Origin of the sequence: Clostridium sp. AF15-41, from assembly GCF_003604095.1 — a bacterium.
Classification (GTDB): domain Bacteria; phylum Bacillota; class Clostridia; order Lachnospirales; family Lachnospiraceae; genus Coprococcus.
This window is the reverse complement of sequence record NZ_QTMQ01000005.1, coordinates 131,401-189,071: the sequence shown is the minus strand read 5'-3', so window position 1 is coordinate 189,071 and position 57,671 is coordinate 131,401. Positions and strand designations below refer to the sequence as shown.

General features: G+C 43.0%; 44 protein-coding genes, 1 tRNA gene and 1 riboswitch (1 of these 46 running past the window's edge). Of the genes, 3 read left to right on the top strand and 42 right to left on the bottom strand.

Annotated features, from left to right (window positions below; translation table 11 throughout):
- From DWW43_RS05695 to DWW43_RS05640, 12 genes are all read right to left on the bottom strand, one after another.
- A protein-coding gene (locus tag DWW43_RS05695; RefSeq protein WP_119962978.1) for a sugar transferase crosses the window boundary here: on the bottom strand, nt 1–1,197 show its 5' portion. The gene continues 270 nt to the left of window position 1, outside the view; only the first 1,197 of its 1,467 coding nucleotides appear in the window; its start codon is at nt 1,195–1,197; its stop codon lies beyond the left edge, outside the window.
- 227 nt (nt 1,198–1,424) lie between these two features.
- Nucleotides 1,425–2,651 (bottom strand): UDPGP type 1 family protein, encoded by a 1,227-nt coding sequence (locus tag DWW43_RS05690; RefSeq protein ID WP_119962977.1) that lies wholly within the window; start codon nt 2,649–2,651, stop codon nt 1,425–1,427.
- Nucleotides 2,652–3,070: 419 nt separating this feature from the next.
- A complete protein-coding gene (locus DWW43_RS05685; RefSeq protein WP_119962976.1) occupies nt 3,071–3,820 on the bottom strand; it encodes a glycosyltransferase family 2 protein in 750 nt (249 codons plus the stop codon).
- 26 nt (nt 3,821–3,846) lie between these two features.
- A complete protein-coding gene (locus DWW43_RS05680; RefSeq protein ID WP_008401390.1) occupies nt 3,847–4,038 on the bottom strand; it encodes a ribbon-helix-helix protein, CopG family in 192 nt (63 codons plus the stop codon).
- A 23-nt stretch (nt 4,039–4,061) separates the two neighbouring features.
- Nucleotides 4,062–4,805, bottom strand: coding sequence for a glycosyltransferase family A protein (locus DWW43_RS05675; protein ID WP_119962975.1), 744 nt, complete (start codon nt 4,803–4,805; stop codon nt 4,062–4,064).
- Entirely contained in the window at nt 4,806–6,266 is a 1,461-nt protein-coding gene (locus tag DWW43_RS05670) for an exopolysaccharide biosynthesis polyprenyl glycosylphosphotransferase (RefSeq protein ID WP_207665998.1), read from the bottom strand.
- An 83-nt stretch (nt 6,267–6,349) separates the two neighbouring features.
- Nucleotides 6,350–7,783, bottom strand: a complete 1,434-nt coding sequence (gatB, locus tag DWW43_RS05665; protein ID WP_008401386.1) for an Asp-tRNA(Asn)/Glu-tRNA(Gln) amidotransferase subunit GatB — start codon at nt 7,781–7,783, stop codon at nt 6,350–6,352.
- A gap of 1 nt (nt 7,784) precedes the next feature.
- Complete coding sequence (gene gatA, locus DWW43_RS05660) at nt 7,785–9,251, bottom strand: Asp-tRNA(Asn)/Glu-tRNA(Gln) amidotransferase subunit GatA (protein WP_347475251.1); 1,467 nt, start codon at nt 9,249–9,251, stop codon at nt 7,785–7,787.
- Nucleotides 9,252–9,270: 19 nt separating this feature from the next.
- Nucleotides 9,271–9,558, bottom strand: a complete 288-nt coding sequence (gene gatC, locus DWW43_RS05655) for an Asp-tRNA(Asn)/Glu-tRNA(Gln) amidotransferase subunit GatC (RefSeq protein WP_008401384.1) — start codon at nt 9,556–9,558, stop codon at nt 9,271–9,273.
- A 544-nt stretch (nt 9,559–10,102) separates the two neighbouring features.
- Nucleotides 10,103–11,311, bottom strand: coding sequence for an NADP-dependent isocitrate dehydrogenase (locus tag DWW43_RS05650; RefSeq protein WP_119962974.1), 1,209 nt, complete (start codon nt 11,309–11,311; stop codon nt 10,103–10,105).
- A gap of 112 nt (nt 11,312–11,423) precedes the next feature.
- Nucleotides 11,424–12,404: a biotin--[acetyl-CoA-carboxylase] ligase gene (locus tag DWW43_RS05645; protein ID WP_117808465.1), complete on the bottom strand. Its 981-nt coding sequence runs from the start codon at nt 12,402–12,404 to the stop codon at nt 11,424–11,426.
- Nucleotides 12,405–12,407: 3 nt separating this feature from the next.
- Nucleotides 12,408–12,878, bottom strand: a complete 471-nt coding sequence (locus DWW43_RS05640) for a hypothetical protein (RefSeq protein WP_119962973.1) — start codon at nt 12,876–12,878, stop codon at nt 12,408–12,410.
- A 436-nt stretch (nt 12,879–13,314) separates the two neighbouring features.
- Here DWW43_RS05640 and DWW43_RS05635 point away from each other — a divergent pair, with 436 nt between their 5' ends.
- On the top strand, nt 13,315–14,661 hold the full coding sequence (locus DWW43_RS05635) for an MATE family efflux transporter (protein ID WP_044945384.1): 1,347 nt from the start codon (nt 13,315–13,317) through the stop codon (nt 14,659–14,661).
- Nucleotides 14,662–14,791: 130 nt separating this feature from the next.
- Here DWW43_RS05635 and DWW43_RS05630 read toward each other — a convergent pair whose 3' ends face one another.
- The gene (locus DWW43_RS05630; RefSeq protein WP_021944858.1) at nt 14,792–16,075 is read right to left on the bottom strand and encodes an adenylosuccinate synthase; all 1,284 of its coding nucleotides are present in this window, start codon (nt 16,073–16,075) and stop codon (nt 14,792–14,794) included.
- 317 nt (nt 16,076–16,392) lie between these two features.
- Between DWW43_RS05630 and DWW43_RS05625 the strand changes: the two genes are divergently transcribed.
- The gene (locus DWW43_RS05625; protein WP_119962972.1) at nt 16,393–17,271 is read left to right on the top strand and encodes a LysR family transcriptional regulator; all 879 of its coding nucleotides are present in this window, start codon (nt 16,393–16,395) and stop codon (nt 17,269–17,271) included.
- A 534-nt stretch (nt 17,272–17,805) separates the two neighbouring features.
- On the opposite strand, the gene purB is transcribed toward DWW43_RS05625, so the two are convergent.
- The 29 genes from purB to hprK all read right to left on the bottom strand — a co-directional run bounded on the left by purB (nt 17,806) and on the right by hprK (nt 55,498).
- The gene (purB, locus tag DWW43_RS05620) at nt 17,806–19,257 is read right to left on the bottom strand and encodes an adenylosuccinate lyase (RefSeq protein ID WP_021944856.1); all 1,452 of its coding nucleotides are present in this window, start codon (nt 19,255–19,257) and stop codon (nt 17,806–17,808) included.
- 21 nt (nt 19,258–19,278) lie between these two features.
- Nucleotides 19,279–20,754, bottom strand: coding sequence for an amidophosphoribosyltransferase (gene purF, locus DWW43_RS05615; RefSeq protein WP_008401375.1), 1,476 nt, complete (start codon nt 20,752–20,754; stop codon nt 19,279–19,281).
- 111 nt (nt 20,755–20,865) lie between these two features.
- On the bottom strand, nt 20,866–22,218 hold the full coding sequence (gene glmM, locus DWW43_RS05610) for a phosphoglucosamine mutase (protein ID WP_008401374.1): 1,353 nt from the start codon (nt 22,216–22,218) through the stop codon (nt 20,866–20,868).
- A 34-nt stretch (nt 22,219–22,252) separates the two neighbouring features.
- The gene (locus tag DWW43_RS05605) at nt 22,253–23,164 is read right to left on the bottom strand and encodes a diacylglycerol kinase family protein (RefSeq protein ID WP_119962971.1); all 912 of its coding nucleotides are present in this window, start codon (nt 23,162–23,164) and stop codon (nt 22,253–22,255) included.
- A gap of 68 nt (nt 23,165–23,232) precedes the next feature.
- On the bottom strand, nt 23,233–23,913 hold the full coding sequence (gene queC, locus DWW43_RS05600; protein WP_021944852.1) for a 7-cyano-7-deazaguanine synthase QueC: 681 nt from the start codon (nt 23,911–23,913) through the stop codon (nt 23,233–23,235).
- Between the two features lie 13 nt (nt 23,914–23,926).
- Complete coding sequence (gene folE, locus DWW43_RS05595; protein WP_008401371.1) at nt 23,927–24,508, bottom strand: GTP cyclohydrolase I FolE; 582 nt, start codon at nt 24,506–24,508, stop codon at nt 23,927–23,929.
- A 78-nt stretch (nt 24,509–24,586) separates the two neighbouring features.
- Nucleotides 24,587–25,255: a putative 7-carboxy-7-deazaguanine synthase QueE gene (queE, locus tag DWW43_RS05590; RefSeq protein ID WP_119962970.1), complete on the bottom strand. Its 669-nt coding sequence runs from the start codon at nt 25,253–25,255 to the stop codon at nt 24,587–24,589.
- 139 nt (nt 25,256–25,394) lie between these two features.
- On the bottom strand, nt 25,395–25,814 hold the full coding sequence (gene queD / locus DWW43_RS05585; RefSeq protein ID WP_008401369.1) for a 6-carboxytetrahydropterin synthase QueD: 420 nt from the start codon (nt 25,812–25,814) through the stop codon (nt 25,395–25,397).
- A 383-nt stretch (nt 25,815–26,197) separates the two neighbouring features.
- Nucleotides 26,198–27,685: a threonine synthase gene (thrC, locus tag DWW43_RS05580; protein WP_119962969.1), complete on the bottom strand. Its 1,488-nt coding sequence runs from the start codon at nt 27,683–27,685 to the stop codon at nt 26,198–26,200.
- Nucleotides 27,686–27,918: 233 nt separating this feature from the next.
- Nucleotides 27,919–33,297, bottom strand: a complete 5,379-nt coding sequence (locus DWW43_RS05575) for a glycoside hydrolase family 9 protein (protein ID WP_119962968.1) — start codon at nt 33,295–33,297, stop codon at nt 27,919–27,921.
- Nucleotides 33,298–34,045: 748 nt separating this feature from the next.
- Nucleotides 34,046–34,951 carry a 3D domain-containing protein gene (locus DWW43_RS05570; RefSeq protein WP_119962967.1) on the bottom strand — a complete coding sequence of 302 codons (906 nt, stop codon included), beginning with the start codon at nt 34,949–34,951 and terminating at the stop codon, nt 34,046–34,048.
- 645 nt (nt 34,952–35,596) lie between these two features.
- The gene (dusB, locus tag DWW43_RS05565; RefSeq protein WP_119962966.1) at nt 35,597–36,550 is read right to left on the bottom strand and encodes a tRNA dihydrouridine synthase DusB; all 954 of its coding nucleotides are present in this window, start codon (nt 36,548–36,550) and stop codon (nt 35,597–35,599) included.
- Nucleotides 36,551–36,558: 8 nt separating this feature from the next.
- Nucleotides 36,559–37,332, bottom strand: a complete 774-nt coding sequence (locus DWW43_RS05560) for a type III pantothenate kinase (protein WP_119962965.1) — start codon at nt 37,330–37,332, stop codon at nt 36,559–36,561.
- A gap of 9 nt (nt 37,333–37,341) precedes the next feature.
- Nucleotides 37,342–37,668 (bottom strand): DUF6145 family protein, encoded by a 327-nt coding sequence (locus DWW43_RS05555; RefSeq protein ID WP_008401359.1) that lies wholly within the window; start codon nt 37,666–37,668, stop codon nt 37,342–37,344.
- Nucleotides 37,669–37,676: 8 nt separating this feature from the next.
- A complete protein-coding gene (dapB, locus tag DWW43_RS05550) occupies nt 37,677–38,432 on the bottom strand; it encodes a 4-hydroxy-tetrahydrodipicolinate reductase (RefSeq protein ID WP_119962964.1) in 756 nt (251 codons plus the stop codon).
- Between the two features lie 219 nt (nt 38,433–38,651).
- Nucleotides 38,652–39,536, bottom strand: a complete 885-nt coding sequence (gene dapA, locus DWW43_RS05545) for a 4-hydroxy-tetrahydrodipicolinate synthase (protein WP_119962963.1) — start codon at nt 39,534–39,536, stop codon at nt 38,652–38,654.
- Between the two features lie 116 nt (nt 39,537–39,652).
- A riboswitch (Lysine riboswitch) is annotated at nt 39,653–39,827 on the bottom strand.
- A gap of 108 nt (nt 39,828–39,935) precedes the next feature.
- Nucleotides 39,936–40,565, bottom strand: coding sequence for a single-stranded DNA-binding protein (locus tag DWW43_RS05540; protein ID WP_165853019.1), 630 nt, complete (start codon nt 40,563–40,565; stop codon nt 39,936–39,938).
- A gap of 188 nt (nt 40,566–40,753) precedes the next feature.
- Nucleotides 40,754–41,560 carry an RNA methyltransferase gene (locus DWW43_RS05535; protein WP_119962961.1) on the bottom strand — a complete coding sequence of 269 codons (807 nt, stop codon included), beginning with the start codon at nt 41,558–41,560 and terminating at the stop codon, nt 40,754–40,756.
- Nucleotides 41,561–41,632: 72 nt separating this feature from the next.
- The gene (locus DWW43_RS05530) at nt 41,633–45,184 is read right to left on the bottom strand and encodes a DNA polymerase III subunit alpha (protein ID WP_119962960.1); all 3,552 of its coding nucleotides are present in this window, start codon (nt 45,182–45,184) and stop codon (nt 41,633–41,635) included.
- A gap of 76 nt (nt 45,185–45,260) precedes the next feature.
- Nucleotides 45,261–45,821: a DUF5662 family protein gene (locus tag DWW43_RS05525; protein ID WP_119963004.1), complete on the bottom strand. Its 561-nt coding sequence runs from the start codon at nt 45,819–45,821 to the stop codon at nt 45,261–45,263.
- Nucleotides 45,822–46,018: 197 nt separating this feature from the next.
- Nucleotides 46,019–46,091 (bottom strand) — tRNA-Thr (locus tag DWW43_RS05520).
- Between the two features lie 5 nt (nt 46,092–46,096).
- Nucleotides 46,097–47,377 carry a DUF4143 domain-containing protein gene (locus DWW43_RS05515; RefSeq protein ID WP_243104403.1) on the bottom strand — a complete coding sequence of 427 codons (1,281 nt, stop codon included), beginning with the start codon at nt 47,375–47,377 and terminating at the stop codon, nt 46,097–46,099.
- Nucleotides 47,378–47,497: 120 nt separating this feature from the next.
- Entirely contained in the window at nt 47,498–50,218 is a 2,721-nt protein-coding gene (locus tag DWW43_RS05510; RefSeq protein ID WP_119962959.1) for an SEL1-like repeat protein, read from the bottom strand.
- Between the two features lie 97 nt (nt 50,219–50,315).
- Nucleotides 50,316–50,573 carry an HPr family phosphocarrier protein gene (locus DWW43_RS05505; RefSeq protein WP_008401349.1) on the bottom strand — a complete coding sequence of 86 codons (258 nt, stop codon included), beginning with the start codon at nt 50,571–50,573 and terminating at the stop codon, nt 50,316–50,318.
- A 9-nt stretch (nt 50,574–50,582) separates the two neighbouring features.
- Nucleotides 50,583–51,554 (bottom strand): DNA-binding protein WhiA, encoded by a 972-nt coding sequence (gene whiA / locus DWW43_RS05500; RefSeq protein WP_008401348.1) that lies wholly within the window; start codon nt 51,552–51,554, stop codon nt 50,583–50,585.
- A gap of 16 nt (nt 51,555–51,570) precedes the next feature.
- Nucleotides 51,571–52,449, bottom strand: coding sequence for an RNase adapter RapZ (gene rapZ, locus DWW43_RS05495; protein WP_008401347.1), 879 nt, complete (start codon nt 52,447–52,449; stop codon nt 51,571–51,573).
- A gap of 1 nt (nt 52,450) precedes the next feature.
- Nucleotides 52,451–53,359 carry a UDP-N-acetylmuramate dehydrogenase gene (murB, locus tag DWW43_RS05490; RefSeq protein ID WP_119962958.1) on the bottom strand — a complete coding sequence of 303 codons (909 nt, stop codon included), beginning with the start codon at nt 53,357–53,359 and terminating at the stop codon, nt 52,451–52,453.
- 243 nt (nt 53,360–53,602) lie between these two features.
- On the bottom strand, nt 53,603–54,544 hold the full coding sequence (locus tag DWW43_RS05485; RefSeq protein ID WP_119962957.1) for an ROK family glucokinase: 942 nt from the start codon (nt 54,542–54,544) through the stop codon (nt 53,603–53,605).
- A gap of 3 nt (nt 54,545–54,547) precedes the next feature.
- Nucleotides 54,548–55,498: an HPr(Ser) kinase/phosphatase gene (hprK, locus tag DWW43_RS05480; RefSeq protein ID WP_008401344.1), complete on the bottom strand. Its 951-nt coding sequence runs from the start codon at nt 55,496–55,498 to the stop codon at nt 54,548–54,550.
- Nucleotides 55,499–55,686: 188 nt separating this feature from the next.
- Here hprK and uvrC point away from each other — a divergent pair, with 188 nt between their 5' ends.
- A complete protein-coding gene (gene uvrC / locus DWW43_RS05475) occupies nt 55,687–57,501 on the top strand; it encodes an excinuclease ABC subunit UvrC (protein ID WP_243104402.1) in 1,815 nt (604 codons plus the stop codon).
- Nucleotides 57,502–57,671: the final 170 nt, after the last annotated feature.

Below are 57,671 nucleotides of genomic sequence, written 5' to 3'. Positions count from 1 at the left end.
GAAGAACTGTGGAAATTCATCGAGTGACCAGTCTCGGATTCGATTTCCGATGCCCTTCTTGATCGTACCATCCGGCAGCTTCTTGCAGCCGATGATTCGCGGATCATATTCCATCTTGAACATCATGCCATCCTTGACCTGATTCTGCTCCATCAACTCTGCTTTTCGTTCTTCCGCATCCATATACATGCTTCGGAACTTATAGATCTTGAACTTCTTTCCATTCTTACCGATACGGTACTGGGAGAAGAAGATCGGTCCCGGTGATGCGATATAGATACATGGTGCAAGGATGATCGTAAGGATACCTGTAAAGATACATCCCACGATTCCACCAAGGATATCGATTGCCCTCTTTACAAATGCCTGATACATCGTTATATATGTAGTGCTGACGGTCAGTACATGATGGCCGAGCTGTTTATCGAATACATACTGATAATCGGAGAGCTCTGCCGGTACACGCACACGCACATGAACCGTGATTCCCATATCTGCGAGCTGTCCCAGAAGATTCTCCGGAATATGCTTCTCAAATGGTATATTCACATAGACCTCATCTACCCATCCATGAATTATCTTATCTAGTACTTCATCCGAATAACTATGTATATCCATTCCCATTTCGGCAAATTCTGTATTATACTGTCCTGCTTCCTCATCTGTAGCATCTAACAATACGATACCTGCAATCCGGTACAGATTATAATACTCTGTACCCATCTCTGCAAGTAACGCATTCAGGTATTCTTTGACTGTCACGATTACAATGGATTTCTTTGCCACGCGATGTCTTCGTATATATTCCTTCCAGAGAAGCGTGACCACATAACCTATGACCAGATAAATCATGCCAAATAAAGCCATAACCTTTCTGGAGTAAGTCGCACCCATTTTCATCATAAACAGAACGAATACTGCCAGAAGTACAACCAGCAAAGACTGCTTCACGGATGCGATTGCTTCACGGAAACGTCCTCGTTGCAGCACGCCTTTATATATATGACATACTATGGTAACCAATAATTGAAATAATGTCAGAAGTACGGCTATTGTCCGATATAACTTACTATGATACGGATTTTCTGTTCCCATCCGTATAAAATACGCCATACAATAAGATGCATGCAGTGCTATCAGATTCAGCACTGTAAAATCCAGATGTTTTAACCAGCCCTGCGGCTCTTTTCTATACATTCTATTCCCTCATTTCCCTCATAAATGTGTTCATCATGTATCTTTATCAAGTCGAACTATATAAATATAGTTGTTAATGTTTTAGAAATCCTTAACGCTTCTTAACCATTAACAACTATAATTCAATTCTTATTAAATGTCAATTTTCTACGTTTAAGTTGAGTGTAGAAATTTCCGGAAATAATACTGTTATTTTAGGCAATTTTTCCAAAGTATTCGACACAGTTCTACAACTTATATCCGTTCTTCTTGAGCAATTCTCTCGCTGTTTCCGGTGAATCCACGCCCTCTGCATTCTTGATCGGTGCAAATTCATAATCTCTGACAACCTCGAATGGCAGACAGTCATTCATAAACTGAAGCATATCAAGCGCAAGGGTTTCAAACTTATAACCATTTGGCTCCGTTGGTTTCACCAGTTCCCGATTCTCATTCATATAAGGAATAACCTTCTTTGCCGTATGAAGTGGCATTTTCTGTTTCAGCAGCAACTTCAACTGATTAACCGGGAAGATATAATTTAAGATCACCCCATAATTATAAGCATAATCGCCCATGACCGTTTTCTCATGCCGCATCTCATCTGACAATTCATAATATTCTACTATATAAGGCTTATTGTCTTTCTTACACAGCACGCCTACCCGTTCATATGGATCTGCTTTCTTTACAACTTTTGCCGCCGACTGGTAATCCTCCATCATCATTGAGCCAAGGAATACCGGATCTGCAATCTTCTGTAATACATTATCCACTGCAAATACATTGATATACCGGATGCCTTCTTTATCAAGCTGTTCTACCAGTCCTGCCCGTTTCATGGATGAGAACCAGCCACCGTTTCCATTTGGGGAAAGGACGATCTTAGACGGTGATTCCATCAGGATCTTTCCATCGAAGTCTACCGATGGTACAAGCTCCTGTTTAAAGAAATGAATATATTGCTCTTTATAACCGAAATACTTATGTTCTGCAAAGAAAGATGTCGTTGCATCGTAGTTCTTATCACTGGTCATGATATAGAGATGGATCCATCGTCCAAGTGTCTTCACAACAGTCAGGATCGTCTTCACCTGACATTCGAAGATATAGAGATCTCTCGTCAGTCCGATATTGTATGTGCCCTTCGGCCCATCAAATCCAAGTCTGGTTCCCTGACCTCCGGCAAGCATAACAAGAGCGAGCTGTCCTTTCTGGATCGCCGTCTCGCCAAGTACCTTATAAGCGAATTCGTATTCTTTGATCGTATCAAGCGCTAATGCCGCTGTCGGTGTGATCGAGCCGGTCTTTCCGGCTGTGCCTTTTTCTTTTAACACATCAAACATCGAGAAGTCTATCTCGTCGATCTGTAACAGCAGGCTCTGCTTTTCTTCTTCATTTAGTTCATCATAATAGGCGAGCACATGCTCCTGTCCGTACTTTTTCAAAATTTCCAAAGCGTTTTCATATGTCATATATTTTCCCTCACATTTCTATGTCGCCACTATGTATGAGGTTAACTATACTATTATTCCGCAAAACGCTTCCGCTCTATCTTCGACGTAGCGGTACATAAGGCTGCAAAGGACGCAGCCTAAGTACCGACGCTCAGATAGGTTTGCTTCATAATATATAGCAAAACCTCATACTCGTGGCATTTACGTTATCTTGTTTTACACTGTCAGTTAATAACTATAGATACATTGTATGCAACAAACCGCGCTTTGCGGAATACAATATCTGCTTTACATAGCCAGTTAATGACTGCGGATATATTGTATGTAGCAAACCTCTCTTTGCGTCGGTACTTAGGCTGCGTATTTTGCAGCCTTATGTACCGCTACGTCAAAGATAGAGCGGAAGCGTTTTGCGGAATACAATATATCCGCAGTCATTAACGTCCGTGTGTGTGCATCCTTCTTTTCACCTCTACGGTTTCGTTGAACACCTTTGCTACATCCTTTAATCCAATCCTTCTTCCGCCCCTGCTGTCATCCCGGCTGTAGTTCAGCTCGATCGGAGCTTCGCAGATCTTTCTGCCATCTTTTGCTGCCATGACAAGGATCTCAATATCAAATGCATATCCTTCTGCCTGCATCTGGCTGACGATTGGTTTGATCACTTCTTTTTTGAATAACTTGATACCGGTCTGTGTATCGTGAGTGTTCAGATGGAACATCATCTTTAACATCAGATAATATCCATAGCTCATAATCTTACGCAGCATCGGATAATGGAGCTTCGATTCCGGATGCAGCTTGGAACCGATCACGATATCGGCGTTCTGCTCCTTCATATCTTTTAAGAATCGTTTCAGCAGGATCGGTGGCAGTTCCAGATCGGAATCCAGAAATGCGATGTATCGTCCCTCTGCTGCTGCGATTCCTGTCCGGATGGCATGTCCTTTTCCACCATTCGGCTGATACGAGATCCCCCTGATATGGGTATCCTGCATTTCTGCCCGGCGGATACACTCTGCGGTATTATCTGCACTTCCGTCGTCAACTGCTATGATCTCATACCGTTTGACGAAACCGGACAACACCCTGCTGGTTTCAAGCAGATTATCTGTTATATGTGTTCCTTCATTATAGGCGGGCATGACGACAGATAGTGTCACATCCCCTTCCTTATTTGTTTCCATGGTCAACGTTCTCCTGTCTGACAGTCTTATTCTTCTATGTTCGCCTGTTTTACGATACCGTAGACTGCCTCTCTGACGATTTCCGACATGGATACACCTTTTTGCTTTGCATACTTTGAAAGCAGTTCATGTGTATCTGTGTCGATTCTTAGTCTCAGAATTGTGTCTTTCCGTTTATCGGTCGGTCTTCCCGGACCTCTCTTGATTTCCTCTGCCATCTCCCTGCTCCGTTTCTTTTTATTTAAAGAAAATACTTCTTTACTCCATGTATCGCATATCCTGCAAAATATCCAAGTGACTTCACTGTTCCAAATCCCATCTTCCGGTATACCTGATACGTCATCTTTGCAGAATGTAATTTGGAACCTGATTTACTGTTCTTCACCATCCGGTAAAGCAGTAACGGTTCATTGATGCCTGCTGCCTCCCCGTATTTCTTAAGGATCTGCAGCCAGCAGATATAATCCTCGTGAGCATCATCATCCCCCATCGGGAACTCTGCTGCCACCTCCCGCTTCATCACTACGGATGAGCAGTTGATCACATTTCCATATAACATACCTTTATAAGTGATCTTCTCCGGTACCGGCAAGATCCGCCCGGTATGGGTTCCGTCCTCTTCCATCAGTTCTCTGGCAGTTGAGGATAATACCACTCCGGTCTTCTTCATAACAGCAAGCTGTTTTGAGAGCTTTCCCGACCGCCAGATATCATCGGAATCTAAGAATGCTACATATTCGCCCTCTGCAAGCTGCACACCTTTATTTCTCGTTGCTGCTACGCCAAGATTGGTTTCATTCTTATATAGTCTAACCTGTGGATTGCTTTTATATTCTGCCAGGCACTCCGTCAGATCCTCCGGTGAACAGTCGTCGATCACTATGATCTCTGATATCACATCCTGACAAAGTGCGGAATCGATTGCCTGTTTAATTGTTCTGCTGCAATTATATGCCGGAATGATCACGGATACTTCTGGTTTCATTTATTTCTTTTCCTCTACACTATAGAAGGCATCCTCGGCTTCATCATGTGGATGCTTGATGCCTGTTTTCTTTGTCTTGTCTTCACGGATCGCTGTCGTCTGATTTGCATCGATTCCTTCCGTGTTTTCCTTCTGGAATAAGATCTTGAAGGTCAGCAGGATCAGCTTCAGATCCAGCCATAAGGAATACTGCTCATAATATGTCAGGTCAAGCTTCACCTTATCTCTCGGTGTGGTGTTATATTTACCGTAAACCTGCGCATATCCGGTAAGTCCGGCCTTCATCTTCAGACGATAGTCGAATTCCGGGAAAGTCTCCCTGTACTGTGCTGCGATCTCCGGACGTTCCGGTCTAGGGCCTACGACTGACATATCACCCTTTAAGATATTAAAGAGCTGTGGCAGCTCGTCTAAGTGTGTGGCACGGATCACACGGCCAACCGGTGTGATTCTGTCATCATGCTTTCTTGCAAGCTGTGCGCCATGTTCCTCGGAGTCCATCCGCATACTTCTGAATTTCATGATCTTGAACACCCTGCCATTTAATGTCAGACGATCCTGTTTATAGAATACAGGGCCTCTGTCATAGAGCTTGATCGCAAGTGCGATCAGGATCATAAACGGTGAAAAGATAATGATCATGATCAGAGATACGATAATATCCATCAGACGCTTGAAGATCATATCTTCTCCTGTCAGTCCCTGGTTTCTGGATAATAATAACGGTGTATCAAACAAATGGATTGGTTCTGCTCCTAAGATAATGATATCCGATAACTTCGGTACCACATACGAACGGATTGAATGCTCGAAGCAGTATTTTACCAGTTCGTTTCTGATATATGCCTTTGTCTCACAAAGGATAACGCCATCGTACTGTAAGATTTTTTCTTTTAATGCTTTCTCACCTTCACTGACATGAATACGGTCAGCAATGATGTATTTGTCTTTTCTGGCATTAATCTTATCAATGAATTCGGTCGGTGTCTTATATCCATAAACAAGCAGTAAATGTCTCGGTGGATAGAACTTGCGGTACATCATCCTGCAGACAAATACCCATATAAATATAACTATGATCTCTAAGAATGTAAGCTCGATCATGTTCAGTGCCGGCAGATAATTACGGGCAATGATACACAGCTCGATATAACCTACGATATTTGCACAGACCAATGATAATATTTGTGAAAAGAGAACATCCATCACCCGGAGGAATCCTACTTTATAACCACCATACAGCTTCGTAAACAGATAAATGATAATCGCATACATACCGATTACCGCCCAGTTACCTTTGTTCCAGAACGGAATCTGGATAGCCTGAGTATTATCTGCATATTCGGTATACCACATTCTCGCAAACAGCAGTACTTCCGCAGCTAACAGAAGCACGCCTTCCGAAAATGTGATAATACGTTTGTAAATGTCTCTCTTTCTCACATGTCTGGTTTCTTCCATATCAATCTCCATCCCACCATGAGAGGTGGTCATCAGGTGGATATGCCACCTGCTTTCTCTTCATTTTTTTCTATTGGTATCGATTATTTTAACAGCTCACGGAGCATCTGGTTTACGGATGCCGGATCTGCCTTGCCCTTCATTGCTTTCATGGTCTGTCCGACCAATGCGCCAAGTGCTTTTTCTTTTCCGCCACGGAAGTCTTCGATCGCCTTTGGATTATTGGCAATTACTTCTTCTACAACCTTACGGAGTGCACCCTCATCATTTACGGTGGCAAGTCCATGTTCTTTTACATAGCTTTCCGGTTCGATATCATCTGTAAATATCTTCTCGAATACTTCCTTTGCGACATTGCTGTTGATGGCTTTCGCATCTACCATCTGTATCAGCTTTGCAAGGTGCTCTGCGCTGAATGACAACTCATCTGCATCGATGGAATGTTCTTTCATCAGACGCATGGTCTCTCCCATCAGCCAGTTGGATACCTTCTTCGGATTTGCTCCGAGAGCGATCGTCTCCTCGAAAAGGTCTGCCATCTTCTTTGTATTTGTAATGATATCTATATCATAGTCCGGGATATCATACTCTTCTTTATACCGGATCTTCTTCTCATCCCGGAATTCCGGCTGACGGCTTCGGATCTCCTCCATCCACTCGTCACTGATCTGTACCGGTACAAGGTCAGGATCAGGGAAATAACGATAATCCTGTGCATCCTCTTTGGAACGCATAGGATATGAATATTCCTTGGTATCATCCCATCTTCTGGTCTCCTGTACAACCTTTTCGCCTGCTTCGATCAGATCGATCTGACGTTCTCTCTCATTCTCGATCGCATGGGCGATAGCCTTGAATGAGTTCAGGTTCTTTGTCTCTGTTCTTGTTCCGAATTCTTCTGCTCCGACTTCACGAACAGACAGGTTGACATCGGCACGCATCGAACCTTCATTTAACTTACAGTCTGATGCTCCGAGATACTGGATGATCAGACGTAATTTCTCAAGATAAGCAATTACTTCTTCCGCAGAACGCATATCCGGCTCAGATACAATCTCGATCAGAGGCACACCGGAACGATTGAAATCCACCAGTGAACTGTCTGTATATGGATCATGTACCAGTTTACCTGCATCCTCTTCCATGTGGATCTCATGGATCCTTACGAATTTCTTCTTGCCCTCTACTTCGATCTCTACCTTTCCGTTTCTGCAGATCGGGTAGTACAGCTGAGAGATCTGGTAATTCTGTGGATTATCCGGATAGAAATAATTCTTACGGTCAAATTTACAGTTCTGTGTGATCGTACAGTTGGTTGCAAGACCGACAGCAACTGCTTTTTCTACTACCCCTTTATTCAGTACCGGAAGGGAACCCGGCATACCGGTACATACCGGACATGTATGTGTATTCGGTGCACCACCAAATGCGGTACTGCAGCCGCAGAATATCTTCGTCTTTGTCGCAAGCTCTACATGAACCTCCAGACCGATCACGGTTTCGTATACTTTACTCATCTTACAGACCCCTTTCTGCTACAGCGGCAGGCTGCTTGTACTCTCTTGTCTGCTCAAATGCATATGCCGCCTGAATGATTGCTTTCTCGTTAAATGCATCTCCTACCATCTGGACACCGATCGGCATACCGTCTTTGTCGTATCCGCATGGAAGGGAAATACCCGGAAGTCCTGCAAGGTTGACCGGAACGGTGTATACATCGCCCAGATACATCTTGATCGGATCGGATAAGGATTCACCCATGGTCAGTGCAGTTGTAGGTGCAACCGGACCGAGGATGATATCGTATTTTGCAAATGCTTTATCATAAGCCTGTTTGATCAGGGCTTTTACCTTAAGTGCTTTTACATAGTATGCATCATAGTAACCGGATGACAGGGTAAAGGAACCTAACATGATACGTCTCTTTACTTCTGCGCCGAAGCCTTCGGAACGTGTCTTCTTATACATGTTGTGAAGGTCTGTGTACTCTGCTGTACGATAGCCGTATTTTACGCCGTCGAAACGTTCCAGATTCGAGCTTGCCTCTGCGGATGCAATGATATAATATGCAGGAATTGCATATTCTACCATACCAAGGTCAAATTCTTCCACGATCGCACCTTTTTCTTTTAATACTTCAGCTACATGGTACACAGCATCCTTGATCTCAGGATCCAGTCCTTCTGTGAAATAGTCCTTTGGAAGTCCGATGCGCATACCTTTTACATCGTCCTTTAATGCGCTTGTAAAATCATTATCCGTACGTTCTACAGATGTAGAATCTTTCTTATCATACCGGGAAATGATCTCTAATATCGTTGCACAGTCTGTTACATCCTTTGCAAGTGGTCCGATCTGGTCAAGAGATGAACCATATGCAACCAGACCGTATCTGGATACTCTGCCGTAAGTTGGCTTGATTCCTGTTACACCACAGAATGCTGCCGGCTGACGGATCGATCCACCGGTATCGGAACCGAGTGCACACGGTACTTCTTCTGCTGCAACAGCGGCTGCTGATCCGCCGGAAGAACCACCCGGAACTTTATTTGTATCCCATGGATTCTTTGTCTCGCCATAATAAGAAGTCTCGGTTGTACTTCCCATTGCGAACTCATCCATATTTGTCTTGCCTACGATCACGGCTCCTGCTTCCATTAATTTCACAACAGCATCTGATGTATAGGTCGGTACGAAGTTTGATAAGATCTTGGATGCGCAGGTGGTAAGTACACCATTCTGACACATATTATCCTTGATTGCGATCGGTACACCTGCCAACGGGCCTGTCAGCTCGCCGCTGTCGATCTTCTTCTGTATTTCTTCTGCCTGTTTGAATGCACCTTCTTCATCTACGGTGATAAAACAGTTATATTCTTTGTCGTATGTCTTTATATTCTCGATGCAGGCTTTGGTTGCTTCCATAACGGAGATCTCTCCGGCCTTGATCTTCTTTCCAAGCTCTACTGCTGTCATACTCATCATATCCAATGTCCGTTACCTCCTAATCAAATGTTCTTGGCACCTTATAGCAGCCATCTTTCTGCTCCGGTGCATTTGACAGCATATTCTCTCTGTCGTCGCCATTTGTTACTTCATCTTCACGGAATACATTATTATAAGAAAATGTATGGCTCATTGCTTCCACATTCTCAGTGTCCAGTTCGTTTAACTTACTTACATAGTCAAGCATATCTGACATATCTTTCTTTGCCTGCTCCTTCTCCTCATCGGAAAGCTCAAGCTTCGCCAGAATACCTACATAATCGATTGTTTCGTCTGTAATAACCATGGTATGTCTCCTTGTCTGGGTTTTATTAGGCAATTGCAATACTACTCTTTACTATGTTTGGATACTTTTGACCTTACCAATCAGGGGACGCTTTCGCTCGTTTCGGTCTGCAGCGGTACTAAGATGCCGCTTATGCGCCATCTAAGGACCGGCGACCTCAAATGCCCCTGTATTAGTAAGTCAAAGTATCCAAACAACATTCAGACTATTGTTTTCGCAATTGCCTACTATTATTTATAGTACCACAAAATTAGTTAGAGTGTACCACATAACTCCGTTGTTTGCAAGTCTATGTCCAAATGAAGTCGTCCTGCTGTTCAGCAACAATTGTCCATTCAAAATATTTCATTTATGACAAAAAATGGAAGAATGAATTACTATTATGAAGCAAGCCTGTCTGAATGTCGGTACTTAGTGAACTGCTGAATGCAGTGAACTTAGAACCGCTACATGAAGATAGAGCGAAAGCGTCTTGCGTAATAATATGTAATCATTCTTCCATTTTTATGTCATCATTTATTAAATGGACAATTGTTGCGTCCTTTTATAACATGCCCTCTAAGGTCTCACGAATTGCCTTGATGAAGTTCTCGCTGTTTAATACAGTTGGATTCTCAAGGGTTGTGATAAGTGCAAGATCCTTTGTCATCTTTCCGGATTCGATCGTTGCGATCGTTGCTTTCTCAAGCTTGTTTGCGAAATCAACCAGAGCGTCGATGCCATCCAGTTCACCACGTTTTCTGAGTGCGCCTGTCCATGCAAAGATTGTTGCAACAGAGTTTGTGGATGTTTCTTCACCCTTTAAGTGCTTGTAGTAGTGTCTCTGAACTGTTCCGTGTGCAGCTTCGTACTCATACTTTCCATCCGGGGAAACCAGTACAGATGTCATCATGGCCAGTGAACCAAATGCAGATGAGATCATATCACTCATTACGTCACCATCGTAGTTCTTGCATGCCCAGATGAATCCACCCTGGGATTTCATAACTCTTGCTACAGCATCGTCGATCAGTGTATAGAAATATTCAATACCTGCTGCATCGAATTTCTCTTTGTATTCTTTATCAAAGATCTCCTGGAAGATATCTTTGAATGTATGGTCGTATTTCTTTGAGATCGTATCCTTGGTTGCAAACCAGATTGTCTGCTTGATATCCAGCGCATAGTTGAAGCAGCATCTTGCAAAGCTTTCGATTGACTTGTTGATGTTGTGCTGTCCCTGGATCACACCCGGTCCGTCGAATTCATGGATCGTCTCTTTGATCACTGTACCATCTGCACCTGTGAATACCAACTCAGCCTTACCGGCACCCGGAACCTTGATCTCTACGTTCTTATATACATCACCATATGCATGTCTTGCGATTGTGATAGGAGCCTTCCAGTTCTTTACACATGGCTCAATGCCCTTTACGATGATCGGCGTACGGAATACAGTTCCGTCGAGGATCGCACGGATTGTTCCATTTGGGCTCTTCCACATTTCCTTCAGATCATACTCTGTCATACGTGCAGCATTTGGTGTGATCGTTGCACATTTAACAGCAACGCCATACTTCTGTGTTGCATATGCGGAATCAAATGTTACCTGATCATTTGTCTCATTTCTATATTCAAGTCCCAGATCGTAATACTCGGATTTCAGATCGATAAATGGATAGATCAGTTCATCCTTGATCATCTTCCAGAGAATTCTGGTCATCTCGTCTCCATCCATCTCTACTAAAGGGGTAGTCATTTGAATTTTTTCCATCTTGCTCGTTCCTCCATGTTCTTTTATTATAGTTCTAATTACTTACCTGTTTTTATACACGCCTAGAATTATACATGAAAAATGCTGCTATTTCCAGTTTTTTGAAAGTTTTTTATACATATCCGTAAATTCCGCGCACGGACACTTCCCCGGATATAATGATCGACTCCTGTCCATCTTTATCCTTCACACGAAGTCCTCCATTTGGTGCAAGTCCGAGGGCTGTGTATTCTGTCCGGTTATATCCTTCGATCACATAGACCTGTTCATCCTTGTTCACAAGGATGGAATTATATTCATCCAGCATAAACTGAAGATCCTGACATTTGACAAATGCGTCATACAGCTCTTCAAAATGATTTGCCACACTAGCGACCAGTTTGCTTCTGTCACAGCCGGTTCCGTTTTCCAGCTTGATCGACGTCGCCTTGTCTGCCAGTTCTTCCGGAAATTCCATCATGGATACATTGATGCCGATACCTACAACTGCATATTTGATATCCATACCTTCCGAACTCATCTCTGTAAGAATGCCACAGATCTTCTTGCCGCCGACTACAACATCATTCGGCCATTTGATCTGTGCCTGCAAGCCCGCTGTATCTGCAAGAGCACGCGCCGTTGCGAGTGCCGACAGGATCGTAAGTCTGGATACATTCTCGATCGGCACATCCGGACGGAGCAGAAATGTCATGGCTATGCTGGTTCCCTTCGGGGTGCTCCATGCCCTTCCCCTTCTTCCTCGTCCTGCATTCTGTTCATTTGCAACAAACAACGCTCCGTGTGTTCCATCTGTCTCTCCTGCAAGCTTTGCCCGTATATTTGTGGAATCCGTCTCATCATAATAATACAGTTCTCTTCCGATCACCGATGTCGTGAGTGCTGCCTCTATCTTCTCTTTCGTAACGATATCCGGCTCTCCGACCAGACGATAGCCTTTATTATTTACTGCATCTATAATATAACCTTCTGCCTTTAAGGCATTGATATTTTTCCAGACAGCGGTTCTCGAGACACCTAATTTCTCACAGATTGCCTGACCGGATATATAATCACTGCTCGTTCGAAGCAGCGCAAGGATTTTTTCTTTCATGATTTACCTTCTTTCTGTCTCACTTTCCTGATAAATTCCCATCTTCTTTAATAAATGATAATAGATTGCATCGCACTTCTCACGTTTCCCGCTGAACGGCAGTACGAATTGCTCTTTTCCTATATCTATCTTTAATATGTAATATGGCAAATGTGGATCAGGGATGACCAGATTCACATTTGTAATCTTATCGTATGGTGTATGATAGGATTTCCTTCCCTTTTCTATTACCAGTTCATCGTCTTCAAAACGATAGGTCAGATCAAATGCCGATTTGCGAAATGAAGATTTCACAAGCATCAATCCATATGCCGCAAGTGCAAGTCCAAATGCCAGCTTGAATATCCGTCCGCCGGTACTGCCATGTGTTTTGATCATTAACAGAATAAATGCTGCTCCGATAGCAACAAAAAAGACACCCACCATCCGGTATGCAATTCTGGTTGCTCTGTTTTTCTTTACGGTATGCTGCATGTGTTTTCCTCGTTCTTTCTGTATATTTTCTGTTCTCTATTATATTTTCTACAGTCATAAAAAGCAAGCCGGAGTAAACATGACATTTTGTACTAAAACCATCGACAAAAAACATGATTTTTACCAGATTGATTTTTCTTATAAAAAGAAGTAATATCCAGTATGCATTTAGAATATGGAAGTCGTTGCGGGGTGTTGGCCGGAGCCATACAGACATTGCCAACAGGGAACGCTTCCGCTCGTTTCGTCCTGCAGCGGTACTAAGATGCCGCCTTTGCGCCATCAAGTACCGGCGGACTCAAATGTCCCTGTATTGGCAAGTCATATGGCTCCAGCCAACACCCCGCAATGACTAAACTAACACAAGGAGGTAAAATCATTGAAAAACTTACTGAAAAAAATTAACGGTTCCAAGGATCTGACTGAAGGCAATCCTATGAAACTGATCTTGAACTTTGGACTGCCATTATTATTTGGGCTTTTATTCCAGCAATTTTATAACATGGTCGATACGATCATCGTTGGTAAATTTCTGGGTGTCGATGCACTTGCAGCCGTCGGCTCAACCGGATCGATCAACTTTATGATACTCGGTTTCTGCATCGGTATCTGCAATGGTTTTGCCATCCCGGTTGCTCAGGCCTTTGGAGCAAAGGACACTGATAATATGAAGAAGTACATTACAAACTGTGTCTGGGCTTCGATCTTCTTCGCTGCCGTTATGACAGTTGCAGTCGGAATTCTTACCAGAAATATTCTGATCTGGATGAAGACACCGGACAGCATCCTGGATCAGGCATTTATCTACATATTTATTATATTTATGGGAATACCTGCAACCTTCCTTTATAATATGGTTTCCGGTATCCTGCGTTCTCTCGGCGACAGTGTAACCCCTGTTGTCTGTCTGATCGCATCCTCCCTGTTAAATATCGTACTGGATATCCTGTTAGTTCGTCCGATGGGTGTCGCCGGTGCTGCTGTTGCAACCGTTGTTGCACAGGCAATCTCCGGTGTCGGCTGTCTGATCTATATGTGTAAGAAGCTCGGATATCTTCATTTTACAAAACAGGACTGGGCATTTAGTATGCGCCACTGTCTGACCTTATGCGGTATGGGTGTTCCGATGGGGCTTCAGTACTCGATCACAGCGATCGGCAGTGTTATTCTTCAGGCTGCAGTTAATTCGATGGGTGAATCCGTTATCGCTGCCGTATCCGCCGGAACAAAGATTTCCATGTTCCTCTGCTGTCCATTTGATGCCATGGGATCGACAATGGCAACCTACGGCGGACAAAATGTCGGTGCTAAGAAAATGGATCGTGTGGATGCCGGCTTAAAGGCATGTATCAAACTCGGTATTGTCTATGCGATTCTTGCATTTGTATTTATCCTGTTATTCGGCAAGAATCTGGCACTGCTTTTCCTGGATGCAGAAGAAACAGAGATCATCAAGCTTGTATATTATTTCCTGCTTGGCAACTCAGGAGCTTACATCCTGCTTGCCCTTGTAAATATCGTCCGGTTTATGATTCAGGGACTCGGCTACTCCGCATTTGCCGTTATCGCAGGTATCTGTGAAATGGTTGCCCGTACGATCGCAGGCTTTATCCTGGTACCAAAATTCGGTTATGTCTTTGTAGCACTCGGCAGTCCGCTCGCATGGATATTTGCAGATATCTTCCTGATTCCTGCCTATATCTATGTTGTAAAACGTCTTCGCCGCAAGTTCGGTCAGGAGACCCCGGCGATGCTGAAGCGTTGTCAAAAGAACCTTGCATAATATATTCTAATACAGTTTTTTCCATATAATCAAAAAACCATACCGGCAGCATATATATTTTTTATGTGATTTACCTATCCACCCAAATATATATGCTGTCGGTATGGTTTTTCTTTTTATTTCTTATTTATTATTTATTTCTGTAGATAATGTCGGTTCTCTTTGGTCCGTTTGAAACCATAGTGATCGGATATCCGATATGTTTCTCAATGAACTCAATGTAGTTTCTGCAGTTCTCCGGAAGATCTTCGTAGTTCTTGATACCACGGATATCTGTCTTCCATCCCGGCAGAACCTCATATACAGGCTTTGCTTTCTTTAACTTAGCTGTTGTAGGGAAGTCTGTTGTTACTTCACCATCGATATCGTATCCGACACATACAGGAATCTCATCCAGATAACCCAGTACATCAAGTACGGTAAATGCTACATCTGTTGTTCCCTGCATACGGCAGCCATACTTGGAAGCTACACAGTCGAACCATCCCATACGTCTTGGACGTCCGGTTGTTGCACCGTACTCACCGCCGTCACCACCACGACGTCTTAACTCATCTGCTTCATCTCCGAAGATCTCGCTGACGAATTCACCGGCGCCTACAGCACTTGAATATGCCTTTACTACTGTTACGATCTGCTTGATCTCATATGGAGGGATACCGGCACCGATCGCACCATAAGCAGCCAGTGTGGACGATGATGTAACCATAGGATAAATACCATGATCCGGGTCCTTTAATGTTCCAAGCTGACCTTCTAACAGAATTGTCTTGCCTGCTTTGATCGCCTCATGAAGATATGCGGATACATCACATACATATGGCTCTACGATAGCCTTGTACTCCATCAATGTTTCATATACTTCATCTACTGTAAGAAGCGGCTTCTTATACAGATACTCAAGCAGAACATTCTTGGATGCGATAACTCTGCTGATCTTATCCTTCAATTCTTCCTCTGTGTCAAACAGTTCGCTTACCTGGAAACCGATCTTTGCATATTTGTCTGAATAGAATGGTGCGATACCTGACTTTGTAGATCCGAATGACTTACCGGCCAGTCTCTCCTCCTCGTACTCATCAAACAGAATGTGATATGGCATAACCATCTGTGCTCTGTCTGAGATCAGGATCTTTGGCATTGGGACTCCCTTTTCTACGATGCTGTTCAGCTCTTTGAACAGAACCGGGATATTTAATGCTACACCATTTCCGATAACACTTGTTGTATGATCATAGAAACAACCGGACGGAAGTGTATGCAATGCAAATTTACCATAGTCATTTACAATTGTGTGACCTGCATTTGCACCACCCTGAAATCTGACAATAATATCAGATGTTTCCGCCAGCATATCTGTTATTTTACCTTTTCCTTCGTCGCCCCAGTTGGCTCCGACAACCGCTCTTACCATATTTTTATCCTCGCTTTCATGGCATTTTCCCGGAAATATCTTCCGAAATTGAACTCAATTACTTTTATATTATAGCATGTATGTATTATAAGTAAAATCGATATTAATTATATATAACATAAGTTGTACTTATATTTATTCTTTACAAATACACAGGTTCGGTTTACACTTTAAATACAACAATTAGCATAACTGCATTTCTATATTTGATATCGTGTATACATCATTTGATATACATGTACCCGATATATGCATATGCATGACCTTAATAACGTTTTTACAATTATCTGTAATAAAATTAACTGGGAGTTTCGACTATGAATATTAATTATGAATATTATAAGATCTTCTATTATGTGGCAAAGACAGCAAGCATCTCTGCTGCTGCTAAAGAGCTGTGCGTATCCCAGCCCGCTGTCAGTCAGGCGGTCAAATCTTTAGAACAGGCAATCGGTATCAACCTGTTCATCCGGACGAAAAAAGGTGTATCCCTGACAGGTGCAGGCGAACTTCTCTACAAACATGTAGCCGAAGGATACGAGGCAATCTCCATGGGCGAACAGCAGCTTGCCAGATTGATGCACTTGGAAACCGGCGAGATCCGGATCGGAGCCAGTGATATGACACTCCAGTTCTATCTGCTTCCGTATCTCGAACGCTTCCACCAGCTCTATCCCGGCATCAAGGTACATGTAACAAATGCTCCGACCCCAAGTACGATCGACCACTTATTTGCAAATAACATTGACTTCGGTATCGTTACAACTCCTCTCCCACAGAATCCGAACATGGAGATTCGAAACGCACGGGAGATCGAAGATATCTTTATAGCCGGTCCAAGATTCAACGACCTGAAAGGTAAAGTTCTCGACTATCCGGATCTGCAAAAGCTTCCGATCATCTGTCTGGAAAATGACACCAGCACAAGAGCCTATGTAGATCAGTTTCTTGCAAATGAAGGTGTCACGCTGACCCCTGAATTCGAGCTTGCAACCAGTGATATGATCGCACAGTTTGCAAAGAGAAACCTTGGGATCGGATCGATCGTGGCTGACTTTGCCGGTGACTATATTGACCGTGATGAGATCTTTCGGTTAAATTTCAAGAAGCACATCCCCAAGCGGAACATGTGCATCATCAGTGACCGCAGGCGTGGCATGAGCATCGCCGCTATGAAGTTGATGGAATTGCTGTAGCTTTCCTGTCATCCGATAATTGGTCCTTCACCTGTTTCTCCGGCATCCCTCTATGATAACGTGTTGCGGTTTCTGTTTGATGCACATACCTGATTCGTACATACTCCTGTGTAAACTCGCCCTTCGGGCTCAGACATACACTCGTATGTACTGGTAATGTGCATCGCACGACGAAATCCTCACAATGTCATCATAGAGGGATGCCGGAGAAACAGGTGAAGGACCAATTATCGGATGACAGATAGGCTACCTTTACAGTAAACCTTTAACTGTTAATGAACTTCTGAGCTATATTGATTATAACGCTATAACAAAATATCACATGAATTAATCAGGGATGCATATCCCCTTGTAATGACATTGTGAGGATTTCGTTATGAAGTGCACATTACCAGTAAATGCGAGTGCTTGTTTGAGCCGAAGGCAAGTTAGCACAAGAGCATTTACGAATCAGGTATGTGCACTGAATAGAAACCACAACACGTCATTACAGGGGGATATACATCCCTAATTGATTCATGTGATATTTAACTTTTATACGTTGATCTCAGCGGTCATGCCAAGTATGTCTTTATTTGCATCAAGTACCGGCTTTACAACCTCTGTGATGAATTCCTCGGTCTGCTCCGGTGCGCGTCCGACAAAGTTCTTTGGCTCAAGGATGGCTTCGATCTCTTCCTTGGTCATGCCGAATGCAGGATCTGCTGCGATCAGATCAACAAGGTTATTTTCCTTGCCCTCTTTCTTTACAGTTGCGCCTGCCTGCATGGAGTATTCACGGATAAGCTCATGCAGCTCCTGACGGTTACCGCCACGTTTTACAGCATCCATCATGATATTCTCAGTTGCCATAAACGGAATCTCCTTCATGAATCTCTGATAGATAACCTTATCATATACAACCAGACCATCTACAACATTCAGGTACAGGTCTAAGATACCGTCGATTGCAAGGAATGCTTCCGGAACAGATACACGCTTGTTTGCGGAATCATCCAGCGTTCTCTCAAACCACTGTGTTGCTGCTGTAAATGCAGGATTTAATGCATCAGCCATAACGTAGTTTGATAAAGATGCAATTCTCTCACTTCTCATCGGATTTCTCTTATATGCCATTGCTGATGAACCGATCTGGTTCTTTTCAAATGGCTCCTCGATCTCTTTTAAGTGCTGTAACAGACGGATATCATTTGAGAACTTATGTGCACTCTGCGCAATACCGGAAAGTACATTTAAGACTCTGGAATCTACCTTACGGGAATAAGTCTGTCCGGATACAGGATAGCATGCTTCAAATCCCATCTTCTCTGCGATCTTCTTATCGATCTGGCGAACCTTCTCATGATCTCCGTTAAAGAGCTCTAAGAAGCTTGCCTGTGTTCCTGTTGTTCCCTTACATCCCAGGAGCTTCTGCTGACCGATCATGTAATCCAGATCAGACAGATCCAACATCAGTTCCTGAAGCCATAAGGTTGCACGCTTACCAACAGTTGTTGGCTGTGCAGGCTGGAAATGGGTAAATGCCAGTGTCGGCAGATCTTTATATTCCATAGCGAACTTGGACAGTTCGTTGATCACATTTAATAATTTCTTTCTGACAAGCTTCATAGCCTCTGTCATAACGATAACATCTGTGTTATCACCAACATAGCAGCTTGTTGCTCCCAGATGGATGATGCCGGCAGCCTTTGGGCACTGAACGCCGTATGCATATACATGGCTCATAACATCATGACGAACCATCTTCTCACGCTCTTTTGCTACATCATAATTGATGTCCTCTGCATGTGCCTTTAACTCATCGATCTGCTCCTGTGAGATAACCGGCTTGCCGTTTTCAGAAAGGCCGAGTTCATACTCCGTTTCTGCAAGGGCGATCCATAATTTTCTCCATGTCTTAAACTTCTTATCCGGAGAGAAAATATACTGCATTTCTTTACTTGCATATCTCTCGCAGAATGGGCTTGTGTATCTGTCTGTACTCATTTTTACCTCTCCTGTATTTCTTTATTTTACTTTTGAATCTTCACCGCGTTTGAAATTCTCATGTTCTCCGCGGATATCTTCCTTTGGTGGCTCCATCGGATATTCCCCTGTAAAGCAGCCGTGGCAGTACTGTCTTCCACCGGAGATCTCTACCAGCCGCTCCTTGCGAAGATAAGCAAGGGAATCGGCGCCAATGATCTTGCAGATCTCATCAACCGAACGGTTATATGCGATCAACTGCTCTCTGTCCGGGATATCCGTTCCAAAATAACAAGGATATAAGAACGGAGGCGAACTAATCCTTACATGAACTTCCTTTGCGCCAGCCTCGCGAAGCATTCCTACGATACGGTCTGAGGTTGTACCTCTGACAATGGAATCATCGATCATGATGATACGCTTGCCCTTTACCGCTTCTTTTAATACATTTAACTTCACGCGGACACTGGACTCTCTCTGGCTCTGCTGTGGCTTAATGAATGTTCTGCCGACATAGCCATTCTTGACAAATGCCGTTCCGTATGGAATGCCGGATTCCAGTGAATATCCCTGAGCTGCTGCATTTCCCGATTCCGGAACACCTACAACCATATCTGCATCTACCGGACTGTCCTTTGCAAGACATCTTCCCGCGATCAGTCGGGATTCATAGATTCCCATTCCGTCAAATACGGAATCCGGACGGGCAAAATAGATATATTCAAAGATACATCTTGCATGCTTCTCCTGACACATATCCTTATAGGACTGAATACCATACTCCGGTGAGATCGTTACGACCTCTCCGGGCTCTACATCACGGATAAATTCTGCACCGATCGTATCAAGGGCACAGCTTTCCGATGCAAGAATATAGGCATTATCACGTTTTCCGATACAGAGCGGGCGGAATCCAAACGGATCTCTGGCTCCGATCAGCTTTCTTGGACTCATTACTACAAGTGAATAAGATCCCTTCACTTTTCTGAGTGCTTTCATAACTGCTTCCTCGGCACTTGCACTGTTCACACGTTCTCTTGCGATATGATAAGCAATAACCTCGGAGTCGATCGTCGTCTGGAAGATCGCACCCGTAAGTGCCAGTTCCTTACGAAGCTCCGGCGCATTGATCAGATTACCGTTGTGTGCAAGACCAAGTGTACCTTTTACATAGTTTAAGACTAATGGCTGAGCATTTTCTATCGTACTCGCGCCGGCAGTTGAATATCTGACATGTCCGACACCGATATTTCCTTTTAATTTCTCAAAGGATTCCGGTGTGTACACCTCATTTACCAGACCCATGCCCTTCATGGAGCTTACCTTCCCCTTGGGACCTTCCGTGTCTGATACTGCGATACCACAGCTCTCCTGTCCTCGATGCTGCAATGCAAACAATCCATAATAAATGGAGGTTGCAACATCATTGTTGTCAAAATCATACATTCCGAAAACACCACATTCTTCATGCATCTTGTCATCATTCTCAAAATAATGGGATCTTATATTCTCGTTCATGTTTTGCCTCTCGTATTTTATTTTTTAACGCACTAAGACTTTATACGTTTTCTGTTTTTCTGTCAATGTTGGAATGTGAAAAATTATTCCGGAAATTAACAGCCATTTTCTCTATATTGCATAACCTTTCTCTTTGATCAGATCTACCATCTGATATACATATTTGTTGCAGAGTTCATCACTCTCTGCTTCTACCATAACACGGATAAGCGGTTCTGTTCCGCTCTGGCGAAGAAGAAGTCTTCCGTCAGAACCAAGCTCCTCTGCGATCTTCTGATTTAATGCCTGCACATCCGGATCATTCATAACCGCATCCTTACTGGACACCTTTACATTTACCAGAAGCTGCGGGAAGATTGTCAGGCTCTTGAAGCACTCTGATAATTTACATTTGCGTTCCAGAATAACTTCCATGATCTTCAAAGACGTCAATACACCATCTCCGGTCGTTGCATATTTGGAGAAGATGATATGTCCTGACTGTTCGCCGCCGATAGAATATCCATGCTCCATCATGGATTCAAATACATATTTGTCACCGACTGCTGTCTTATCATAGGAGATTCCCTTCTTATCCAATGCTTTATATAAGCCAAGGTTTGACATGATCGTTGTTACGATCGTATTCTTATTCAGTTCTCCGCGTTCCTTCATATAACGTCCGCAGACATACAGGATCTTATCTCCGTCTACTAACTCGCCCTTATCATCAACGCACAGACAACGATCTGCATCACCGTCATAAGCAAATCCTACGTCCAGTCCTTTTTCTACTACGAACTTCTGCAGTCCCTCAATGTGGGTAGATCCACAATTTGTATTGATATTGGTTCCGTCCGGATCATTATTGATCACATAGGTCTTTGCTCCGAGTGCATCAAATACTGCCTTTGCAACCTGATAGGCTGCACCATTCGCGCAGTCCAGTCCTACTCTCATATTCTTAAAGGATCGGGTAGGGATCGTCATCAGATATCCCATGTAACGATTTCTTCCCATGGAGTAATCAACCGTGCATCCGATATTTTCTTTTGTAGCCAGCGGAATCTCCGGAATCTCACCATCGATATAACGCTCAATCTCTTCTTCAACCGCAGCCTCTAATTTGTAACCCATGCCATTGATGATCTTGATACCATTATCATAGTATGGATTATGGCTTGCCGAGATCATGATTCCACAGTCAAAACCATCGGTTCTGACAATATAGGAAACACTCGGTGTCGGTGTTACATGCATCAGATATACATCTGCACCACTTGCCGTTAAGCCTGCGACCAGCGCATATTCAAACATATAACTTGAACGTCTGGTATCCTTACCGATAACCACCTTTGCCTTGCCTTCCGGATTCTTCTTGCCATAATAATAGCCAAGATAACGTCCGACCTTGAAGCTGTGCTGTACAGTAAGATCCTTATTTGCTTCACCTCTGAATCCATCTGTTCCAAAATATTTACCCATAACTGTAAACCTCTTTCTTTCAACTCAGTTTGAACTACTTAACTTCTTCTTTTTCTTCTTCCGGTGATACCAGTAGAGCGATTGCCCGTCTGTGAACCGATATCTCTGATCTGGTATATTCTCCACCATATTCACCATCCAAGGTCCATGCGATCGGCTCTTCGCTCTCGATCACAACACGATTCGTACGGAATGTCACCATATTCGTCTCATTTGTATTTCCAAGGAGCAGCGAATTGATGATTCTCTGGAGATCTGCAAAATTCTGGATCTTACGGATCAGAACTCCTTCGAACAAGCCATCGTCGAATTCAACTCCATGGCTGGTCAGACTCTTATATCCACCAACCGATACTGAATTCGATATCATACCGAACATGAACTCACCGGTATATGTCTGGTTATTAAATTCAATCTTCAGATTATATGTCGGAACATTTACAAGACTCTTCATACCCTGTAATACATATGCAGCATGTCCTAAAATATTCTTCATATTCTGAGAGGTTGCATAAGATGTATCCGAAAAAATGCCAAACGCCGCAACATAGACAAAATAATTCTTATTCAGTTCTCCGACATCTACCGAAAAAGGTGCGGCCGCGACAAGCTGTTCCGCTGCCTCGATTGCTTCCTTCGGAATCTCAAGGCTTCTGGCATAATCATTTGTCGAGCCACATGGGATATACCCCAGCGGCCGATTCAGTCCACATTCCATAAATCCTGTAACCGTATTACCAAGAGTTCCGTCACCTCCGGCACATACGATCACATCGTAGTTCTCTCCTTCTTCTTTTACGACACGGGCAGCATCACCGACTCCCTGTGTCAGATAAATTCTGACTTCATAGTCTTTCTTGCAAAAGATATCTATGACATCTATAAGACAATTCTTCAAAGTTGTTCGTCCCGCTTTGGGATTTACAATAAACAGCATTTTTTTCATAATCATACCTCATTACTGTTTACAGGAACGCATTTATCCGATTGCTCTGTTCCCGTCCGGTTTATGCTTTATGCATTGTGATTCTTTTTATATTCCATGTAGAGATCATATCCCTTTTTTCTGAGCTTACAGGATGGACAGTGACCGCATCCTTCGCCCGGAATACCATTATAACAGGTAAGGGTCATATCTCTGATAACATCGAGTCCGCCGAGTTCATCTGCCAGCTTCCAGGTCTCCATCTTATCGATCCACATCAATGGTGTGATGATATCGAATTCATAGTCCATCGCAAGATTCAGTGTTGTATTCAATGATTTGATGAAAATATCTCTGCAGTCAGGATAGCCGGAGAAATCACTCTGGCTGACACCGGTTATAATGTCGCTGACGCCCTTCTGCTTCGCATAGATCGCTACAAATGTCAGAAATACCATATTTCTTCCATCTACAAATGTATTCGGTGTACCGACCTCCGGTGCATTCTCGTCTACCTTCATCTCACTTCTTGTCAATGAATTTGGTGCAAGCTGATTCAACAGACTCATATCCAGAATATGATGCTCTACTCCAAATTTTTCAGCAATCTTCTTTGCACATTCTAATTCTTTTATATGCTTTTGTCCATAGTCAAATGATACTGCGTATACTTTTTTATACTTCTTAAGTGCCCATAACAAACAGGTCGTACTGTCCTGTCCACCACTGAATACAACAACTGCTTCATCTCTGTTCTTCAAATTCTGCATCTTTCATATCCTCCTATCGGTTCATCATCAATACTTTATTCTGTAAATTCACATCATTCTCAAATGCACCACGGAACGTCGTTGTATAGGTCTTCGTTCCCGGCTTCTTAATGCCCCTTGCTGTCATGCAGCTATGATTTGCCTCGATCAGTACGGCTACATCCGGTGAGCCTGCTGCCTTTCCAACCACATATGCGATATCGGATCCGATCCGCTCCTGAAGCTGCAACCGCTTCGCTACCATGTCTGCGATCCGTGCGATCTTGCTGAGTCCCAAGACCCTGCCATGTGGGATGTATGCCACTGACACCTTCATATCATACATCAATGCCATATGATGTTCGCAGTAGCTAAACACCTCGATATCCTTTACGAATACCATATCACTTGTATGTGCTGCATCTTCCTCTTTGAATGTCTTGCCAAACATCTCAGCAATCTCATCGTTGGTATAATTCATTCCCTCAAATACTTCTTCATACATTCGCGCAACACGGTCCGGTGTCTCTTTTAAGCCTTCCCGGTCAGGGTCATCACCAAGTGCTACAAGGATTCCACGTATATGCTCCTTTATTGCTTCTTTATCAATTGCCATTTCTACTCCATTCTCTTATTACTCTTAATCTATTATCCAAATAATATGTTAATATCGATATCTGCGGTTTCATCCGTTTTACACTCCGCGCATCTCCGGATCCCAGATATACTTATGAAGCTGTAACTGTAATTTTATACCATTCATTTCATTCTCGATCATAAAATCAACGATATCCTCCGGATTGATCTTACCGTATACCGGACTGATATAGACGTTTGATTTGATATCCAATGCCCATTCATGAATAATGTCTCTTGCTGTTTCCAGATCCTTGATCGAGCCGGATACGAACTTTACCGCATCCTTCTTATCAATGTAGTTATAATTTGAAAAGCACATATTACTTTCCATTCCGCTTCCCGGAAGCTTATAATCAAGTGTAAATGCTACCCGGTCTGTCAGTGCTTTAAACTCTGCGATATCAACACTTCCGTTTGTCTCTACTTCTACCTGAAGCTCCTCATCCATCGCCAGCATCAGGAGCAGCTTATCGATATCCTTCTGGATCAATGGTTCTCCACCGGTTAATGTCACGTTTCTGACTCCGGTTCGTTTGATATAGTCATAGATTTCTTCATCCGTCAGTTCTTCGTATGGGGCATCTGCTTCATTTGCCCATTTGGTATCACAGTAACTGCAATTCAGATTGCAACCTGTAAAACGAATAAATACTGCCAATTCTCCGGCTTTTACGGATTCACCGTTGATGCTGACAAATCGTTCCGCTACTTTAAATTTTGCCATTTCTATTTCCTTCTTACTTTTTGTATATGATATCCTTCGATGTCATTTATCTATTATGACATCCTTGATCTTGCCTGTTATTTATTCTAAGTCTTTTTTGTCTTATATTATTTTACGCTATATAGTTTTTCTTCTGCTATTATGCCATATACGTCGCTGCATTGGTCGGGGTCTCATAAACTGTGGTACGAATCACCTGATATCCCTTATCTGCCATATATTCATAAAAATACTTTGCCAGATTCTCTGCTGTCGGACGCATCGGAAGCTCGATGATACGGAACTGTTCTTCTGCCAGTGCTTCCATCGTCTTTTCCTTCAATGTACCTTTCTCCATGATCAGGCAATGATCCATCTCTTCTGTTTTCTCTCTGAGATCCTTTTTCAGATCTCCAAAATCTACAACCATGCCTCTGGTCTGTCCGTCCTGCATCAGCTTCTCGCCGCCGACTTCAACTTCAACCGTCCAGCGGTGTCCGTGCAGATTTCTGCATTTACCCTCATAGCCCGCAAGGAAATGCGCGCTGTCAAAACTTGAATTTGTCTTTAAACTGTACATATCTTCCTCTTTCTTTTATTTTCGAATGTTATATTACACAGTTGTCAGCTTGTACGGTGTAATAAGCATCGACATTTGTGTAGTCCCGTTATGAGACCTGCACTAGCTGTCAGCACCAAGCCCATGTTTGAACCCGTATGGGTGAGTTTGGGCGACTGCTGACAAATAGGCGTGCAGGTCGAATAGAAACGAAACAAGTCGGGCGATTACATCGTACAAGCTGACAGCTGTGCAATATAACATTCCTATGTAAAAAACGCGCATATAGGAAAATGCCCTTCATGCGCGTGTTTTCCTAGTTTTGTTTAGTGACAGGATGGTATTAATGAACTGTCAGTTATTCTGTTTCTGTATTGTCTGTCATATCTGACCGGCATCTGTTTTTAGATGTTTAAGAACTTCTTTACGACGCTCTCCATTTCTTCTTTGTCACATACTGTGTCGTGAAGAACAGGAGCTGTACGGATGTCCTCAATCGCCTGTGGAACCTTTACACCGGATAACTTGCAGAGCTCGTCAACTAATTCAAAGTCACTCTTTGCTGCATAAGCTTCATCGATAGATTCCATAACGCTTCTTGTAAACTTGTATGGGCTTGCTGTAGAAGCGATAACCGTAGGAGTCTTATCTCCTGTTTCTTTTACATACTTGTCATATACGGTTGCTGCTACTGCTGTATGTGTATCCATGATATAAGAATCCGACTCATATACTTTCTTGATCGTTGCCGAGGTTTCTGCTTCTGTTGCATAACCGCCCGCAAATTCAGCAAGCTTTGCTTTCATCTCATCTGTGATCGTATATACACCTTCTGTGCTTAACTGCTTCATCAGTGCTGCATTCTTCTCTGCATCATTTCCTGCGATCTTGTAGATCAGTCTCTCTAAGTTGCTTGAGATCAGGATATCCATAGATGGTGATGTTGTTAAGATAAATTCACGATTTCTGTCATAAGTACCTGTTGTAAAGAAATCATATAATACCTTGTTGTCATTTGATGCACATACGAACTTCGCGATCGGAAGTCCCATTTCTTTTGCATAATATGCTGCAAGGATATTTCCAAAGTTACCGGTTGGTACAACAACATTGATCTTGTCGCCGGCCTTGATCGTACCGTCCTTAACCAGTCTTGTATATGCATATACATAATAAACCATCTGCGGAACCAGACGTCCGATATTGATTGAATTGGCGGATGAGAACTGATATCCTTTCTCGTCCATGTATGAAGCAAGCTTCTCATCTGAGAACATCTTCTTAACACCTGTCTGTGCGTCATCGAAGTTGCCTGTAATTCCTACGACAAATGTGTTTTCACCCTTCTGGGTTACCATCTGCTTCTCCTGGATCGGGCTTACACCATGCTTTGGATAAAATACGATGATCTTTGTTCCCGGTACATCTGCAAATCCTGCAAGTGCTGCCTTTCCTGTATCACCGGAAGTAGCTGTCAGAATAACGATCTCGTTCTTTACATGATTCTTCTTTGCGGATGTTGTAAGCAGATAAGGAAGAATGGATAATGCCATATCCTTAAATGCGATTGTTGAGCCATGGAATAATTCCAGATAATATGCACCTGCTTTATGTACGAGTGGTGCGATCTCCGGTGTATCAAACTTCTTGTCATATGCTGAATTGATACAATGCTTTAACTCTTCTTCTGTAAAATCTGTAAACATCAGCTTCATTACTTCATAAGCAACCTGCTGATAGTTCATCTGCGCCAGATCTGTAAGGCTGACATCAAGAGCAGGAATACTGTCAGGAACAAATAATCCTCCTTCATTTGCAAGACCCTTTAATATTGCTTCTGATGCGGTCGCTGTTTCATTTGCATTTCTTGTACTTCTGTATATCAATTCCATATGGCACTCTCCTTCTGTTTTATTTACTCTTTTGACTTATGCAGGCTTTCTTTTTCCGATGCTTTTATCCAGACATACTGAAATCAACCTGCAAGCGTCCACATTATAGCATACCCGTTTTCAAAACACAAGACGGCGGAAGCATCTATCAAATCTGTTTTTTATATTTTACAGGATCTGATCATTCTTCCGCCATCGTATTGTCTGTTTCCACCTGCTACAAATGGAAAAGATTATTTTACTTTAAGGGTAATGGTTGCTTTCTTACCGCTTCCGTCCTTTGCTTTTGCCGTGATCTTAACCGTTCCCTTCTTCTTTCCGGTTACCTTACCATTGGCTGTTACCTTTGCAATCTTCGGATTACCGGAGGTCCAGGTCACCTCTTTACTGATTCCCTTTGTCGGAGTCAGATTTGCTTTTAAGGTTACGGACTGTTTCTTCTTGATCGTTACTTTCTTCACAGTCTTTTTCTTTGATGTGATCGTAACCTTCTTAACTGCCTTTTTCATGACTTTAACAGTATAAGTTGCTTTCACCTTACTGTTACCGACTGCTGTTGCGGTTACCTTGATCGTCTTACCCTTGGCAACTTTCTTGACTGTCAGAACACCCTTGCTGTTGATAGAAGCATACTTCTTATCCGATTTACGGATCGTCCATTTTACTTTCTTATTTGTTGCTTTCTTAGGTGTAACCGTTGCCTTTAAGGCCAGTTTCTTGCCCGGAGCGATCTTTTTGGTTGCTGCCTGGATCTTGACCTTTGCCGGTTTGACCGTCTTCTTGGGTTCTTCGGTTGTTGGTTTCTCGGTCGTCGGCTTTTCGATCGTAGGTTTCTCGGTCGTTGGCTTTTCCGGATTCGGTGTTGGTGTCGGTGTTACAGTTTCTTTCTTCTTTACCGTAACGGTGCAGGAGCCTGTAACACCACTTCCGTCCTTCGCTGTTACCATAATAACTGCAGTTCCGGCACTTACTCCCTTCACTTCACCGGTCTGTGATACACTTGCTACTTTCTCGTTGCTGCTCTTCCAGTCAAATGTCTTCAGTGTTGCATTTGCCGGTATAACGGCCGCTACTGCGATCCGTTCTGTATCACCAATATTTAATACCACGCTGGTCTTGTTTAACGTGATCTTCTCGATCAGGATCGTATCCGGGATCTCATCTCCATTTTCATCCTTTGGTTTCGACGAAAAGATATCCTTTGAACCTGAAGAGGAAGCTACTGTATTGTCTCCGACCAGAATAATATTGTCTGATTTGATCGGTGGATTCTTCGTATCCTGATTCGCTCCGACCGTTACCTTGGAATCCTCGATCCGTACAGTATCTGCTTTGATCGCCGTTCCTGTCTCATCTGTACCTGCGACAAGCTCTGTATCCCGGATCAGAACTGTGCCGCCTGCTAAGACTCCTCCATCAACCGATACCTTTCCGCCTTTGATCGTTATGTCACCGGTCGCAGATATCTTACCGGAAACCGTAAGCGTTCCGTCACCATTGATCACAAGTCCGCCATCTGTCTCGACATTACCTGCGATCGTTATCGTTCCTTTTCTCTCGATCTCCGTCTTACCACCAGCATTTCCGGTGATCGCAACGGCTCCAACCTCCGCCTGATCCAATGTGATCTTTGTTGCTCCACCTGCCTTAATAACAAGCTCCTTATTCTTTCCTGTGATCACATAGTCCCTGCCATCTTTCGTAAGTGTGAAAACCGGTTCCGTATAGCTGACTGTTGTTCTGCCATCATCTGTCCGTAATGCATCCTGATATTCTTTGTCCGCAATCTTTGCTATATCGATCGTATACGGATCCTGAACAAGTGTATATACCGTAAGCAATTCCACTGCTTTTCCTGCATATGCAGTTGCAGTTTCTGCATATCTGCCTGAAACTGTATACTTTGTAAAGCTTCGTAATCCGGCAAATTCAATTGTCTCTCCATTGGAAGCTGCCTGCTTCCACGTTGTTCCATCCACTGAATACCGGACACCCGCCTGACCGGAGATCCGGATCGTATCCTTTGTTCTTGCAAGAAGTGCCACACTATCCGGAACCGCTGTCTGTTCTGCCTTCTGTACCTTTACAGAAACCATTTTCTTATATGCAGCATCCTCATCTGTATCCTCGATCTGATACTGCTTCTTGCTTGCATCACTCCATGTAAATACAACTTCATACTGATTGGTTCCATTTGCTACTTCCTGTTCACCCATCTTCACATCCGGGGTGCTCCATGCAAATGTTCCGTACTCTGCAGAACCACCTGTCAGCACAGAATCTGAAAGTGTCTGTCCATATACCAGATCAGAAGCCTCTGGGAACGTGATAGCCGGAAGTCCTGCTCTGCTGACTATTACGGTCACATTCTGTGTGATCGTGCCTGCTGCCGCATCATACCCTGTAATCCGGTCAAATGCATAATTCTTCTTCGCCTCGGAACGAAGGGTCAACACCACCTGTCCCTGATACGTTCCTCGTTCCGGTTTCGCTGCTGCATCTGCCCATGCAAATGTTCCATAGGTCTCATCTCCACCGGTCAGCTTAGAATCTGCCAGTGTTTGTCCTGCCACGATCACTCCTGCTGTCGGGAATGTAATACCCGTTACCGGACATTTCTCAACCGTTGCAGATACCGGGATCTTAAAGGACTGTCCATTATCTGCCTCTATCAACAGATTGTCTCTGTAAGAGCCTGCATCCTTACCTGTCTTTAATGCGATACCCACTGTTGTCTTATCTGACGCTGCAACCTTTATCGATGTATCGCCGGATATTTCAAATGGGCTGTCTGTGCCTTTTTCTAACGCTATCGTTACAAATCCTGTATCATTTCCCTCATTCTCTAATACAAATGATGCTGTCGATCCTGCTTCATATCCATAAATAACAGGATCACAGGTTAAAGCTGTCTGATCTGTAACAAATTCTGCCTTTGGTGCAGCCTTTACTGTCACCCTGCAGCTTGCTGTGAGATTTGTTCCATCTGTCGTTGTCGCTGTCACAGTTGTCTCACCTGCTCCGACCGCAGTTACCTTTCCTGTTTCTGAAACGGTCGCTACCTTCTCATTTTCAGATTTCCATGTTACCTTCTGTTCCGCAGTCTTTGGAGTAACCGTTGCACGGATCGTAATATCAAGTCCTTCTGTTAATTCTACGATCAGGCTATCCAGTTTGATAGCTGTTGCCTTTACTTCTTCCTCTGTATCACCACCGGAATTTGTTCCGTAATAAGTCTTCACGCCTACAGCACCAAGCTCTGTAGCAGATGCTGTCTTTGTACTGTAATTCGTTGCATTCTTCTTAGCATAGGATAAATATACAGTTTCATCATTCTTATGAAGCAGATAAAGTCCTGCCGCCGCACCAACCAGTCCGGCATTATAATCAAGTGCTACTTCATTGCAATGATAATCTCCCTGGTCGTCTTTATAAGTTCCTTTTGAACCAGGTCCGCCTACCAATGCTCCAAGCAACGTATAATGATCACTGTTTATGATCTTTGAATCTGTCGATCTGGATGCCGCTCTGTGGTGCGGATATTCACTGGAGTTCTCATTATAGCCTACGATATAGCACCGTTTATTCGGGTTATCGCCTAACATATAGTTCATCTGGCTGGTTGCCCATTTTGCGTAAGTCGTTGTTCCTGTCAGCTTATCATACACAAGACCGGTAAACTGTTCTGCTGCACTGTATCTGCAGGATCCCCAGTCACTGACACAGTTAAATACTCCATCGATCTTACTCTTGTTCGTGCAGACCTCTGTAATGCTTTTGAGCTTTGCGGTATCCTTCTGAAGCATACATGCCAACGCTCCGGTATTTCCCCAGTCCAATACCCAGTACTGATTCACGCCATTATCAGAATTATCTTTATATTCGTTATAAATAGAATTATAAGAAGTATCACCTGTAGCAGCTGCAAGTGTACTTGCAGCAAATGCATAATCATCACCATATGATCTTGATGCATAAAATGTTGATGCCCCATCAGTTGCACATGCTTTATTATTATTCTTTACAAATGTAAAGAGATCCTTTGCTGTCTTTAAATCCTCATTATTTCCAAAGTTAATATAGTTCAATGCCAGCGCTGCGATCGCAACACTCACTTCATCGGTAGCCGGATTGCTCGCATCTGCAAAAAATGCCGGACGACTGATCGTCTGTCCCTCCGGTGCTGTCCATACACCATGATCTGTATTACCGTCACCGACCTGATAGCAGAATGCGATAACCTGATCTCCCTCGTACACTGTACACCGCTTAAAGTAATCGCAGAAATAATCTGTGATCTTCTTCAGATGTTCCTTCTGACCAAGCTCGTCAAATGCATCCTTGAACTGATAATAGCTCATTCCAAGCATGGATGCTGCATATCCCTGTGGAAGTCCGAATTTCACATGATCGCCTGCATCATGGAAACCACCGGAAGCATCTACATTGTAGGTTTTTCCATTCTTTATATATGTTACATTTTTATCATAGGTATGGCAGTTTCCACGCCAGGAAAGTGCGCAGGTTCCTTCCAGATAACCGCACATATTTGCATCATAGAAATACAAGCTTTCCTGCAATGCCTTTGCATAGTTGAATTCTACATCCAGATCTTTATTTGTTGTGGTATCACCGGATGAAGTTCCACCGGAACCACCGGAGCCGCCTGTATTATCATCATTTGTCTCGCCTTTGGAATAATCTACAGAAGATGAAGTTCCTTTATTATAATAAACGGCTTTTACCTGAATACTGGATGCATCAATATATTTTGACGAGAAACCGCCACCCGGTATGTCATTCTTCATCGTTCCTGCCGCAAGGACTGCATTTGCGCCACTCTGCATCGGATACATATAGATCGTATCACCATCTGCCACAAAGGTCGCATTCCAACATTTAAATGCAGCTGCCGCACCGGATGGTACCTGTAATACTACGATCCAGTCACAGATCGATGCTCCCGTATTATTGCTGATCGCCATTTCAAAGCCTGACCAGTCATTGCTTGGTGTTCCCTGATTCTTCACAGTTGCTGTCACACCTGATGAATACTCTCTATCTGTTCCAAAATCAGAAGAATCGGAACCGCTGCCGGAATCTGTACCTGAACTGCTGCCGGATTTTACCAGAACCGCTTCTTTGATCTTGTATGTGATACTTGTTACATTTTCAAACTGAAAACCGAAATTATATAACTGACCGGATTTGCTATAGAACTGTGTCAGATCCAGTTCTACGGTCTGAGTGCCGGAGCCTGCATTCACATTGATCCATTCGCCCTTCCACGTTCCTTTCGCATTTACAAATGCCTGTCCTCCAACATTTCCGGTTTCATCGGCTGATGATACCTCGAAGCTGACACGAAGCTTGGTAAGCCCCGCACTCTTAAGCTCCGACAGATCGCTGTATCCGCCATTTCCAAGATCAAGGCTGACCTGATTATCCACATTTCCACTTGCCGTCACCTGACCCGTACTGTAAGACAGAGCAATCGTCTCCTCCGCTGCCTCTGTCCTGTCCGAAGGAATCACCACAAGGCTTACTGCCATCGCAAATGACAGCACCCATGCTATGACCCTTGTAACCCATTTGTCCCTTTGTCTGCTCATACCTTCTCCTTCCTTTTTCTCAAAAGCCGTTCCGGTAATACAACCCCCTCATGTCATGAGCTCACCGAAACAATCCTTCTTATTCGCAGTTAAATCAATTATACCAATAACTTCCGGATCCCACAATGAAAATCCACTATCCATCCTTACAAATATTACCAGGTATTTTGTTCATTTTAATCTGATCTTGTTATATATAACAGACACAAGTCTGACTGCCGAACTACTCATATAATAAGCAATGACATTCATGCAGTTTCGTAATGAGATACACTCTAGCTGTCAGCACTAAGCCCTTGTCTGAACCCGCAGGGTGAGTTAGGGCGACTGCTGACAAACAAGCGAGTGTATCGAATAGAAACGAAATGAGTCATGTGTTTTATATGAGTAGTTCGGCAGTCAGGCCTTATGTCGTCATATAGAAACTTATTCATGATATATATAACAGATAAAGCCCATGTGTGGCAACAGTCTTCTATGATCGGGAATGACTCATTTCGTTTCTATTCGACACACTCGCCTATTTGTCAGCAGTCGCCCTAACTCACCCTATGGATTCAAACAAGGGCTTGATGCTGACAGCTAGAGTGTATCTCATTACGAAACTACATGAATGTCATTCCCAATCATAGAAGGCTGTTACTACACATGGGCTTTATCGTTGCCACACAGTGAGCAGGGCATGGTCTACTCGCTACGCAAAAAGGACAGAACCCAAAGGGTTCTGTCCCACTCTGTCTATACTGAATTATTTGACATATACGTCAACAGTTCTTCTTCCGTAGTTTAAAGCTGCCTGATGGCTTGAGAAGAAAATATCGATTCTGTTACCACGAATTGCACCACCTCTGTCCTCTACGACATATGTGTGACCATCAATGATAAGTTCTGTACCAAACGCAAAATTACTTGGTGCCGCAATTGTTCTTCCTTCTGTAGCATATGTACCGCTGGCTGTAATTCCATCGGACTTACCACAACAGTATGAACATCCGCAGTAAGCTGTTGTTGTGAATGTACCAAGATAAGTTCCCGGCTGATAGCTGTCATCTTCTACATAGATTGCACCGGCTGTAGCTTCTTCCGTAGCTTCTGTAGCTTCGATACCACGCTGCTGCTTCTCATCGCCTACGCTCTCTGTTGTCTTCTTTGCTTTCTTGCTCTTCTTTGCGAGTGCCATCTCTTCTGATGAAGATGCCGGCTCCTCTGTAGTCGTTTCTGTCGTTGTTGCCTCAGCGGTTGTTGCCTCAGTTGTAACTTCTGTTGTTTCCTCTGTTGGTTCCTCAGCAGTTGCTTCTGTTCTGTCTTCAACTGTAAGAAGATCAACTTTATCTTCCTTTGCTGCAAGAGCAACGGCTTCTGTCTCTTTACTTGTCTTCTCAACCTTTGCCAACATATCGGCATCATTGATGGACTTCTGTAAATCTGTGTATTCTATCTTAGAATATTCAACCTTCGTATCTTCGATTGCTGTAGATTCAAGCTGTGAAACAGCTACCAGCTTTGCTTTTGAATGAACTCGTGATTCATCCGAAGCCAGAGTGACAAATGATGCAACTCCGAGGGAAGTGGATACTACAACAATACCTGCTCTCATCAGATATTTCTTAATATTTTCTGAAAACATCTGGCTGGAGCTTGAAAATTTCTTCATAATTTTCTCTCCTTGATTTCTTTTCAGTTTCGAAATTGTTACAAAAAGATTAACTCTTGTTTGTATCGTTATTATAATGCCTGACAATCAAAAGGTCAAGCAAACCAGCCATTTTTATTAATTATGTCGTAGCTACAAAATATTTTACCAAAATAATATGGTATTTTTACATAATTTTAAGTATTGTGTATTGTGCATTTTGCATATTTTAACATCTTAACATTTATGCAACAACTTGGCACATTGGACACTTCCACAAAGATAAATTCTTAATTTTTAGCATCAAAACTGCATTTTTTCTTAAAAAAAATAGAAATAATTTTGAATCATACACGCATTCAGCTGCATATATTCAAAATCATCTCTATTTGTTTCTAATGTCTGACACACCAAGTCTGTATCTGAATTCGCAGGTGTGTTTTTTGGGGGCTGGCTGGTTCTATATGTAACAAAAGACGTTCATATAGTTTCGTTATGAGATACACTCTAACAGTCAGCACCAAGCCCATGTTTGAGCCTATCAGGGCGAGTTTGGGCGACTGCTGACAAATAAGTTGAGTGTATCGAATAGAAACGAAATGAGTCATTTGTTTACATATAGAACCAATCAGCCCCCAAAAAAACACCTGCGGATTCATACATGACTTAAAGCAGCATTCCATCCGTCCATGCATCAAGCAGCTCCACCATCTCATCATAGCTCTCTACCTGATTGATCAGATTCCGGAGTCTTGAAGAATCATACATACCTGCAGAATACCAGGCAACATGCTTCCGCATCTCATGAATCCCTGTAAACTCTCCTTTAAAATCGATCATCAGCCTGGCATGACGGAGCATTGTTTCCTTCACCTGCTGCTTATCCGGTCTTGGCGGAATCTCTCCTGTCTCAAAGTATGTCTTTAATTCACGGAAGATCCATGGGTTGCCTCGTGCACCTCTTCCTATCATAAAAGCATCACAGTCCGTCTGTTCTTTCATCCGAATCACATCCTCGGGTGTCAGGATATCCCCATTTCCGATCACAGGGATACTCACTGCCGCTTTCACGTCTGCGATCACTCCCCAGTCCGCATGGCCATGATAATACTGTTCTCTGGTCCTACCATGTACAGCCACGGCAGCCACACCGCTTTCCTCCGCTATATGTGCAACCTCGGGTGCATTGATATGCTCACTGTCAAAGCCGCTTCGGATCTTAATGGTAACCGGAAGCTTACATGCTTTTGTCATTGCCGACACGATCTTTCCTATTAACAGCGGATCCTTCATCAGCGCAGATCCCTCGCCGTTATTCACAATCTTCGGAACCGGGCAACCCATATTCACATCGACAAATGCAAATCCACGATCTTCGATCTTCTTCGCCATCTCTGCAAGCAGCTCCGGGTCTGACCCAAATAACTGCACACCGATCGGATCTTCTTCCGGCGAAACCGCAAGCAGCGGAACTGTGTTCTTATTATCATAGTACAAGCCCTTTGCACTGATCATTTCCGTATATAAAATATCGCAGCCCTGTTCCTTTGCCAACAAACGAAATGGCTGGTCACATACCCCAGCCATTGGCGCCAAAACAAGTTTATTCGTAAAATCCATAAATACTCCTATGCCTGTTTTTGTTTATCCATAATAATTCGTAATCCATATAAGGTCAGATCCGGATCATAAGTATCGATGCAATCGGTATTCTCATAGATCATCTTACCGAGTCCACCGGTCGCAACAACCTTCATATTATCAAAACCGGATTCCTTCCGCATACGTTTTACAATGTATTCGGTCTGTCCGATATACCCAAGGCATACACCTGCCTGCATACTGGAGATCGTATCCTTACAGAGTATCGTATCCGGCACTTTGATCTCGATTTCCGGCAGCTTCGCAGTTCCGCTCCATAATGCATTTGCACCCAGACGGATACCCGGCGATGTTACTCCTGCTATAAATGAACCATCTCCATTTACCAGATCATATGTGGTCGCTGTTCCAAAATCGATCACCAACACAGGACCGCCATACATATAATACGCGGCTACCGCATCTACAATACGGTCTGCCCCGAGCTGCTTTGGATTTGGAATTGCAATATTAATACCTGTCTTTACTCCCGGCTCTACGATCAGAGGATCAAGTTTGAAATATTTCCTTATTCCGTTTGTCAAAGAATGCATCACATTCGGCACTACAGATGCAATGATAACTTCATCGATCACATCTAACGGAAGATTTCTCATTCTGAGCAACTCTCCCAAAAACACACCAAATTCATCTGAAGTTCTCGATATTCCTGTCGTCATACGGAATGTCTTCTCTAACTTTTTCCCGTCAAACAATCCCATCGTGATATTCGTATTTCCTACATCAATTGCAAATAGCATCTCTCACCTCTAATAGTCTTCCAGATAAAACACCTTATAAAACAATTCCAGACTGGAAAACAGCTGCTGCTTGTCCTTCTGTAACTGCTTGATCTTCAATTCGCATCCGATCTCATCATATAACAGATCTTCATCAAATGCCTCTGTTACAAGATTCAGGCTTCCTTCCTGGTCAAATTCAAGCCTCAGTATACCACCTACATCCTCTGTAAACAATACACACATGATTTTTAATTCTTTTTTTATTTCTTCCGGAAGTCCTTTAAACTCCTCATTCAGATAAAATTTCTGTTCATACTTCGAACTAGCACATAATACAACCTTTTCTGGTTTCATTGTTTCTCCTATCCTATCACATCTGCCATATCATACATGCCTGCCGGTTTTCCTGCCAGGAATTTTGCAGCTTCTACCGCACCCTTTGCAAATACTGACTTGGAATATGCAGTATGCTTGAATTCGATCACTTCGTCAATTCCTGCAAAGATGACCTCATGTTCACCAACGATCGTTCCGCCACGAACGGCTGAGATACCAAGCTCTTTCTTATCTCTCTTTTTTCTGACCTGACTTCTGTCGTAGACATATTCATATTCTCCGCCTCTTGCTTCATTAATAGAATCCGCAAGTGCTATCGCTGTTCCGGATGGTGCATCTACCTTCTGGTTATGATGCTTCTCAACGATCTCGATATCATAGCCTGCCGGTGCAAATACATTTGCGGCATCCTTTAACAGCTTCATAAGAGTATTGATTCCAAGCGACATATTGGCTGACTTTAAGATCGCAACCTTCTTACTGCTCTCTTTTACCCTTGCAAGCTGTTCATCACTTAAACCGGTTGTACAGAGAACTACCGGGATCTGTTTCTCCACACTGTAATCAAGAAGTGCGTCCACTGCCGCTGCTGCTGCAAAATCAACGATTACATCTGCTGCCACATCACACTTCTTAATATCTGTAAATACCGGATATCCGTTATCTCTGTTATCTGCTATATCAATACCTGCAACGATCTGTGCATTTGGATCATCTGCTACAAGTCCTGTGATCACCTGTCCCATCTTACCGTTACATCCATGCATTATGATTCGAACCATGTTCTTTTCCTCCATTTATCCTGTGTTTTACTCATTCATCCGCGGCAGCCGCCAGATTCTCATACAGGCATGAACTTTGGCTTACGTAACCGCGTAAACAAAAATCCCGCAGAGCCTGCGGGATTTTATATACTGCAGACAGATTCCTGTATCCCTTCTGTCCATCTTTGTCTATATCATACAGAATGGCTCTTTATCAGATCATCTGTAGTTTCTTTTTTAAAGTAAGCCGTATGCTGTCATTGCAGCCTTTAACTTCTCTACATGTGCCGGCTCCATCTCTGTTAATGGCATTCTCATCGTTCCACCGCATAAGCCCATAAGCTCAACTGCCTTCTTAACAGGGATCGGATTTACTTCACAGAACAGTGCCTCACACAGATCGATCATCTTTAACTGAATATCAAGACTTTCCTTTACATCGCCATCCATGAACTTCTTAACCATATCATGTACATCTCTCGGAGCGATATTTGCTGTTACTGAGATAACACCTTTTCCACCTAATGACAGAAGCGGTACTACCTGATCATCATTACCGGAATAAATATCAATACAGCCGTCTGCCAGCTTTGCCAGCTTAACAACCTGTGCGATATTACCGGATGCTTCCTTGATACCTACGATATTCGGTACAGTCTTTGCAAGTGTAACCACTGTCTCCGGCTGAATGTTACATCCTGTACGGGATGGTACATTATATAAGATGATCGGAACCTTTACAGAATTTGCAATAGCTGTAAAGTGCGCGATCAGACCGTTCTGAGTTGCCTTGTTGTAATATGGTGTTACTAACAACAATCCATCTACGCCATAGCTTTCTGCTTCTGTAGAAAGATAAATGGCTGTTCCTGTACAATTAGAACCTGCGCCTGCGATAACAGGGATTCTGTGATCTACATATTCTACACATGCTTTTATACATGCAAGGTGTTCTTCATGTGATAATGTGGATGCTTCACCTGTTGTTCCACATACTATAATGGCATCTGTACCATTTGCAATATGGAATTCAACGAGTTCTTTCATCTTATCGAAATCAACCTCACCATTCTCCTTAAACGGTGTTACTAAAGCTACACCTGATCCTTCAAAAATTGACATGAAATTTTCCTCCTTAAAATCTAATACATAAAATCGTCGCGGAACTCTCTTTACTGTATCCATACAGTACTAAAGGCCGGCATACGAGTGCCGACCTTTAGAAATAATATACTTCTTTAAAAAGTAGCCCTCCATCTGTGACGATGACAGTCATACAGTTATTCGCTGCACAACCAGGTTACAGCTCTATGGATAACTGCTTCCTTCGGCGGTATCCCCTTTCAACACATATCATCTACCTCCATATATATCCATATATTTACTGATAAATACCGCGCCTCTACTGAATTTTTCTTTTTTCCATTAGATAAAATTACTATATCATTCCTGTCTGTTTCTGTCAATATGTAACGACTTCTTTTCCCTGTCTGTTCATTGCTTTACCATCCCTTTACCGGTCTACTCCAGGCATTCCATTTTGCTGACAGATACCTCATAAGCAGTCTTGCTGATGATCTGATCATTCCCGATCCGTTTCTGGTATTCCCGGCTCTGGATCCTGCCCCATACAGCGACATGCTCGCCCACCTTCAGTTTTCCCGCAAATCTTGCGTTTCTGCCCCAGCAGATGCAAGGAATATAGTCGCTCTTGCCATATGCCCGGTTAACTGCCAGCAGAATATCTGCAATCTCCCGTCCCAGTGGTGTCATACGGTACACCGGCTCCTTGCAGATATAACCATCCAGATAAATCTGATTTGGTTTGTTTTCCGCTTCGTCCTCCTCATCATCCAGTACCGATATCTCCCTGACAAATACCGATAAGATCAGACGGTTTCTCGTCTCTTCATGCTTGTTATAAGACCGAAACTGTCCTCTCGCCATCACCTTTTCCCCGATATGGGAATTCTCTACATCAAATAACCGATCAGACACCATAAGTGGTATTACGTCATAGGTATCACTCAGTCTGGCAACGACAAGATCCACCATATAAAATCCTTCTCCGAAGATCTCATGACTGAATGTAAAGTCTGATGCAATCTCCCCCGCTACGATCACCTGGTTATTGTTTAATGTTTTTTCCATGTTTTTTCTCCCTTCTGGTATATCCCTTCGAATGTATACCATAAAATATATTCTTTTATACCGGAAGATATGCTGCCTTTTTTTGTCTTGTTTTGTCTTATATCGGGAGTTAGGACAAATTAATTGAATAAATAGAATAAAGCCGGACTATATAAGCCCGGCTCCTTTTTAATGTCACATATTTCTAATCATCTGCGTTGTCTGTATGCTTCATACGCAAGAAGGGTTGCCGATATTGCAGCATTTAATGATTCCACCTGTCCTGCCATCGGAATACGGAGCAGACGATCAGCCTTTGATGATAACTCATCGGTCAGTCCGTTTCCTTCATTTCCGATCAGAAACGCATTGTTTCTTTTAAGCTTCCCTGCATACAGGTCACATCCATCCAAATGTGCCCCATAGACAACGATCCCATGTTCTTTCAACCGGTCAACCGCCTTCGCCGGATCATCCACATAGACAAACGGCACACGGAAGATCGTTCCCATTGTGGATCGTACCACTTTCGGATTGTATATATCACAGGAATCTCCTCCAATAATAATACCTGTAACATCGGCAGCCTCTGCCGTCCGCACGATCGTACCGAGATTGCCCGGATCCTGTATAGATTCCAGAACTAAGAAAGTATTTCCGTTCTCGCGTTTATCCATCACAGAAATCAAATCTTCCATTGTATAATGATATCTCTCAACGACAGCAAGAAGTCCCTGCGGTGTCTTCGTCTGTGATATCGATCGGAATACGCTGTCTGATACAACAACCAGTCGTCTGTCCTGTTCCGTGATCCCTTTTTCCGGAAGCTCGGTTCCATATCTCTGATATGCCGTTTCCGATACAAATACCTGCTTTACACGATCAAACGGGAGTTCCCGAAACATACGGATTCCTTCTACTATAAACACCTGTTCTTCTTTGCGAAATGACGCATTTTTATTTAGCTTGTTTATATTCTTTATCTTGGGATTTGAATTTGCAGTAATGATCTCCATATCTGCATCCTCCTGTCATTTATCTATTCTAAATATCATTCACAGCCACCATATATACACGCCGGAACTCTGCTATTTCTTCTTGTTCGGGCGAACCGTCACACGGCTGACACCATATTCCAGCTTCAACCGGTCAACGATACCGGAAGCGCCATCAACCATAAAACCTCTGCCCATATTCTTATACTGTTTTTCCTGTTTTATGAATATGTATACCGGACAGTTTCCTTTATATTCTTCAAGAATCGACAGGAAATCCTTCTCCAGTTCATCATATTCTTTTCTATCGTCAAAACATACCCAGACCTGAAGATCACCTTCTGTAAATTCCGGTTTTCCTGCATTTTCTCTGCGTGGCTTCATTCTGCCGCTGTTATTATAACGGCTGAAATCATTTCCGGCCACAACCTCATCAAAGGTCAGGATCTCCTCAGCGATCAGCTTCGCATCCTCCTCGGATACCGTTGCACGTCCCTTTACGAAGATCTTATTATCTGCCGTCAACTTCTCACGATAATCTTCATATTTCTTAGGAAATACGATGATCTCCGTTTGTCCGACCATATCCTCCAGTGTTACAAACGCCATATTCTGATTATTCTTCGTCATTTTTATCGTAACATCTGCTACCATACCGCCAAGAATACAGATACTCTGATCCTGAACTCTTGCACGTCCTTCTTCCTCATCGATCATGAAATCCACCGATGAAAATGCCGTTTTCTCACTCATCAGTTTCTCATAATCAAGAAGCGGGTGGCCGGATATATAGATACCCAGTACGGATTTCTCAAGTGCCAGCTTCTCCTGCTCGTCATATTCCTCTACATCCGGGAATTTCGTCTTTGCAGCTTCTGCAAACTCACCGCCAAAGAATTCTGCAAATGACATCTGTCCTGCAGATAAATTCTTCCGCTCTTTATAGACTTCATCGATCATCATCGGATATGCCATCATCATCTGACGTCTCTTCACGCCAAAGCTGTCAAATGCACCTCCAAGGATCAACGCCTCAACAGTCTTCTTATTTGTCTCCTTCGGTGTCATACGAACCAGGAAGTCCTTCATGTCTTTATATGGTCCATTTGCCTCCCGTTCTTCTACGATCCGGTCTACTACTGCACTTCCGACACTCTTGATTCCTGACATGCCATATCGTATCGCACCCTTGGCTACTGAGAATCCGCTGTAGCCTTCATTGATATCCGGCGGCAGAATCCGGATTCCCATCTGGCGGCAGGACTGGATATAGCCTGCGACCTTGGAACTGTTATCCTTTACCGATGACATCAGCGCCGCCATGAATTCAACCGGATAATAGCATTTTAAAAATGCCGTCTGATAGGCAACAACCGCATATGCTGCTGCATGGGATTTGTTAAATGCATATTTTGCAAAATCCGTCATATCATCGAAAATCTTATTTGCAGTTGCCTCCGGGATACCTCGGGCGATACAGCCCGGCACTTCTAATTCTTCATTTCCATATACGAAATACTGTCGTTCCTTCGCCATGACATCCGCTTTTTTCTTAGACATAGCACGGCGTACCAGATCGCTTCGTCCAAGTGTATATCCTGCAAGCTTCATAACGATCTGCATAACCTGTTCCTGATATACGATACAGCCATAGGTCGGTTCCAGGATTTCCTGAAGTTCCGGCACATCATAGGTGATCTTCTCAGGATGTTCCTTACCATTGATATAGTTCGGAATAAAATCCATAGGACCCGGACGATACAGAGAGATTCCTGCTATGACATCTTCCAGACTCTGAGGCTTTAGCTCCTTCATAAAGCTCTTCATACCGGAACTTTCAAGCTGGAAGATACCTTCTGTCTTTCCTGAAGTAATTAACTCAAATACTTTCTTATCGTCATAATCGATATGGTCGATATCAATATCAACTCCGGTCTCCTGCTTTATGAACTTCACCGCATCCTGAATAACGGTCAGAGTACGAAGTCCGAGGAAGTCCATTTTCAGAAGTCCTAACCGTTCGATCGTAGTCATTGTAAACTGTGTGATGATCGAATCGTCACCGCCTCTTGCAAGCGGTACATATTCATCGATAGAATCTCTGCCGATTACGACACCGGCCGCATGCATACCGGTATTTCTCGGAAGTCCCTCTAACTTCCTTGCCATATCGATCAACTGCTTGACATCTGCATTTCCCTCATACATCTCCTTCAGATCCTTGCTGACCTTCAGAGCTGTATCAATATTCATACCGATCTCCATCGGAATTGTCTTCGCTACCGAATCACAGAGTGCATACGGAAGATCCAACGCACGACCGACATCGCGGATAACATTTCGTGCTGCCATCGTCTGGAAGGTTACAATCTGTACTACCTTTTCTTTTCCATATTTACGGACAACATAATCGATAACCTCCTGTCTTCTCTCATAACAGAAATCCACATCGATATCAGGCATAGATACTCGCTCCGGATTCAGAAATCGTTCAAACAGAAGATTGTAACGGATCGGATCAATATTCGTAATCTCCAGACAATAGGCTACGATACTACCCGCTGCAGATCCACGGCCGGGGCCAACCGCAATCCCATGATCCTTGGCATATCTTATAAAGTCTGATACAATCAGGAAATAATCCACATATCCCATTTTCTTGATCGTATTGATCTCATAGGTCAGGCGCTCCATCAACTCCGGTGTTACCGGATTATAACGCTTCCTGATACCCTCCATACAGAGTTTTTCCAGATACTCCTCGGCTGTCAGCCCATCCGGCACGTCAAATTCCGGCACCTTCTGCTCGCCAAATACGATCTCTACATTACAACGGTCTGCAATCTTCTGTGTATTTGCAAGCGCTTCCTTCGCATAAGGGAAAAGCTTATACATTTCTTCTTTGGATTTCAGGTAATACTGTCCGCCTGTATAGCGCATACGATCTTCATCATGTACCTTACGGTTCGTCTGGATACACAGAAGAACATCGTGTGCCTCCCAGTCCTCCGCAAGGATATAGTGAGAATCATTAGTTACGACCATAGGAATACCCAACTCTTTGGACAACCGCATAACACCCGCATTTACCGTCGCCTGCTCTGCCAGTCCATGATCCTGCATCTCGAGGAAATAATTATTTTCTCCAAATATCTTCAAATGACGGAGCGCTGCCTCTTTGGCTTCCTCATAGTTGTTCTTTCTTAAATTGACCGCAACCTCGCCTGCCAGACAGGCTGAAAGCGCAATAATACCCTCGTGATATTGTTCCAGCACTTCCATGTCTACTCTCGGCTTATAATAAAATCCCTCGGTAAATCCTCTGGATACAATCTTTGACAGGTTCTTATATCCCTGATTGTTCTCTGCCAGCAGCACCAGATGATAGTATCGTTCCTCTCCTCTGGTATTCTCACGGTCAAATCGTGATCCCGGGCTGACATAGATCTCGCAGCCTATGATCGGCTTGATCCCCTCTGCCCTTGCTGCCTCATAAAAATCAATAACACCATACATAACGCCGTGATCGGTGATCGCAAGCGAATCATACCCCAGTTCCTTCGCGCGTTTCACCAGACTCTTGATCTTCGCCGATCCATCCAGCAAACTATATTCCGTATGCACATGTAAATGTGTAAAATCCATATTTATCCCTCCGCCTTTTCAGCCTCTCTTCCGTTTATATACTTTCTCCGGTCTGACGTTACTGCCGATAACGATCTTATTTCTGCTTTTTCTTCGGCCTTTTATTATGCAGCACTTCACGTCGTATATAGTCAAAGGTATAATCTTCTCCTTTTCCTGCCAGCATCACCAGCAGACTTTCAAGCAGTGCATCCGTCTCCGGATGAAGCAAATGATTTTTTCTTGCTTTTCCTTTTCTGAAATATTCCAGTGGATAGGAATCATTATACTTCTCTTTATTATAATTCTTACTTGCTGCGATCCGGTCGCAGAACATCTCGACCACATACTTCTCCGGCATTTTACAGCCTGCCAATGCACCGGAGCGATCCATACTGTAATCTACCCAATATTCCAGATGATGCTTGTTTCTTCCCTTGTGGTGCAGCCATGCGCTTGTATATCCTTTATCTTCACGCTCCGCGTCGTTCGGGCTACGATCTCCCTGATAATACTTCACACCTACCGAGAACTCCGTCCACGAATATTTGGACAGATCATGCAGCAGTCCCTGTTTATATAAGCCTGCCCGGAAGCAATTCTTCATAACCAGCCACTTATGATGGTTGATCGTTTTCAAATGTTTATACCAGTTCATGTTCATGAAACTTTTCATCTCCGATTTCATTCTAAATATTGTCCGATTTTTATTGTATTTCATTTTACCCTTTTTGCCAACACCCAAGAAAGCAGTTACCTGAGAATTTTCATAATTCTGCCCCTAAAACCATTTTAAGGCATAAAAAATACCCCGAAGCCCTTGCTTTCTCTTAGGTTTCGGGGTATAAGGTTTAAAGCCGAAAAAGGGACTCGAACCCTCGACCCACGCATTACGAATGCGTTGCTCTACCAACTGAGCTATTTCGGCGTTTGTTAAAAATTCCAGATGCCGTATAACGGAACATTTAAAAGTCCGTTATTCATATACATATCATCTGTTGAGATTCTGATAGACGTCGCATTGTCATATCTCTGCTTAAACACCTTGGAACTCTGTGCCTTGGTATGTGGCTCTGTCTGTACATCAACCGGTACAACCTCGCCATCACCTTCATACACAAAATCAACCTTTGCTGTTGCAGATGATATCCAGAAGAACAGCTTGCCAATATTCTTATTCGCATATAATTCTTCTAGTGCATACTGCTCGGCTATCATGCCATCCATCGTATCAACGATATTGGTCTTATCTATATCATTATAATGAATGCCTGCCATAATTCTTAAAAGACCGTGATCCAAATGATAAATCTCAAAGGATTTCTCATCCACCTGCTCTGCAAGTGGTAACACCCCGTGTCTTATACGATATACCTGACGGACAACTCCGATCCGTACAAGATGGTCAACAGACGACTCATACTCTCTGGCTCTCGCCTTGGGATCTACATATCCGTACATAAACTTTTTATTCTCTTTGGTAAGCTGAACAGGAATACTGTTCCAGATCAACATAACCTTTGTTAAAAGTTTCTTCGGTGTTACTTTTACTATATATTCGGTCATTTTGTCAAGTGTTTTTTGCAAAATACCTTCAACTTCTTCAAAATTTTCATTTTTGTAATATGCATTTACCGCTTCCGGCATTCCCCCGGTCACTAAAAATGCATCCAACATTGTATCTATGCTTTTGCGTACCTCTTCCGGCAATCCTTCCAGTCTCTGGTTCTCGATATATTTCCAGAGTTTACGCCCCTTTCCGGCTTTTAAGAATTCATCAAAAGTCATCGGCATCAACTCGTATACAAAGAGATCATCCTGACATTCCGCTTCACCCGGTAACGGTCCATTAACAGTTGCAAGCATACAGATTCGCACATTGTTACTTACCCTCGCATACTCTACCAGATTTGGTACCGCCATCGTACTGAGCTGTACATTGTCAAAAATCAATAACTTGCCCTGAAAATCGTATTTATCCAGTGAGGTCGTTAATTTCGCATGAAGCTTCTCAGGCTTTCGCTCCTTTGAAATATACTGGCAAAAATCCGGATACTGCTCCAGATTGATAAGAATGTGTTCGTCAAAAAAGCCTGTAGCGAAATCAAGGGCTGCCCATGTCTTTCCTACAAACTTTCCTCCTCTAATGAGTGCTGCTTTATTTTCTCCAATCTCATACCATGTTGCCAGATCGTTCATGATATTTCTAAACATTTGTACTCACCTCTACGACAAACGCATTTGCCATTTCTACATACTGCTTCAACAGACACTTGCCCGAAGAATTACTCTTCGGGCAAGATACTGCTTTAAAACATACTGTTCTAAATTCTATTAAGCATCTTTTCCTATCGAAAGGAATCCATTCTCATTTGCCTTAAGAAGGAATGCAAGACCAATATTCTTTCTGTTTTCACCTGTTGCCTTATAGATCTCGCCGGTCTCAACCAGAGATTTAGCAATCGTATTCAATACATCCTTGAACTGCATCATCTCACGTTTATCCTTCGAACTAAGCTTGAAGATATACTGGTTCTTTGAACTGATCAAAAGAATACTGTATGTATGTATATTATCCTTTGAACTTCTGATCGCCGAACCGATCATTCTGGAGTTCGCAATAATAACTTCTGCATTCTCATCCGGCAGATACTCTGATACGATCAGTTTATAGATCTTAAGATAATCCTGCTCTGCTGTCGCATTGACAGGCATCTCAGCTACCGCAAATTCAACAACAGAATCGGCAAGCTTGATAGTACCGCCTTCATCATTGATCGTTGCTGAGCACTCTTTTGGAACGCACAGGCGGAAGAACTTATTCTCCACAATCTTCTGTCCCTTACCCGGTTCACGGATGATCAGATCCACATAATGCATTTCCAGTTTGTTCATCGCTACGATAGCAGTCTCATCACCGGTCTCTGCAAGCTCGATCAGTGCATCATACAGACTCCAAATCTGCTGTGTCGTAAACGGAACCAGTTCAAACAGCTTCTCAATAGCCGGAACGTAACCCATACTTGCATTTTCAATATATAGCTTGATAGCCTCTTCGTTATCGAGACCTTTTTCAACCTTGTAATTGATAACCTTGAATAAGTTTTCCTTATCCCAGTCATCAAAGTTCGCATTAAAGGCTTTCTCAAAATACTTGATGCTCTTAATCTCGCCCTTATAATTTTCCTGTTTCTCCTGAAGCTGATAGATACGTCCAAGTTCATATCCTGCTCTGGCACTTCCAAGTCCAAGTGCTTCCAGATATGCTTTTTCAATCTCGTACGGCGTTGCTATATAGAAAATCTGCTGCTGTTTCATCATTGCGATCTTAATTGCCGCAGATTCACTTCCTGCCTGAACCGCTCTTTCCCATTTCTCAACGGCCGTCTGAAGATCTTCACCCTTCAGTTCCTCCAGATCCTTAATATAGCCCTCTGCTTCCGGTATACCATTCGCTCTTGCCTTTTTAAAATATTCCAGAGCCTTTCTTCCGTCTCTCTTGGTACGGAGCAGACCATAGTAATAAATACGTCCCAGATAGAATGCAACTCTCTTGTGTCCCAATCTCTCTGCGTTCTCGTACCAGTTCAATGCTTTCATGTAATCCTTCATCTGCTGATCGTAGACATTTCCGATCAGAAATGCAAGTTCAGGATCCTTGGTTGCTTCAAATAACTGCTTTGCATAACTGATCGTTTTTTCCAGATCACGATATGGACTGTCTTCATCATAATACAGTTCTACAAGCAGATAACTTGCCTTGATACTGCCAAACTTCAAAGCCTGCTTTGCAGCCTTCATTGCGCCTTCATAATCTTCCAGATAATAGCAGTAGATTGCTTCATTGTAATACTGCATATCTCTCCGGTTTGCACTTTCTTCACTGACCAGTGTCGGATCAATAAATGCAAATGAGTTTGCTACCTCGAAGATAATCTCCTCGTACTGTTCAATGATCTCCATCGTTGCACATACGAAACGCATACATGCCAGTCGTCTTCCCTGATAGAACGCAAATGAAACAATACCCTTTTCCATATCCTTATGGTAGTATGTCGTGCAGATACCATCTGCATACTCTGTAATATATGCTTTCAACTGTAAATCTTCGTCAAATGCATCATTACAATATCTCAGATAGTTTTCCAACGTCTTCTTAGAATCCTTTGGTATACTGTCGTAATAAACATAGATTGCAAAATCTTTATATGTAAGGCTTGGTGCGTAATATTCTTCGCCTGTTGACTCATTGATGGTCTTCACCCAGTCTTTCGGAAGCTTGTGAATATAACCTTCCACCTGATTATGTACATAGGAATACTGATACTGAAGTCTGGAGGCCTCGATCACCTTGTATCTCGGTTCTTTTCCCTTTTCTTTTCTTCTCTGGGAAATCTCTGTATACAGCTTATCTTTTTCTTCAAATTCCAGGCTGTCCTCATGCGTGCTCGCATATAGTACACGTTCATATGAAGCCTTTGCCTTTGCATCGCCTGCATCTGCAAGCTTCTTATACCACTGCATTGCCTTTTCCAGATCAGCAGGAACTACAAAATCACTCTTATTTCCATATTCATCGATTCGGTTCAATCCGCTCTCATAAATAGAACCAAGGCTCATATATGCTGCCTTGATGCCATAATCGGTTGCGGCTATTTCAAAATACTTGATTGCTTTTGAGAAATTCTGAATCTCCAGCATCATCTTGGCAAGTTTGTAAATAACATCTCCGTCACGGTTCTGATTTACATACTTCTCGTAGTATTTTGTAGATTTATTCATATCTACATTTGTCTTTGCATTACGATAAACACCCTTTTCATAAAATTCTGCCAGTGCAAGCAGGGCGTCATCACCATATGATTTATACTGGGTATCCATTATACCAATGTCTGAAACCTGCTCCAGTATTTTAACCGATTCTTCCGAATCTCCGTTATCCATAAGGTTCATCGCCTTATTATACTGTAACTCTACGTTATTGACCGGTGCTTTCTTTTTAGAAAATCTGGATACGAAAGGTATTTTCTTAAAAATCCCATCAAAAAATCCCATATCTACTTCCTCCGATGACACATGTCCATTAATAAATTGATTTTATCACATTCAAACAAAGCGTGCAATAAAAACACCAATTAATTGCCGGAAGAATTTATGCATTTGCTGTCAGGTAATCTGCGATCTCATTTACTGCAGCTTCCGCATCTTTGCCATCTGCGATAATTGTGATCTCCTGTCCTTCTGTAAATCCCATGCTCATCATTCCCATAATGCTCTTTGCATTGATCTTCTTGTCATCCGATACCAGATGGATCTGACTCTCATACTGGCTTGCAATCTGTACAAGAACTGCTACCGGTCTTTCTTCGGTTCCTTCGGTCATAGCTACCTTAACTGTTTTTTCTAACATTTTTTCCTCCTACACATACGACTTTTGTCTTAGGTCATCTGCTATTTCACTTATTTTTCTTAATCTATGATTGACTCCCGACTTTCCAATGGGGGGATTCATCATCTCACCTAATTCTTTCAGGGATGCATCCGGTTCTTCCAGACGAAGTTCCGCCAGTTCTCTCAGGTTATCCGGGAGATATGTGATACCTCTTGTCTCTATCACATAATTTATATCCTGAATCTGACGGACCGCAGCACTGACTGTTTTATTCAGATTCGCGGCTTCACAGTTTACCCTGCGATTAACATTATTACTGATATCTTTCAATATTCTCACATTCTCCATATTCATCAGAGAAATGTGAGCACCCATGATATTTAACACATCAACGATCATGGTTCCATCTTTTATATAACAGACACTGTATTTTTTTCTGGCAATAATGCGACTCTCGATATCAAGCTCCGCCATAATCTTCTCAATCATTCCCGCCCGGTCTTCATTATCACAGACAATCTCCAGATGATATCCTTTTTTAGGATCACTGACGGATCCCGATGTCATAAATACACCTTTGATAAATGCCCGCTTACAGCACTGTTGCTGTACTACCATTCGATTCACTGTCATATCCTGACAGCTTACTTTTGTCACACCCTTCTGTGAAATCCTAAAATCCGGGGAAAGCTTCAAAGTCTGCAGCATCCGTTCGATCTCGTCCGGCCGATCCAGTACCATTCGATAGATTCGGCTGTTACTACCTGTTCTTTTCACCGAACATTCCATACGGATGTCAAACAACACCTTTATCAGTGATGCCATTGTCTTTGCTATAATACTTCGTTCTGTTGTTATACATAATTTAAAGAGTGAACCATTTCTGTACCACACATCTGCCACCATGGACATCATTCCTGAAAGTTCCGCTATTCTGCAATGTCTTGCGTTGCTGATATTCTTGGCAAGCTCTGCTTTTACTTCCGAGGAAAAGGACATATGCCTCACTCCTTTTCTATAATTTCTTTACAACTGCATCTTTTCCGATATCACGGTGATATATTCTCACAGTGTATGTGGATTTCTGCAGACGATTATATACTTCATTCGCAATCGTTACGGAACGATGTTTGCCACCGGTGCATCCGATCGAGATAACAAGCTGATTTTTTCCCTCTTTAATATAATTGGGAATCAGGAATTGCACCAGATCAATGAATTTGTCCAGAAATTCCGGTCCTTCCTCACAGTTCATGACATAATCCTGAATCACTTTATCATTTCCGGTAAGCGGACGTAGCTCTTCATCATAATAAGGATTCGGCAGGAATCTCACATCCTGCACAATATCGGAGTCTCTCGGGATTCCGTATTTGAATCCAAATGACATGATGGTAATGATAAAATTCCCATATTCCATATTCTGGACAAATATTTTATCCAGTTCAGATTTAAATTCCCTTACCAGAAGATTCGTTGTATCTATAATATAATCCGCTTCATCCTTGATAAAGCTGATCAATTCTCTTTCTTTTTTTATACCATCTATAATTCTTCCATTCTTAGCAGATAACGGATGATTTCTTCTTGTTTCTTTAAATCGTTTTACCAGTTTCTCATCTGAGCACTCCATAAAGAGGATCTCATACTGATACCCATTTTCTTTCATATCATTCAGACAGGCATTCAACTGGCTTAACGCTCTTCCGCTTCGAATGTCCACACTGATCGCCACATTATCTACCTGAATCTGTTCATCGTATGCAATTTCCGCAAAACGTTTGATAAGCTGGATTGGAAGATTATCTACGCAGAAATATCCTGCATCTTCCAGCGTTTTCATCGCTGTTGTTTTTCCTGCACCGCTCATTCCTGTTACAATTACAAATCTCATCCTAGAATGCCCCCAGTGTCTTTATCTCAAGCTCCAGATCCACACCGGAGCTGTCTTTTACCGTTTTCTTTACATCGTTTACCAACTGCATGACATCAGCCGCCGTTGCGCCGCCTTTGTTCACCACAAAACCACAATGTTTCTCTGATACCTGGGCTCCTCCTACAGTATAACCGCGAAGTCCCGCATCCATGATCAGTTTTCCTGCAAAATATCCCTCCGGTCTCTTAAAGGTCGAACCTGCCGACGGATATTCAAGTGGCTGCTTTGAAATTCTCGCTTCTGCCAGTCGCTTCATCTCTGCATCTATCTGAGCTGCATCTCCTGTCTGAAGCTCAAATTCAGCTTCCAATACGACCAGACCATCCTTCTCAGCCTTACTGTGGCGATAACCAAATTCCATATCCGAACCTGAAATATCATAAATCTGTCCGTTTTGATCCAGCACTTTTACGGATGAAATAATATGCTTCATCTCTCCTCCATATGCTCCGGCATTCATATAAACAGCGCCTCCAACACTTCCCGGTATTCCTGATGCGAATTCCATTCCGGTCAGTTCATGCTGTTTTGCCGTTACTGCTGCTTTGATCAAAGATGCTCCGGCCTGAGCGATGATTTTTGTTCCATCCACCATGATCCGAGACATTCCCTCTGCTATATGAATGATCATTCCACGATAGCCATTATCTGATACCAGTAAGTTACTTCCATTTCCCATAATAAAAAATGGAACGTTTTCTTCTTTACACAGATCTACAAGCTCTGCGATCTGTTCCGGCTTTTCCGGTTCTGCCATAAAATCTGCTTCCCCGCCTATCCGAAAAGTTGTATATCGGTTCAAAGGCTCTTTTGTTTTTATTCTGTTTTCTCCTGTGATCGCTGCTGCTCTCTCATAAAACGATGTCATATAATTTTAAACTCCTGACCTGTTTTTATTCTGAACTCTTAGGAATCTTACAAACCTGATAGACAAAACAAAGCCTTTAATATAGGTTTTGCGTGCTGTTCCAGTTGATTTCTCAAAATCTCAAACACTACCACACAATATCATACATTAAAGGCTTTTAGAATTCAATATTAAAAATGTATAGAATTTTCAGGGCGTTTCAACCCGATTTATGTAATTTACACATAGTTTACTTAATACATTTTACTGATTCAGTATACTGCATGCGCCACCATACATACCCGCATCGTTCCCAAGTGTAGCAAGTGCAAACTTGGTCTGTCTGCATGCATGGAAAGCATACTGTGCAAAATATTTAGCGGTTGTATTGATAAGTATATCTCCTGCTCTGGATACGCCACCACCGATTACGAAGATTTCTGGATCTACTACACATGCAATCTGTGCAAGTGCTTTTCCAAGAACCTTTCCATGGTTCTCTACCAGTGTTGCCGCAACTTCATCACCTTCTTTTGCTGCGTCAAATATCTCTTTTGCTGAGATATACTGGATCTGACGAAGCTTGGATGGCTTGTCTGTTGTATTTAAAATGATCTTTGCCATACGAACGATACCGGTTGCTGATGTGTACTGCTCAAGACAGCCCTTGTTGCCGCATCCGCAGACTTCTGTCTCGTCATCATTTACACAGATATGTCCAATCTCCCCGCCTGCACCGTTGGTTCCTGCGAGCATCTTTCCATTTAAAATAATACCGCCGCCGACACCGGTTCCGAGTGTTACCATGACGATATCCTTGTGGCCTTTTCCGCCACCCTGCCACATCTCGCCGAGGGCTGCCATGTTCGCATCATTTCCGGCTTTCACAGGAAGGTCTAATAATTTACTGAGTTCTTCTTCTACATTGAAGATTCCCCATCCAAGATTTACACATTTGATAACAGTTCCATCTGCCTTTACAGGACCCGGAACACCCATTCCAACACCTGCTACATCAGACTTCTCGATCTTCTTCTCTGCCAGTTTATCTTCAACAGATGCTGCGATATCGCTTAAAATATACTTTCCACCTTCATCTGTTCTTGTTGTGATCTCCCATTTCTCAACCATCTCGCCCTGTGTTGTAAACAGACCGATCTTTACGGTTGTTCCTCCGATGTCTACTCCAAATACATAGTTTGCCATTTTCTACTGCTCCTCCTTATTTGCATTGCCCTTCATGATATTCTGCGTCACTCTGTTATATAATTCCTGTGCTGCATTATATCCCATCTTCTTCTGTCTGTGGTTGACCGCGGCAGATTCAACGATAATCGCGATATTTCTACCCGGACGGATCGGGATGTTATGACTTACGACTTTATTTCCAAGAAATTCCGTATACTGGTCTTCCAGACCCAAACGGTCATACTCCGTATCCTTGCTCCACTCTTCCAGATTGATAACCAGATCGATATTCTGATCCAGCTTTACACATTCTACACCAAACAGGGATTTTACGTCAATGATTCCGATACCACGAAGTTCGATAAAGTGTCTGGTGATATCCGGTGCACGTCCAACCAGAGTAGCATCACTGACCTTCTTGATCTCTACCACATCATCCGCAACCAGACGGTGCCCTCTCTTGATCAGTTCCAGAGCAGCCTCTGATTTACCGATGCCACTCTCGCCCATGATCAGAACACCTTCGCCGTATACATCGACCAGTACGGCATGTACGGATATTCTTGGTGCCAATTCTACATGGAGCCAACGGTCTACCTCATGTACAAATGCAGATGTAACTGCACTGGATGTAAGGACAGGCACTCCATGCTTCTTTCCTGCTTCTATAATAAATTCATACGGTTCGAGATCCCGGCAGAATATCAGACATGGCGGTTTATACGAAAAAAATTCATTTATGATCTTGATATTTTCTTCCTCTGTATGCATTGCTGCGATATAGGCATGTTCTACATTTCCGCATATCTGGATACGTCCTGCATCGAAATGTTCAAAGAATCCTCCAAACTGTACCGCCGGGCGGTTCATACCCGGATCCTGAATCAGTACCTTATCGGTATCGATCTCCGGTGTATAATTCTTCAGATTCATTTTCTCTATGAGTTTGGATACTGTTATACTGTAAACCATCTTCTCCTCCTGTTTTCCCTAGTTTCAGTTCTTGTTTCATTATATTCTACAACCTATTTATCGTCAATTCATCAATTCATTTTTTCAGGAAAAAAGCCACCTGTTTTCTGTATCTTGTGTTATACTGATTTTTATGTGTGAACCTGTTGTTTTTAGAATAAACAGCGGAAAGGAAATTAATTCAAAGTATGTTTAATTTTGAAGAAGAATTAAAAAAACTGCCTCATACACCGGGTGTCTATCTGATGCATAATAAGACCGATGAAATCATCTATGTCGGCAAAGCCATTGATCTGTATAACCGGGTACACCAGTATTTTCAGGCAGGATATAAACGCTCACCTAAAATCGAAAAAATGGTCAGCCACATCGCGTGGTTTGAATATATCATCTGCGAATCCGAAATTGAAGCGCTGGTGCTGGAATGCAATCTGATCAAGGAACACCGTCCGCACTATAATACCATGCTTACGGATGACAAAAGCTACCCATACATCAAGATCACAGTCAACGAGGATTTTCCTCGTATTCTGTTCTCGCATCAGATGCACCGGGATCATGCCAGATATTTTGGTCCTTATACTAATGCAGGTGCCGTCAAGGATACCATTGATCTGTTAAAGAAGCTGTATCATCTGCGTAGCTGCAACAAAAAGCTACCGCAGGAAACAGGGTTGGATCGTCCATGTCTGTATTACCACATTGGGCAATGCAAGGCTCCCTGTCAGGGTTACATCTCAAAAGAGGACTACGGCAAGCAGGTGGAACAGGCAATTCATTTTCTGACCGGACATCACCGGCAGACGGTAAAGGAGCTGGAAGAAAAGATGAAACAGCTTGCAGCCGACATGGAATTTGAACAGGCGGCAGAGGTTCGTGATCTGATCGAAAGCATTAAGCATATCGCATCAAAACAGCGTGTTGACAACACAACAACCGATGACCGTGACGTGATCGCGATGGCTGCCAACAACATGAACGAGGGCGTTATCTCTGTCTTCTTCATCCGTAACGGCAAGATAATCGGCAGAGAGCATTTCCATATGACCGGTGTGCAGTCGGAATCTTATGGAGATATTATGGCTGCATTTTTAAAGCAGTATTACGCTTCTACTCCATTTCTCCCTAAGGAAATCATTCTGGAGCATGAAGTAAATGAGCAGGAGCTGATCGAACAATACTTAAGCGAGCGGCGGGGGAATCTTGTGCACATCCTCACCCCTCAAAAAGGTGACAAAGCCAAGCTGTTAAAACTTGCGCGCGACAATGCTTTTCTTGTTCTGACACAGGATACAGAAAAGCTGAAACGGGAGCAGGCACGAACAGAAGGCGCAGCAAAGGAACTGGCGGAGCTGATCGGAGTTCCGTCGGCCAAACGTCTGGAAGCCTTCGATATCTCGCACATCAGCGGCTACCATTCGGTTGCTTCGATGGTGGTCTTTGAAAATGGAAAAGCCAGGCCAAATGAATACCGCAAATTCAAATTAAGAACGATCGACGGACCGGATGACTACGCCAGTATGCGTGAAGTTCTGACAAGACGATTTACCGATGAACGTTTTAAGGTCTATCCTGACATCCTTATGATGGATGGTGGTAAGGGACAGGTCAACATTGCTCTGGAGGTTCTTAACGAGCTGCATCTGAACATTCCGGTCTGCGGCATGGTAAAGGATGACTACCACAGAACCAGAGGTCTGTATTTTAACAATAAAGAAGTGGAATTTCCGAAAAATACTCAGGCATTTGACATGGTCACCCGTTTGCAGGATGAAGCCCACCGTTTTGCCATCGAATATCACAGAAGCCTCAGAAGCAAATCTCAGGTACATTCGATCCTTGAGGATATACCGGGCATCGGCCCTGCCAGACGAAAGGATCTGATGGGCTATTTCAAAGATATCGCAAAGATCCGGGAGGCATCCGTCGATGAACTGATGCAGGTGCCATCCATGAACCGGAACGCCGCCGAAATGGTGTACGAATTTTTCCACAAGGAATAAGATAATCTGTATGCAGATATTTACCCAGTTGTATTAGAACGAAAAAGCCACCAGAGGTCTAGGTCTGTCATATTGCATAGCTATTATTCCGCAAGACGCTTTCGCTCTGTTCCTCAACGTAGCGGTACATAAAGCTGCAAAAGACGCAGCTTAAGTACCGACGCTCGGAA

Bases quoted from the DNA above. Each gene is read 5' to 3' on its own strand.
- DWW43_RS05690 (WP_119962977.1), bottom strand. From the start codon at position 2,651: ATGACATATGAAAACGCTTTGGAAATTTTGAAAAAGTACGGACAGGAG.
- DWW43_RS05685 (WP_119962976.1), bottom strand. From the start codon at position 3,820: ATGGAAACAAATAAGGAAGGGGATGTGACACTATCTGTCGTCATGCCC.
- DWW43_RS05680 (WP_008401390.1), bottom strand. From the start codon at position 4,038: ATGGCAGAGGAAATCAAGAGAGGTCCGGGAAGACCGACCGATAAACGG.
- DWW43_RS05675 (WP_119962975.1), bottom strand. From the start codon at position 4,805: ATGAAACCAGAAGTATCCGTGATCATTCCGGCATATAATTGCAGCAGA.
- DWW43_RS05670 (WP_207665998.1), bottom strand. From the start codon at position 6,266: ATGGAAGAAACCAGACATGTGAGAAAGAGAGACATTTACAAACGTATT.
- gatB (WP_008401386.1), bottom strand. From the start codon at position 7,783: ATGAGTAAAGTATACGAAACCGTGATCGGTCTGGAGGTTCATGTAGAG.
- gatA (WP_347475251.1), bottom strand. From the start codon at position 9,251: ATGATGAGTATGACAGCAGTAGAGCTTGGAAAGAAGATCAAGGCCGGA.
- gatC (WP_008401384.1), bottom strand. From the start codon at position 9,558: ATGGTTATTACAGACGAAACAATCGATTATGTAGGTATTCTGGCGAAG.
- DWW43_RS05650 (WP_119962974.1), bottom strand. From the start codon at position 11,311: ATGGAAAAAATTCAAATGACTACCCCTTTAGTAGAGATGGATGGAGAC.
- DWW43_RS05645 (WP_117808465.1), bottom strand. From the start codon at position 12,404: ATGAAAGAAAAAATCCTTGCGCTGCTTCGAACGAGCAGTGATTATATA.
- DWW43_RS05640 (WP_119962973.1), bottom strand. From the start codon at position 12,878: ATGCAGCATACCGTAAAGAAAAACAGAGCAACCAGAATTGCATACCGG.
- DWW43_RS05635 (WP_044945384.1), top strand. From the start codon at position 13,315: ATGAAACTGATCTTGAACTTTGGACTGCCATTATTATTTGGGCTTTTA.
- DWW43_RS05630 (WP_021944858.1), bottom strand. From the start codon at position 16,075: ATGGTAAGAGCGGTTGTCGGAGCCAACTGGGGCGACGAAGGAAAAGGT.
- DWW43_RS05625 (WP_119962972.1), top strand. From the start codon at position 16,393: ATGAATATTAATTATGAATATTATAAGATCTTCTATTATGTGGCAAAG.
- purB (WP_021944856.1), bottom strand. From the start codon at position 19,257: ATGAGTACAGACAGATACACAAGCCCATTCTGCGAGAGATATGCAAGT.
- purF (WP_008401375.1), bottom strand. From the start codon at position 20,754: ATGAACGAGAATATAAGATCCCATTATTTTGAGAATGATGACAAGATG.
- glmM (WP_008401374.1), bottom strand. From the start codon at position 22,218: ATGGGTAAATATTTTGGAACAGATGGATTCAGAGGTGAAGCAAATAAG.
- DWW43_RS05605 (WP_119962971.1), bottom strand. From the start codon at position 23,164: ATGAAAAAAATGCTGTTTATTGTAAATCCCAAAGCGGGACGAACAACT.
- queC (WP_021944852.1), bottom strand. From the start codon at position 23,913: ATGCAGAATTTGAAGAACAGAGATGAAGCAGTTGTTGTATTCAGTGGT.
- folE (WP_008401371.1), bottom strand. From the start codon at position 24,508: ATGGCAATTGATAAAGAAGCAATAAAGGAGCATATACGTGGAATCCTT.
- queE (WP_119962970.1), bottom strand. From the start codon at position 25,255: ATGGCAAAATTTAAAGTAGCGGAACGATTTGTCAGCATCAACGGTGAA.
- queD (WP_008401369.1), bottom strand. From the start codon at position 25,814: ATGTACAGTTTAAAGACAAATTCAAGTTTTGACAGCGCGCATTTCCTT.
- thrC (WP_119962969.1), bottom strand. From the start codon at position 27,685: ATGGAATTGATATACAGAAGTACAAGAAATGCAAATGAAACAGCGACC.
- DWW43_RS05575 (WP_119962968.1), bottom strand. From the start codon at position 33,297: ATGAGCAGACAAAGGGACAAATGGGTTACAAGGGTCATAGCATGGGTG.
- DWW43_RS05570 (WP_119962967.1), bottom strand. From the start codon at position 34,951: ATGAAGAAATTTTCAAGCTCCAGCCAGATGTTTTCAGAAAATATTAAG.
- dusB (WP_119962966.1), bottom strand. From the start codon at position 36,550: ATGGATTTTACGAATAAACTTGTTTTGGCGCCAATGGCTGGGGTATGT.
- DWW43_RS05560 (WP_119962965.1), bottom strand. From the start codon at position 37,332: ATGCTATTTGCAATTGATGTAGGAAATACGAATATCACGATGGGATTG.
- DWW43_RS05555 (WP_008401359.1), bottom strand. From the start codon at position 37,668: ATGAAACCAGAAAAGGTTGTATTATGTGCTAGTTCGAAGTATGAACAG.
- dapB (WP_119962964.1), bottom strand. From the start codon at position 38,432: ATGGTTCGAATCATAATGCATGGATGTAACGGTAAGATGGGACAGGTG.
- dapA (WP_119962963.1), bottom strand. From the start codon at position 39,536: ATGTCAATTTTTGAAGGATCAGGTGTAGCTTTAGTAACACCGTTTAAG.
- DWW43_RS05540 (WP_165853019.1), bottom strand. From the start codon at position 40,565: ATGGAAAAAACATTAAACAATAACCAGGTGATCGTAGCGGGGGAGATT.
- DWW43_RS05535 (WP_119962961.1), bottom strand. From the start codon at position 41,560: ATGGAGATCATTACTGCAAATTCAAATCCCAAGATAAAGAATATAAAC.
- DWW43_RS05530 (WP_119962960.1), bottom strand. From the start codon at position 45,184: ATGGATTTTACACATTTACATGTGCATACGGAATATAGTTTGCTGGAT.
- DWW43_RS05525 (WP_119963004.1), bottom strand. From the start codon at position 45,821: ATGAACTGGTATAAACATTTGAAAACGATCAACCATCATAAGTGGCTG.
- DWW43_RS05515 (WP_243104403.1), bottom strand. From the start codon at position 47,377: ATGTTTAGAAATATCATGAACGATCTGGCAACATGGTATGAGATTGGA.
- DWW43_RS05510 (WP_119962959.1), bottom strand. From the start codon at position 50,218: ATGGGATTTTTTGATGGGATTTTTAAGAAAATACCTTTCGTATCCAGA.
- DWW43_RS05505 (WP_008401349.1), bottom strand. From the start codon at position 50,573: ATGTTAGAAAAAACAGTTAAGGTAGCTATGACCGAAGGAACCGAAGAA.
- whiA (WP_008401348.1), bottom strand. From the start codon at position 51,554: ATGTCCTTTTCCTCGGAAGTAAAAGCAGAGCTTGCCAAGAATATCAGC.
- rapZ (WP_008401347.1), bottom strand. From the start codon at position 52,449: ATGAGATTTGTAATTGTAACAGGAATGAGCGGTGCAGGAAAAACAACA.
- murB (WP_119962958.1), bottom strand. From the start codon at position 53,359: ATGACATCGTTTTATGAGAGAGCAGCAGCGATCACAGGAGAAAACAGA.
- DWW43_RS05485 (WP_119962957.1), bottom strand. From the start codon at position 54,544: ATGGCAAACTATGTATTTGGAGTAGACATCGGAGGAACAACCGTAAAG.
- hprK (WP_008401344.1), bottom strand. From the start codon at position 55,498: ATGGTTTACAGTATAACAGTATCCAAACTCATAGAGAAAATGAATCTG.
- uvrC (WP_243104402.1), top strand. From the start codon at position 55,687: ATGTTTAATTTTGAAGAAGAATTAAAAAAACTGCCTCATACACCGGGT.